General features: G+C 72.9%; 55 protein-coding genes and 2 pseudogenes (2 of these 57 cut by a window edge). 29 read left to right on the top strand and 28 right to left on the bottom strand.

Going from position 1 to position 56971, the window contains the following annotated elements; translation table 11 throughout:
* Positions 1-836: the 5' end (the start) of a putative bifunctional diguanylate cyclase/phosphodiesterase gene (locus tag ACQP00_RS32985; protein WP_433202795.1), read on the bottom strand. Its footprint begins 1522 nt before the window's first position; the window shows 836 of its 2358 coding nt (coding positions 1-836); it begins with the start codon at positions 834-836; its stop codon lies beyond the left edge, outside the window.
* Positions 837-1099: 263 nt separating this feature from the next.
* Here ACQP00_RS32985 and ACQP00_RS32980 point away from each other — a divergent pair, with 263 nt between their 5' ends.
* The 6 genes from ACQP00_RS32980 (at position 1100) to ACQP00_RS32955 (ending at position 11292) form a co-directional block, all read left to right on the top strand.
* A complete protein-coding gene (locus tag ACQP00_RS32980) occupies positions 1100-3013 on the top strand; it encodes a dynamin family protein (protein WP_433202792.1) in 1914 nt (637 codons plus the stop codon).
* On the top strand, positions 3013-4572 hold the full coding sequence (locus tag ACQP00_RS32975) for a dynamin family protein (protein ID WP_433202789.1): 1560 nt from the start codon (positions 3013-3015) through the stop codon (positions 4570-4572). Before ACQP00_RS32980 ends, ACQP00_RS32975 begins: the two co-directional genes overlap by 1 nt.
* Positions 4569-6689: an Hsp70 family protein gene (locus tag ACQP00_RS32970; protein ID WP_433202786.1), complete on the top strand. Its 2121-nt coding sequence runs from the start codon at positions 4569-4571 to the stop codon at positions 6687-6689. The genes ACQP00_RS32975 and ACQP00_RS32970 overlap by 4 nt, the downstream gene beginning before the upstream one ends.
* On the top strand, positions 6686-8938 hold the full coding sequence (locus ACQP00_RS32965; protein WP_433202784.1) for a hypothetical protein: 2253 nt from the start codon (positions 6686-6688) through the stop codon (positions 8936-8938). The genes ACQP00_RS32970 and ACQP00_RS32965 overlap by 4 nt, the downstream gene beginning before the upstream one ends.
* Positions 8935-10275, top strand: a complete 1341-nt coding sequence (locus tag ACQP00_RS32960) for an Hsp70 family protein (RefSeq protein ID WP_433202781.1) — start codon at positions 8935-8937, stop codon at positions 10273-10275. Before ACQP00_RS32965 ends, ACQP00_RS32960 begins: the two co-directional genes overlap by 4 nt.
* A gap of 72 nt (positions 10276-10347) precedes the next feature.
* On the top strand, positions 10348-11292 hold the full coding sequence (locus ACQP00_RS32955) for a TolB family protein (RefSeq protein ID WP_433202778.1): 945 nt from the start codon (positions 10348-10350) through the stop codon (positions 11290-11292).
* Here the strand turns inward: ACQP00_RS32955 and ACQP00_RS32950 are convergent.
* Together ACQP00_RS32950 and ACQP00_RS32945 are read right to left on the bottom strand one after the other, a co-directional pair.
* Complete coding sequence (locus ACQP00_RS32950) at positions 11289-11951, bottom strand: methyltransferase family protein (protein WP_433202775.1); 663 nt, start codon at positions 11949-11951, stop codon at positions 11289-11291. The two genes, ACQP00_RS32955 and ACQP00_RS32950, sit on opposite strands and share 4 nt — an antisense overlap.
* 49 nt (positions 11952-12000) lie before the next feature.
* The gene (locus ACQP00_RS32945) at positions 12001-13005 is read right to left on the bottom strand and encodes an alpha/beta fold hydrolase (protein ID WP_433202772.1); all 1005 of its coding nucleotides are present in this window, start codon (positions 13003-13005) and stop codon (positions 12001-12003) included.
* 78 nt (positions 13006-13083) lie between these two features.
* Here ACQP00_RS32945 and ACQP00_RS32940 point away from each other — a divergent pair, with 78 nt between their 5' ends.
* Both ACQP00_RS32940 and ACQP00_RS32935 read left to right on the top strand, forming a co-directional pair.
* Positions 13084-13848, top strand: a complete 765-nt coding sequence (locus tag ACQP00_RS32940; protein ID WP_433202769.1) for a chitosanase — start codon at positions 13084-13086, stop codon at positions 13846-13848.
* A gap of 37 nt (positions 13849-13885) precedes the next feature.
* Entirely contained in the window at positions 13886-14608 is a 723-nt protein-coding gene (locus ACQP00_RS32935) for a hypothetical protein (protein WP_433202766.1), read from the top strand.
* A gap of 8 nt (positions 14609-14616) precedes the next feature.
* On the opposite strand, the gene ACQP00_RS32930 is transcribed toward ACQP00_RS32935, so the two are convergent.
* Positions 14617-15135: a hypothetical protein gene (locus ACQP00_RS32930; RefSeq protein WP_433202763.1), complete on the bottom strand. Its 519-nt coding sequence runs from the start codon at positions 15133-15135 to the stop codon at positions 14617-14619.
* 42 nt (positions 15136-15177) lie between these two features.
* A complete protein-coding gene (locus tag ACQP00_RS32925) occupies positions 15178-15555 on the bottom strand; it encodes a BlaI/MecI/CopY family transcriptional regulator (RefSeq protein ID WP_433202760.1) in 378 nt (125 codons plus the stop codon).
* Positions 15556-15588: 33 nt separating this feature from the next.
* Between ACQP00_RS32925 and ACQP00_RS32920 the strand changes: the two genes are divergently transcribed.
* Genes ACQP00_RS32920 through ACQP00_RS32905 form a run of 4 tightly spaced genes read left to right on the top strand, consistent with a single transcriptional unit; the run spans position 15589 to position 20481 of the window.
* A complete protein-coding gene (locus ACQP00_RS32920) occupies positions 15589-16485 on the top strand; it encodes a M56 family metallopeptidase (protein ID WP_433202758.1) in 897 nt (298 codons plus the stop codon).
* Positions 16482-17900 carry an FGGY family carbohydrate kinase gene (locus ACQP00_RS32915; RefSeq protein ID WP_433202755.1) on the top strand — a complete coding sequence of 473 codons (1419 nt, stop codon included), beginning with the start codon at positions 16482-16484 and terminating at the stop codon, positions 17898-17900. Before ACQP00_RS32920 ends, ACQP00_RS32915 begins: the two co-directional genes overlap by 4 nt.
* Positions 17897-19258: an NAD(P)/FAD-dependent oxidoreductase gene (locus ACQP00_RS32910; protein WP_433202752.1), complete on the top strand. Its 1362-nt coding sequence runs from the start codon at positions 17897-17899 to the stop codon at positions 19256-19258. Before ACQP00_RS32915 ends, ACQP00_RS32910 begins: the two co-directional genes overlap by 4 nt.
* Positions 19255-20481, top strand: coding sequence for an NAD(P)/FAD-dependent oxidoreductase (locus ACQP00_RS32905; protein ID WP_433202749.1), 1227 nt, complete (start codon positions 19255-19257; stop codon positions 20479-20481). Before ACQP00_RS32910 ends, ACQP00_RS32905 begins: the two co-directional genes overlap by 4 nt.
* Positions 20482-20691: 210 nt before the next feature.
* Here the strand turns inward: ACQP00_RS32905 and ACQP00_RS32900 are convergent, their stop codons facing one another.
* Genes ACQP00_RS32900 through ACQP00_RS32890 form a run of 3 tightly spaced genes read right to left on the bottom strand, consistent with a single transcriptional unit; the run spans position 20692 to position 22620 of the window.
* The gene (locus ACQP00_RS32900; protein ID WP_433202746.1) at positions 20692-21705 is read right to left on the bottom strand and encodes a hypothetical protein; all 1014 of its coding nucleotides are present in this window, start codon (positions 21703-21705) and stop codon (positions 20692-20694) included.
* Positions 21702-22193 carry a SigE family RNA polymerase sigma factor gene (locus ACQP00_RS32895; protein WP_433202743.1) on the bottom strand — a complete coding sequence of 164 codons (492 nt, stop codon included), beginning with the start codon at positions 22191-22193 and terminating at the stop codon, positions 21702-21704. The genes ACQP00_RS32900 and ACQP00_RS32895 overlap by 4 nt, the downstream gene beginning before the upstream one ends.
* A 49-nt stretch (positions 22194-22242) precedes the next feature.
* A complete protein-coding gene (locus tag ACQP00_RS32890; RefSeq protein WP_433202740.1) occupies positions 22243-22620 on the bottom strand; it encodes a hypothetical protein in 378 nt (125 codons plus the stop codon).
* 476 nt (positions 22621-23096) lie between these two features.
* Between ACQP00_RS32890 and ACQP00_RS32885 the strand changes: the two genes are divergently transcribed.
* Together ACQP00_RS32885 and ACQP00_RS32880 are read left to right on the top strand one after the other, a co-directional pair.
* A complete protein-coding gene (locus tag ACQP00_RS32885) occupies positions 23097-24059 on the top strand; it encodes a DUF1152 domain-containing protein (RefSeq protein WP_433202737.1) in 963 nt (320 codons plus the stop codon).
* Between the two features lie 20 nt (positions 24060-24079).
* The gene (locus ACQP00_RS32880) at positions 24080-24775 is read left to right on the top strand and encodes an SDR family oxidoreductase (protein ID WP_433202734.1); all 696 of its coding nucleotides are present in this window, start codon (positions 24080-24082) and stop codon (positions 24773-24775) included.
* On the opposite strand, the gene ACQP00_RS32875 is transcribed toward ACQP00_RS32880, so the two are convergent.
* Positions 24765-25130: a hypothetical protein gene (locus ACQP00_RS32875; protein WP_433202731.1), complete on the bottom strand. Its 366-nt coding sequence runs from the start codon at positions 25128-25130 to the stop codon at positions 24765-24767. The genes ACQP00_RS32880 and ACQP00_RS32875 overlap by 11 nt on opposite strands.
* Before the next feature lie 86 nt (positions 25131-25216).
* On the opposite strand from ACQP00_RS32875, the gene ACQP00_RS32870 reads away from it, so the two are divergent.
* On the top strand, positions 25217-25972 hold the full coding sequence (locus tag ACQP00_RS32870) for an esterase/lipase family protein (RefSeq protein ID WP_433202728.1): 756 nt from the start codon (positions 25217-25219) through the stop codon (positions 25970-25972).
* Between the two features lie 10 nt (positions 25973-25982).
* Here the strand turns inward: ACQP00_RS32870 and ACQP00_RS32865 are convergent, their stop codons facing one another.
* The 4 genes from ACQP00_RS32865 to ACQP00_RS32850 form a co-directional block, all read right to left on the bottom strand.
* A complete protein-coding gene (locus ACQP00_RS32865; protein ID WP_433202725.1) occupies positions 25983-26798 on the bottom strand; it encodes an ABC transporter permease in 816 nt (271 codons plus the stop codon).
* A complete protein-coding gene (locus tag ACQP00_RS32860) occupies positions 26795-27700 on the bottom strand; it encodes an ABC transporter ATP-binding protein (protein ID WP_433202722.1) in 906 nt (301 codons plus the stop codon). Before ACQP00_RS32860 ends, ACQP00_RS32865 begins: the two co-directional genes overlap by 4 nt.
* Entirely contained in the window at positions 27697-28767 is a 1071-nt protein-coding gene (locus ACQP00_RS32855; RefSeq protein WP_433202719.1) for a hypothetical protein, read from the bottom strand. Before ACQP00_RS32855 ends, ACQP00_RS32860 begins: the two co-directional genes overlap by 4 nt.
* A 108-nt stretch (positions 28768-28875) precedes the next feature.
* Positions 28876-29748 (bottom strand): hypothetical protein, encoded by an 873-nt coding sequence (locus ACQP00_RS32850; protein ID WP_433202716.1) that lies wholly within the window; start codon positions 29746-29748, stop codon positions 28876-28878.
* A 100-nt stretch (positions 29749-29848) separates the two neighbouring features.
* On the opposite strand from ACQP00_RS32850, the gene ACQP00_RS32845 reads away from it, so the two are divergent.
* The 6 genes and pseudogenes from ACQP00_RS32845 to ACQP00_RS32820 all read left to right on the top strand — a co-directional run bounded on the left by ACQP00_RS32845 (position 29849) and on the right by ACQP00_RS32820 (position 32307).
* Positions 29849-30277, top strand: a complete 429-nt coding sequence (locus ACQP00_RS32845; protein ID WP_433202713.1) for an NUDIX domain-containing protein — start codon at positions 29849-29851, stop codon at positions 30275-30277.
* Positions 30278-30281: 4 nt separating this feature from the next.
* Positions 30282-30710 carry an NUDIX hydrolase gene (locus ACQP00_RS32840; RefSeq protein WP_433202710.1) on the top strand — a complete coding sequence of 143 codons (429 nt, stop codon included), beginning with the start codon at positions 30282-30284 and terminating at the stop codon, positions 30708-30710.
* Between the two features lie 38 nt (positions 30711-30748).
* Entirely contained in the window at positions 30749-30904 is a 156-nt protein-coding gene (locus tag ACQP00_RS32835; RefSeq protein ID WP_433202707.1) for a hypothetical protein, read from the top strand.
* Between the two features lie 295 nt (positions 30905-31199).
* Positions 31200-31514: pseudogene (locus ACQP00_RS32830) on the top strand (transposase); the annotation flags it as partial.
* A gap of 59 nt (positions 31515-31573) precedes the next feature.
* The gene (locus tag ACQP00_RS32825; RefSeq protein ID WP_433202704.1) at positions 31574-32086 is read left to right on the top strand and encodes a hypothetical protein; all 513 of its coding nucleotides are present in this window, start codon (positions 31574-31576) and stop codon (positions 32084-32086) included.
* Positions 32071-32307, top strand: a complete 237-nt coding sequence (locus tag ACQP00_RS32820) for a hypothetical protein (RefSeq protein ID WP_433202701.1) — start codon at positions 32071-32073, stop codon at positions 32305-32307. Before ACQP00_RS32825 ends, ACQP00_RS32820 begins: the two co-directional genes overlap by 16 nt.
* 110 nt (positions 32308-32417) lie before the next feature.
* Here ACQP00_RS32820 and ACQP00_RS32815 read toward each other — a convergent pair whose 3' ends face one another.
* From ACQP00_RS32815 to ACQP00_RS32805, 3 genes and pseudogenes are all read right to left on the bottom strand, one after another.
* Positions 32418-32888, bottom strand: coding sequence for a hypothetical protein (locus ACQP00_RS32815; RefSeq protein WP_433202698.1), 471 nt, complete (start codon positions 32886-32888; stop codon positions 32418-32420).
* A gap of 82 nt (positions 32889-32970) precedes the next feature.
* Positions 32971-33702: a cold-shock protein gene (locus ACQP00_RS32810; protein ID WP_433224073.1), complete on the bottom strand. Its 732-nt coding sequence runs from the start codon at positions 33700-33702 to the stop codon at positions 32971-32973.
* 30 nt (positions 33703-33732) lie between these two features.
* Positions 33733-33930: pseudogene (locus ACQP00_RS32805) on the bottom strand (cold-shock protein); the annotation flags it as partial.
* 672 nt (positions 33931-34602) lie between these two features.
* Between ACQP00_RS32805 and ACQP00_RS32800 the strand changes: the two are divergent.
* Positions 34603-35409, top strand: a complete 807-nt coding sequence (locus tag ACQP00_RS32800) for an LLM class flavin-dependent oxidoreductase (RefSeq protein WP_433202695.1) — start codon at positions 34603-34605, stop codon at positions 35407-35409.
* A gap of 271 nt (positions 35410-35680) precedes the next feature.
* Here the strand turns inward: ACQP00_RS32800 and ACQP00_RS32795 are convergent, their stop codons facing one another.
* Entirely contained in the window at positions 35681-36241 is a 561-nt protein-coding gene (locus ACQP00_RS32795) for a DUF6000 family protein (RefSeq protein ID WP_433202692.1), read from the bottom strand.
* Between the two features lie 30 nt (positions 36242-36271).
* Here ACQP00_RS32795 and ACQP00_RS32790 point away from each other — a divergent pair, with 30 nt between their 5' ends.
* Both ACQP00_RS32790 and ACQP00_RS32785 read left to right on the top strand, forming a co-directional pair.
* Positions 36272-37570 carry an enolase C-terminal domain-like protein gene (locus ACQP00_RS32790; RefSeq protein ID WP_433202689.1) on the top strand — a complete coding sequence of 433 codons (1299 nt, stop codon included), beginning with the start codon at positions 36272-36274 and terminating at the stop codon, positions 37568-37570.
* Positions 37567-38406, top strand: a complete 840-nt coding sequence (locus tag ACQP00_RS32785) for an NAD-dependent epimerase/dehydratase family protein (RefSeq protein WP_433202686.1) — start codon at positions 37567-37569, stop codon at positions 38404-38406. Before ACQP00_RS32790 ends, ACQP00_RS32785 begins: the two co-directional genes overlap by 4 nt.
* On the opposite strand, the gene ACQP00_RS32780 is transcribed toward ACQP00_RS32785, so the two are convergent.
* The 4 genes from ACQP00_RS32780 to ACQP00_RS32765 all read right to left on the bottom strand — a co-directional run bounded on the left by ACQP00_RS32780 (position 38357) and on the right by ACQP00_RS32765 (position 40858).
* Positions 38357-38977 (bottom strand): DUF2306 domain-containing protein, encoded by a 621-nt coding sequence (locus ACQP00_RS32780; RefSeq protein ID WP_433202683.1) that lies wholly within the window; start codon positions 38975-38977, stop codon positions 38357-38359. The two genes, ACQP00_RS32785 and ACQP00_RS32780, sit on opposite strands and share 50 nt — an antisense overlap.
* Positions 38978-39056: 79 nt before the next feature.
* Positions 39057-39863, bottom strand: coding sequence for an SAM-dependent methyltransferase (locus ACQP00_RS32775; RefSeq protein ID WP_433202680.1), 807 nt, complete (start codon positions 39861-39863; stop codon positions 39057-39059).
* 218 nt (positions 39864-40081) lie between these two features.
* On the bottom strand, positions 40082-40459 hold the full coding sequence (locus ACQP00_RS32770; RefSeq protein WP_433202677.1) for a hypothetical protein: 378 nt from the start codon (positions 40457-40459) through the stop codon (positions 40082-40084).
* 135 nt (positions 40460-40594) lie between these two features.
* Positions 40595-40858 carry a hypothetical protein gene (locus ACQP00_RS32765; protein WP_433202674.1) on the bottom strand — a complete coding sequence of 88 codons (264 nt, stop codon included), beginning with the start codon at positions 40856-40858 and terminating at the stop codon, positions 40595-40597.
* 889 nt (positions 40859-41747) lie between these two features.
* Between ACQP00_RS32765 and ACQP00_RS32760 the strand changes: the two genes are divergently transcribed.
* Positions 41748-41882: a hypothetical protein gene (locus ACQP00_RS32760; protein WP_433202671.1), complete on the top strand. Its 135-nt coding sequence runs from the start codon at positions 41748-41750 to the stop codon at positions 41880-41882.
* 65 nt (positions 41883-41947) lie between these two features.
* On the opposite strand, the gene ACQP00_RS32755 is transcribed toward ACQP00_RS32760, so the two are convergent.
* The 3 genes from ACQP00_RS32755 to ACQP00_RS32745 all read right to left on the bottom strand — a co-directional run bounded on the left by ACQP00_RS32755 (position 41948) and on the right by ACQP00_RS32745 (position 44065).
* Positions 41948-42934, bottom strand: coding sequence for a hypothetical protein (locus tag ACQP00_RS32755; RefSeq protein WP_433202668.1), 987 nt, complete (start codon positions 42932-42934; stop codon positions 41948-41950).
* Positions 42935-43100: 166 nt separating this feature from the next.
* On the bottom strand, positions 43101-43754 hold the full coding sequence (locus tag ACQP00_RS32750) for a nuclear transport factor 2 family protein (RefSeq protein WP_433202665.1): 654 nt from the start codon (positions 43752-43754) through the stop codon (positions 43101-43103).
* Between the two features lie 17 nt (positions 43755-43771).
* Positions 43772-44065 carry a hypothetical protein gene (locus ACQP00_RS32745; protein ID WP_433202662.1) on the bottom strand — a complete coding sequence of 98 codons (294 nt, stop codon included), beginning with the start codon at positions 44063-44065 and terminating at the stop codon, positions 43772-43774.
* Positions 44066-44106: 41 nt separating this feature from the next.
* Between ACQP00_RS32745 and ACQP00_RS32740 the strand changes: the two genes are divergently transcribed.
* Together ACQP00_RS32740 and ACQP00_RS32735 are read left to right on the top strand one after the other, a co-directional pair.
* Positions 44107-44628, top strand: a complete 522-nt coding sequence (locus ACQP00_RS32740) for a DUF4240 domain-containing protein (protein WP_433202659.1) — start codon at positions 44107-44109, stop codon at positions 44626-44628.
* Between the two features lie 64 nt (positions 44629-44692).
* On the top strand, positions 44693-46588 hold the full coding sequence (locus ACQP00_RS32735) for an ABC transporter substrate-binding protein (protein WP_433202656.1): 1896 nt from the start codon (positions 44693-44695) through the stop codon (positions 46586-46588).
* Between the two features lie 147 nt (positions 46589-46735).
* Here ACQP00_RS32735 and ACQP00_RS32730 read toward each other — a convergent pair whose 3' ends face one another.
* Positions 46736-50998, bottom strand: a complete 4263-nt coding sequence (locus tag ACQP00_RS32730) for a tetratricopeptide repeat protein (RefSeq protein WP_433202653.1) — start codon at positions 50996-50998, stop codon at positions 46736-46738.
* Positions 50999-51304: 306 nt separating this feature from the next.
* On the opposite strand from ACQP00_RS32730, the gene ACQP00_RS32725 reads away from it, so the two are divergent.
* The gene (locus ACQP00_RS32725; protein WP_433202651.1) at positions 51305-51499 is read left to right on the top strand and encodes a hypothetical protein; all 195 of its coding nucleotides are present in this window, start codon (positions 51305-51307) and stop codon (positions 51497-51499) included.
* A gap of 78 nt (positions 51500-51577) precedes the next feature.
* The gene (locus tag ACQP00_RS32720) at positions 51578-53980 is read left to right on the top strand and encodes a family 20 glycosylhydrolase (RefSeq protein WP_433202648.1); all 2403 of its coding nucleotides are present in this window, start codon (positions 51578-51580) and stop codon (positions 53978-53980) included.
* 37 nt (positions 53981-54017) lie between these two features.
* Here the strand turns inward: ACQP00_RS32720 and ACQP00_RS32715 are convergent, their stop codons facing one another.
* From ACQP00_RS32715 to ACQP00_RS32705, 3 genes are all read right to left on the bottom strand, one after another.
* Positions 54018-56006, bottom strand: a complete 1989-nt coding sequence (locus ACQP00_RS32715; RefSeq protein ID WP_433202645.1) for a beta-1,3-glucanase family protein — start codon at positions 56004-56006, stop codon at positions 54018-54020.
* 152 nt (positions 56007-56158) lie between these two features.
* Positions 56159-56722: a class I SAM-dependent methyltransferase gene (locus tag ACQP00_RS32710; protein WP_433202642.1), complete on the bottom strand. Its 564-nt coding sequence runs from the start codon at positions 56720-56722 to the stop codon at positions 56159-56161.
* Positions 56719-56971, bottom strand: partial view of an N-acetyltransferase family protein gene (locus ACQP00_RS32705; protein WP_433202639.1) — the 3' portion only. It continues 230 nt past the right edge of the window; 253 of the gene's 483 nt are visible here — the last part of the coding sequence; the start codon falls outside the window, past its right edge — the gene reads right to left on this strand; the stop codon is at positions 56719-56721. The genes ACQP00_RS32710 and ACQP00_RS32705 overlap by 4 nt, the downstream gene beginning before the upstream one ends.

Raw genomic sequence — 56971 nt, 5'->3', positions numbered from 1 at the left:
CGTGAGCGCCGTACCGGTGCGCCCTCGCCTGTCCGGTCGTCGGGCCCGCGCCGCTGCACGTGCGCGGCGCAGCACACGACCAGCATGTTGATGATGATGCTGATCGGCTGCAGCCCGACCCAGCGCGGCTCGTTGGTGATCGGCGCCGCGGCGGAGGCGAACACCCCGATCAGGATGGTCAGCGCCAGCAGCCGCAGCGACGCCATGGTCACCGGCCCGCTGCCGACCATCGCCACCTTCATCACGGCGACCAGCGCGAGCAGGCACAGCAGCGCGATGAGCACCATGCCGAGGAACTTGGGCACCTCGGTGTGCGTCTCGACCAGCGGCCGCAGCACCAGGTGCCACAGGAACAGCGCGGCCCCGGCCGTGACCGTCGCCCCGTCCAGGGTCAGCCGCACCCACTCAGTGCGCGAGCGATGCCCGGCCGGAAGCCGCAGCAGCGCCCACATCACGAGCAGAAGAGCCAGGGACAGCAGTGGTACCCCGGCGCCGACGAACAGCATCGGCCGGTCCGACCAGCGCGCGAACGTCGACACCGTCATCAACGAGGCGCCGGCCAGCACCAACCCCTCGACCACGGTCAGGTGCAGCCAGAACCGCCGCGCGGCCGGGTGCAGCCCCGGCGTGCGGGCCACCCGCAGCGTCGTCAGCATCGCCACGATGCTGGTCGCGGGGACCGTGAGCCACATGAGCACCTTCGGCGCGGGCAGCCCGGCCGCGTAGAACACGGTCCAGACCCCGCCGAGCGCGAAGATCGCCAGGCAGCCGAGCAGCAGGGGCCGGGTGTCGGCCCGCTCGTCCGCGCGCGCCGCACCGGGGTGGGTGCCGCTCATCCGCCGCACACTCCCTCCGGGTCCGCCCGCCACGCCCGTCGCTCAGATCGGTCGTCGCGCCAGAATATGAAGGAAACGCGCGTCCCGCCCATCCGCCGATCCGCCACGAACCGGATCCGACGATTCACCCGGGTAAATTCCTTACCGGCGATTCCCCCGGATGGCGAGCGAGCAACCGGAAGAGCCGGAACGCACCGTCCGGTCGGCGGATTTTGCCCGCCGGTCCGTGATCGTCGCGGGCGCGGGCCCTTACCATGGGCCCGATGCGCGACTTCGACACCGCCCGGGACGCGGCACTCAGCCTGTTTCCGCAGCTCATCGCGCTCGCCGAGCGGCGCGGCGCGCGGACCGCGGCCGGTCGGCTCGCGGCGGCGCGGGAGCGGCTGGCGGACGGGCGGCTCACCGTGGTGGTCTGCGGCGAGTTCAAACGGGGCAAATCCAGCCTGCTCAACGCGCTGCTCGACGAGCACGAGCGGCCGCTGCTGTTCCCCGAGGCCGGGGAGATCGCGACGAGCGTGGTCACCACCGTCCGGTACGGCGAGCAGGAACGCATCGAGATCCTGCTCGAACTCGACGGCGGCGGCACCGAGACCGTCGAGGCGGGGCGGGCCGAGCTGGCCGGCTACGTCACCGAGAGCGGCAACCCGCACAACGCGCGCCGGGCGCGGCTCGTGGCGATCGAGACCCCGCACCCGAAGCTGCGCTCGGGGCTGACCCTGGTCGACACGCCGGGCGTCGGCGGCGTGTACGCGGGACACACCGCGGCCACCATGGCGTTCCTGCCCAGCGCGGACGCCATCGTGTTCGTGTTCGACGCGACCCAGCCGCTGCTGGAGAGCGAGCTGCGGTTCCTGCGCCACGCGGCCGAGGCGGTCGCGGCCGGCGACTCCCGCGACGCGCTGCAGTTCGTGCTGACCAAGACCGACATCGGGGACTATTCGGCGATCCTGGCCAACGGGCGGGCCAAGATCGCGACGGCGCTCGGGCGGCCGGCCGACCAGGTGACGATCGTGCCCGTGTCGGCCCACGCGAAGCGGGACTACCTGCTCGACGGCGACGACGAGGACCTGGAGCTGTCCAACTTCCCGGCGCTGGAGGCCGCGCTGTGGGGTTCGCTGCACCGGTACCGCGCGAAACGCCTCCTCGGCGCCGCCCTCGACGAGCTCGGCCGGGCCGCCCAGGGGCTGCTCGAGCCGCTCAAGGAGGAGCTCGACGCGCTCGCCGACGAGACCAACGTGAAGCTCGCCGGGCTCGTCGCCGAGGCCCAGGGCCGGCAGAAGCAGCTGGCCGAGATGCGCACGGCCTCGGCCAAATGGCGCCGGCAGCTCGCCGACGAGCTGGGCGGGCTCGGGCGGCGCCTCGGCGTGCAGGGCGAGCGGCGCCTCGACCAGGTCTGGCACGGCTTCTCGGTCGACTACCTGCGCGACGACCAGTACCTCTACCACCCCGAACGGCTCGTCGGCCAGCTCACCGCCGACGCGGCCCAGGTCGTCGGTGAGCTCAACGAGCAGGCCGCGGTCGCCGCGGCCGAGGTGCTGGCCGACTTCAGCCTCCGGCACGGCTTCGACCTCGACCGGCCGGCCCTCGGCGAGCTGCCGGTGCCGCCGGTGCCCGAGCTGCGCGTCGACGCCGAGCCCGCCGCCGAGGACCGGCCCGGGCTGTTCCGCGGCCGGCTCGGCGGGCTGCGGGCCGGGGTCAGCCTCGGCGCGGCCGTCGGCGGGCTGCTGGGCGGGCTGATCGTGCCGGTGGTTGGCAACGCCGTCGGTGCGGCCATCGGCGGGCTGCTCGGCAGCGCGCTGGGCTGGCAGGAGGGCCTCGCCGACGAGCGCCGGGCCGACCGCCAGGCCCGCCGGCAGAGCCTGCAGCAGCAGCTCGGCACGCTGCAGCGCGACCAGCGCCGGCACGTCTCGACCGCGGTCAACGAGGTGGTCCGCGACTTCACCACCGCGGCGATCGCCGAGCTCGACGGGCGGCTGGCCCAGCAGGAGGAGACGCTGCAGGACCTGCTGCCCCGGCTGGCCGCGGCGCGCAAGGCGACCCACGACGCGGCCAAGGCGCGCTCCCGCGAGCTGCTCGCCGAGTGCAAGCCCCTGATCGAGCTGCGCGAGCGGGTCACGGCGCTCGCCGCGGCGGCCGCGAAACTGTCCACGGTGGACGCCGAGGCCGCGGACGCCTGATGACCGGGCTGCGGGCACGGGCGACGGCGGCGTTCGACGAGGCGATCCGAGGGCTGCGGGCGGTACCGCTGCCGGGCCTGGACAAGGCCGCCGAGGACCTGGCGGCGTGCCGGGCGCGGCTGTCCGGGCCGATGCGGGTGGCGCTGGTCGGCCGGGTCAGCTCCGGCAAGTCGACGCTCGCCAATGCGCTGCTCGGCGCGCCGCTCGCCCCGACCGGGGTCGAGGAGCTCACGTTCAACGTCAACTGGATCGGGCACGGGCCCCGGCGCGAGCTGACCGTGCACTTCACCGACGGCCGCCCGCCCGAGCGGCGCGACCCGGCCGGGCTCGAGGCGCTGACCGTGCGCGCCCGCGACGGCGACAAGCAGCACCGGCGGCTGCTGCGCGCCATCGACTATCTGCGCGTCACCGACCCCAACGAGCACCTGCGCGCGTTCGACCTCGTCGACACCCCGGGCCTGGACTCGGTGTTCCAGACCGACTCGCAGAACACGCTGCGCTTCCTCGGCCGCACCGGCGACGACGTGCGGGCCGCCTCCGCCGCCCACGCGAGCCGGGCCGACGCGCTCGTCGTGGTGTTCGCGCGCGGGCTGGCGGCCAACGAGGAGGAGCTGCTCGCCGACTTCGCCGGGCCCGGCGTCGGCGGCTCCGGACCGGTCACCACGATCGCCGCCCTGACCAAGGTGGAGCTTTCCTGGCCGCAGCATCCCGACCCGCTCGCCGAGGGCCGGCGGCTGGCCGAGCGCGTGATGAGCGCGCCGGGGGCCCGGCGGGTGCTGTACGAGGTGCGGCCGATCGCCAGCCTGGTCGCCGCGGCCGCCGCCACGTTCACCGACGACGAGCTCGGTGACCTCATTGGACTGTCCAACGTGGACCCGTCCACGTTGGAGCGCCGGCTGCGCCGCGGGCCGTTCTTCGCGACCCGCGAGTACGAGGACCTGCCGGTGCCGCCGGAGCGCCGGGCCGCGCTGCTGCGGCGGTTCGGGCAGTACGGCATCTGGCTGGCCGCCGGGCTCGTGCGCGACGGAGCCCGGGACGCGGCCGAACTGCGGGCCGAGCTCACCGCGCGCAGCGGCCTGCCCGGCTTCCGGGCCCTGCTGACCGGCCACTTCGGCAACCGCGCCGAGCTCATCAAGCTGCGCGGCGCCCTCGACCTCGCCTACCGCCTGCGCGACCGGCGGGCCGCCACCCTCGGCCCGCACGAGCGCACCGTGCTCCTCGACGCCTGCGCCCCGCTGCTCGCCCTCGACCGCGACGAGCACGCCTTCCGCGAATTGGAAGTTCTCCGCTTGTACTACGACGACGCGCTCTCGTTCACCCCGGACGACGCCGCCGATCTCCTGCGGGTGACCGGCGAGCACGGCACCGCCCCCGCCGACCGGCTCGGCCTGCCGACCCCGGCCGCGCCGCCCGAACTGCTCGCCGCCGCCCGGGCCCGGCTCGGCGAATGGGCCGCCCGCGACCTGGATCCGCTGTACGAGGGCCGGACCCGCCGCGCCGTGCAGGTGGTCCGGCGCAGCTACGAGCGGCTCGTGTCGACCGTACGGGAGCCGGCGTGAGCGGGACCGGGCCCGAGACCGTGCTGGTGGTCGACCCCGGCCACGCCACCACCAAGGCGATCCTGATCCACGACGGGCGGCTGGTCCCGGTGACCGAGCCCGGCACCGGCCTGCGCGCCTGGCCAACGGCCGCCCATCAGCACGCCGGCGACACCCGGCTCGGCACCGCGGCCCGGACGTTCGGCCGCGCCTATCCGGGCGAGTACCTCGGCGGCGGCCACCAGCGGGCCCGCGGCTGGATGCTCGCCGCGGTGCTGCGCGCGGTCAAGCGCCACGGTACGACCCCGGAGCGCCTCGTGGTCGTGGTGGACGCCGAGCCCGACGAGCGGTGGCCGGCCTTCCTCCAGCGCATGGCCGAGCACCTCGGCTTCGCCGACGCCGAGTTCGTGCCGCGGACCGCCGCGGCCGCCTACACCGACCGCGGCCCCGACACCCCGGGCGTGGTGCTCTCCTTCGACCTGGGCGAGCGCGGCCTGCACGCGGGTCTGGTGCGCGTCTCCGCCGACGGGTACGAGTCGCTCGGCCACACCGTCGCCGAGGACTGCGGTGGCCGGGCCGCGCAGGCCGCGCTCGCCGCCCACGTGCGCGAACTCGGCGGGACGGCGCTGGAGCGGGCGCTGGCCACCGACCACCTCGACGCGGACGCGGCCGCCTGCGTCGCGATGGACTTCGCCGCGGCGGTCCGCCGGTTGCGGCACGCTCTGAGCATGGCGCCCGTCGCCGCCGACCGCCCGCTCGCGACCGGGCCGGTGGTCGAGGTGCGCCGCGAGGCGTTCGAGGCGCTGCTGGCCCCGCTCGTCAAACGGGCCATCGCGGCCACGTCCGACCTGCTGGAGCGGGCCGGCCCGACGGTCGATCGGGTGGTGTTCACCGGGGGGATGACCAGCATTCCGTACGTCATCCGGACCGTCGGCGCCGCGATCGGACTGCCGGGCCGCTCGGTCGAGATGGGCGAGGGCGGGGTCGTCACCGGCGCCGCGCGGCTCGTGCAGGCCATGCCGCCGATGACCGCCGCGCCCGCGCCGGCCGACGGGCAGGTGCCGGTGCGGTGGGACGCGGCCGGGGCGCGGCTCGTGCGCTGGCTCGTCGAGCCGGGGGAGACCTTCGAGGCCCGGGCCGAGCTGGCCGTGGTGCGCACCGAGGACGGCGGGCTGCGGCGGCTGCGGGCCCCGGACCGCCCGGGCCATCTGGTCCGCCGGCACGCCGAACCCGGCACGGTGCTCGCCGGCGGGGCCTGGGCGGCGACCGTCGGCGTGCTGGAGGCGACCAGCGTTTCCGTGCGCGCCGCCCCGCGCGGCCCGGTCCGGTCGATCGCCTTCAGCGCCGACGGGCGGCGCATCGCGGCCGGCGTCGAGGGCGCGGTCTGCCTGCTGGACGGCGACGGGCGGCCGCTGTCGCAGCTCACGGTCCGCGGTACGGCGCGGGCGGTCGCCTTCGCCGCGGGCGGGAAGCAGGTGTGGGCCGGCACCGACGGACCGCTCGAACGGTGGGAGATCGACTCCGGCCGGCGGCTGTGGTCCGTCGCCGTCCAGGACTCGGTGCTCGACCTGGCCGTCAGCCCGGACGAGCGGTACTTCGCGGTCGCCACCGCGGGCTGGAACTCCATCCTGTACGCCGGGCCCAGCCAGCCGCCCCGCTGGTCACGCAAGAACAGCGGCAGCGCCGTCGCGTTCAGCCCGGACGGCACGGTGCTCGCCATGATCGCGCAGGGCGTCGAGCTCATCGACCTCAAGAACGGGCAGCCGTCGGGCCGGCGGTTCGCCCGGGCCGTCGCGACCGGCGGCGGGCATCGGCTGGTGTTCAGCCGCGGCGGCGACCGGCTGGCCGTGGCCAACCGCGCCGGGACCGTCCAGTGCTGCTACCCCCGCACCGCCACGACGGCGTGGACGGCCACGGAGCCCGGCGGCGTCACGGGGCTCGCCTTCACCCCGCGCGGCGACCGGCTGGTCGTCGCCGGCGCGCGGATCGCGGTGTTCGAGACCCTGCACGGCAAGCTCGTCGCCGACCACCCGCTCGGCGCGCCGGTCCACGCGATGGCGCTCGCCCCCGACGGCGTGACCCTCGCCCTGGGCACCGACGACGGCGTCCGGCTCATGCGCCTCGAGGACCAACCGTGAGCGAGCCGGTGCTGATCGCCGACATCGGCGCGGCCACCGGCAAGGCCGTCGTCGTGCGCGGGAAGACGGTCCGGGAGCTGGCCGAGCCCCTCACCGGTACGCCGCTGTGGCCGACCGCCCTGCACAGCGACACGTACTGCGGCTCCGTCGCCCTGCACCGACGCCGCGCCGAACCCGACGGGTACGCGGGCTGGACCGGCGACCACAAGCGCGACGTCGTGCTCGTCGGGCGGATGCTCGGCCTGATGCGTGAGGTGGCCGCCCGGCTCCTGCGCGGACCGGTCGACCGGCTGGTGCTCGTCGCCGATCCGGCCGCCGTCGCCGACCCGGGGCGCGGAGGGGTGCTGCTGGAGATCGCCGAGATCGTCGGGTTCGCCGAGGCCGAACTGCTGGCGCGGCCGCTCGCCCTGGCCGCGGCGCCGGAGGAGGCGGGCGAGCCGGGCAAGCGGGCCAAGCCCGGCAAGCGCGCCAAGCCGGGCAAGCAGGCCGAGCGGGCCGAGCTCACCCTGGTGCTGGACTTCGGCGCGCGGGCGCTGACGGCCTCCGTGGTGCGCGCCGACGGACCGCTCGTCCTGGACCACGAGATCGACCCGGGCGCCGGCGGGCACGCGCTCGACGAGGCGCTCGGCGCGCAGCTGCGGGCCGCCGGCGGTGACGAGCTCGCGGAGGCGCTGCGCACCGACCATCTCCCGGCCGGGTCCGCCGCGCTCGTGGCCAAGCGGCTGGCGTTCGAGTTCGCGGATACGGTACGCCGGATGCGCCACACCGTCGCCGCCGCCGACCTCGCCGTCGACGCGGTCACCGCGCTGGGCCCGGCCCTCGAACTGCGCCGCGACGACCTCACCCGGCTGCTCGAACCGATCGCCGGGCAGGCCCTCGCCGTGGCCCGGCGGCTGCTGCAGCGCCACGCGGGCGTCGACCGGATCGTGCTGACCGGCGGCCTGATCCGCATGCCGCAGTTCGTCCAGGCACTGCTCGACGGGCTCCCGGACCGGCCGGTGACCTGGGCCGACGAGCCCGACCGCGACTCGGTGCACGGCGCCGTGAAGGTGGTGCGCGACACCCCGCAGCAGCGCGTCGACCCGGCCGCGGCCAACGGGCACACCCCGCTGCGCTGGGACGTGGCCGGCGCGCGGCTCGTGCGGTGGCTGGTCGAGCCCGGCCAGGCGTACCCGGCGCGGGCCGAGCTGGCCGTGGTGCGGATCGCGGACGGCTCGCTGCGCCGCCTGCGCGCGCCCGACGAACCAGGCATCCTGGTCGCGCAGCACGCCCCGGCGGGCGTCCTCGGCGGCGGCTGGCTGGCCACCGTCGCCGCACCGGGAACCGAGCCGGTACCAGAGCCGGAGCCGGTTCCCGAGCCGGAGCCGGAGCCCGCGGTCGTCGCCCCTCGGCCGGTGGCCGTGCGCTACACGCGGCCCGTCCAGCTCCAGCGGATCACGACCACGGAGGGGCCGGCCGGACTGGCGTTCAGCCCGCACGGCCGGTGGCTGGCCTACGCCGGGCGGGAATCCGGCGCGACGCTCCGCGACGAAGGCAATGGCCGGCTGGCGGCGGTTCCCGGCGCGGCATACTGTGTCGAGTTCAGCCCGGACGGCCAGGACCTGCTGGTGGGCTCGGACTCGGCCGTCGCGGTCCACACCCTCGTCCCCGGCCGGATGCCGTCCGCGATCGCCACCGACGACCGGGTGATCGGGCTCGAGTTCGGCCCGGACGGCCGGCACCTCGCGATCGTCACCGAGGGCGGGACGACCATCCTGCACGACTGGGCCAAGCGCCGGGACCTGTGGGGTGGCACCGACGGCGGCTGGGTGGTGGCGTTCAGCCCCGACGGCCGGCTGGTGGCCACGTCGACCCCGGACGGCCGGGTCATCGTGCGCGAGGCGGCCACCGGCACCAGGATCACGGTGGTCGAGGGCAGCGTGCCGATCCGCTCGCTCGCGTTCAGCGCCGACGGCCGGGTCATCGTCGTCAACGCGGTGCGGGGCTGGAACCTGCGCACCGGCCAGCAAGCGTGGCTGCACGACTGGATGCCGGCCGACCAGGCCGCCACGCCCACGCCCGACGGCCGGCTGTTGGTGGCGACCAAGCGGTCGTGGCACCTGCTGGAGCCGGGGGACGGGACGGTGCTGGCCCGGTTCGATGTCGTGTACGGCCATCCGCAGGCCCTGGTGGTCAGCCCCGACGGGATTCGCGCGGCGGTCGGGTTCGAGGGCACGATCTTTCTCGTGGGGATTGGAGAGCCGGCGTGAGCGAAGCGGTGTTGGTGGTCGACTTCGGGACCTCGTCGTCCTCGGCCGCGCTGGTCGTCGCCGGGCAGCCCGTCCGGCTCATCAAGGAGCCGGCCAGCGGGCTGTACAACTGGCCGTCGGCGGTCTGCCGGACCGGCGACGCGCTGCTCGTCGGGACCGTGGCCGAGCGGCGCAAGCGGGCCGACCCGGCGGCGTACCGGGCCGAGTTCAAGCGCGACCTCGGCGAGACGGCGCCGATCCCGCTGGGGGAGGCCGACTACCGGCCCGAGGAGCTCGTCGCCGCGGTCCTGCGGGTGTTCGGCGAGCGGGCCGCCGAGCTGCACGGCGGGTCGGTCCCGCGGCTGCTGCTCACGGTGCCGGCCTCGTACGGGCCGGGCGACCCGCGGCGGGACGTGATGATCGGGGCCGGCGAGGCGGCCGGGTTCGCCGAGGTGGAGCTGGCCCCGGAGCCGGTCGCGGCGGCCCTCGCCCCGCTGTCGGGAGCGCCGTTCGCCGACGGGGACCTGGTGCTCGTGTACGACTTCGGCGGCGGAACCTTCGACGCGGCCCTGGTCCGCTTCGCGGGCGGGCGGCACGAGGTGCTCGGGCACGCCGCGCTCGACGACTGCGGCGGCCGCGACATCGACGCGCTCATCTCCGCGCACCTGCACGAACGCGGCGGTGAGGAGCTGGCCGGCGCGCTCGGCACGACCGCCCTCGCCGCGCCGGCCCGGCTGCGGCTCGGGCTGCAGGTGCGCGAGTTCGTGCGCGGGGTCAAGCATCAACTCAGCGACGCCGAGGACGTGGAGGACTACCTGACGCCGCTCGCGCCGCCGTACCAGCTGCATCAACGCGAGCTCGCCGAGCTGATCGCGCCGCTGGTGGCGCGGACCGTCGCCTGCAGCATGGGCCTGCTCGCGGCGGGCGGGGTCCGCGCGGCCGACCTGACCGCCGTGCTGCTGACCGGCGGCACCTGCCGGACGCCCGCGGTGGCGGCGGCGGTCGAGCGGGGGATCGGGCGGCCGGTGCGCCGGACCGAGGACCCGGACCTGGCCGTCACCCAGGGCGCCGCCGCGCTCGCCGCGCGGGCCGGCGACCGGGCGCTCGACCCGGTGCCGCCGCCGGCCGGGGCGACCCCGCTGCGCTGGGACGAGATCTCCGGCCGGCTGGTGCGCTGGCTGGTCGGGCCGGGCGAGGAGTACGCGGCCGGGGCGCCGCTCGGGGTGGTGCGGCTCGACGGGCTGGCGCTCGTGCGGCTGTGCGCGCCGGACCGGCCCGGCCGCCTGGTCGCCGTGCACGCGACGCCCGGCAGCACCGTCGCGGCCGGGGACTGGCTGGTCACGGTCGAGGGGCGGTAGCGGCTGTCGGGTTTCGGCCCGTTCGGCGTTCTGCCCGGATTGGGCGGTTCCCGGGCGCCTACCGTGCCCGGGATGAAGCGACCGTACGTGCCCGGCCTCGCCGCGCTGACCGCCCTGGCGGTGCTCCCTGTCCTGCCCGCGACCACCGCCACGGCGGCGCCGCCGCCGGTCGGCAACGGCCGCATCGTGTTCTCCCGCGACTACGCCGTCAACCACGAGCTCTGGTCGATGAACCCGGACGGCTCCAAGCCGAAGAACCTGACCAACACGGCCGGCATCCAGGAACTCAGCCCGGTCCCGTCGCCGGACGGCAAGCGGATCGCCTTCACCCGCTACGGCGCCGGACCCGACAGTCTGTGGGTGATGAACGCCGACACCACCGGCCTGGCCGTGGTGCCCGGCAGCGGCGACGCCGACGACCCGGCCTGGTCCCCGGACGGCAAACGGCTGGCCTACACGTGCCGGGAGCCGGTGTCGCCCTTCAACGGCCACATCTGCGTCCGCGACGTCACCGGCGGCAACTCCCAACTGCTCACCGCGGCCCCGGCGGGTGCCAGCGACGCGTCGCCCACCTGGTCCCCGGACGGCGGCCGGATCGTGTTCACCCGCTACTCCGGCGGCTCGGGCCGGCTGCTGGCGCTGACCCTCAAGACGCTGTCGCTCGACCCGCTGACCCCGGCGGTGGCCGGACGCCACGACGGCTACCCGGACTTCTCACCCGACGGCAAGCAGCTCGCGTTCAGCCGCTACGAGAACAACGGCCTGGGCAGCAGCCTGTACCGCATCCCGGCGACCGGCGGCGCGGAGAAGCTCATCATCGCCGGGCCGCCGATCGTCAACGACACCTATCTGATCCAGCCGGCCTGGTCCCCGGACGGCAAACTGATCGCCTACTCCGCGGCCGACGACGACGGCGGCTTCGGCACCATCTGGACCGTCACGCCCGACGGCAAGAGCCCCACCCAGCTCACCTTCGGCACGCAGACGGACATCGAACCGGACTGGCTGCTCGCTTAGACCCGGCGCGGCCAGGGGATGAGCGCGGGGACCTGCCGTGCGTAGTCCTCGTAGGCCGCGCCGAATCGCGCTCGCAGGGCTCGCTCTTCGAAGCGGATGCCGACGGCGATGTACGCCGAGGACGCCACGGCGAAGAAGAGGTGGCCGGCGGTCATGTGCGGGGTCGCCCAGAACGTCATCAGCAGGCCGAGCATCATCGGATGGCGGCACAGGGAGTACAAGAGACGGCTTGAAATCTCTTGGTTCTTGGGGCCGGTCAGGCCGAAGAACTCGGCGTGGTCGACCATGAACGTGGAGCCGACGACGATGAGCCAGCCGGCCGCGAACACCGCCCAGATCGCGACCGACCACGGCGCGCCGGCCCGCCAGACGGTGGCCGGCACCGGCTGCCACCAGCCGAACACGGCGAACAGCAGCAGGCTCGCCACCAGGACGTAGGTGCTGCGCTCGATCGCGGCCGGGAGGAGGCGCTTGAACCGGTCGCGGGCGGCGATCGTGTGGTGGGCGGCGAACGCGAGCAGCAGCAGCCCGTCGACGGCGAGCGCGACGGGGGCCGAGTGCCGCGCGGGCCGGTCGGCGGTGACGGCCAGGAACCACACGGCCCAGACCGAGCTCAGCAGGAAGGCCGCGTAGGCGACGGCCGCGTACAGCAAACGCATCCGCCCATCGTCGGCGCGCACCCGTCCCCGGTGCAGGCGGGAAAATACCTCAGTTCGCGGCCGTCGCCACGTACCAGGCGGCGATCTGGGCGCGGGAGCGGAAGTCCATCCGGAGCCGGATGCGTTCGACGTGCGCCTCGGCCGAGCGTTCGGCGATGCCCAGCCGCTCGCCGATCTGCCGGTTCGTGCACCCTTCGGCGACCAGCGCGGCGACCTCGCGCTGCCGGGCGGTGAGCGCCGGTCCGCTGCCCCGATGGCGGGCGGGCAGGCCGAGAAACCGGCGGATGGCACGGGTGAGCGCGCCGGTGTCGCCGATGTACGGCAGGTGCGAGCGCCCCGCCACCACCTCGAACCGCGCACCCGGTATCGCGTCGGCGAGCTTCTTTCCCTCGCTCAGCGGCGCCGCCCGGTCCCGGTCGCGGTGCACCACGAGCGTGGGCGCGGCGATCGCCGGCAGCACCTCGGTCAGGTCGGTGGCATAGGCGGCGGCGAGCATCGTCCGGGCCGTTTCGGCGTCGGCCGCTTCCTGTTGGTACCGCACGAACGCCGCCCGCGTCCCCGCATCCGCCTCCGGCGCGAACACGTCGGCGAGCAGCCCCGACGCGAGCCCCCAGTGCTGCGCGACCAGCCCGAGCACGTGCGTGCGGATCGCGGGCGAGGCGACGCGGGATCCGTCGAGCCACCCGCCGTACAAGATGAGCTTCTGGATCCTCTGCGGTTGTCGTGCGGCGAACGTGGCGGCGACGGCGGCCCCGAGGGAGGTGCCGATGAGGTCGAATCGCTCGAGGTCTCCGGTGACGGCGTCCAGCGCGTCGAGCTCCTGGGCCATCGAGTATCGGTCCGGCGGCGTGCGCTCGGACAGCCCGCAGCCGAGCTTGTCGTAGCGGATGAGCGTGCGCCCCTGCGCGAGGGCGTCGTAGAACGCGCGCTCGGCGGGCAGGGCCCAGCTGAGTTCGAGGTGCGACACCCAGCCGCCGACGTAGACGAGCGGCGGCCCCGACCCGGTGCTGGCGTAGGCGATCCCGCCCTCGGTCCTGGCAACCCGCTGCCCCACCCTGTTCAGTGTAGGCCGAACGGCCACTCTGTCTTTGAGTAGCTTCGTGTGTACCGTCTGTGATGGCAGGATCGCGGCGTGAAGCTTCGCGTCTTGTTGCTGGCGGCGGTGGTGGGCCTGACCCCGTCGCCGGCCTTCGCCTCGGGCCCGGATCTCGGCACCGACCTCGCGATGCGGCTGGTGTCCTCGGCGGAGAACTCGTCCCTGGACTGGCACGCGCAGTACAGCTACCTCGAGGACATCGGCGACGGCCGCGGCTACACGGGCGGGATCATCGGCTTCTGCTCGGGCACCGGCGACATGCTGGCGGTCGTCGAGTCGTACACCGCCGCCGTGCCGGCGAACGCGCTCGCCCGCTTCCTGCCCGCGTTGCGCGCGGTGCACGGCACGTCCTCGCACGCCGGCCTGGGCCCCGCGTTCGCGGCGGCCTGGTCGTCCGCGGCCGGCGATCCGGCGTTCCGCGCGGCCCAGGATTCCTTCCGCGACCGGGTGTACTTCACGCCGGCCGTCACCCAGGCACGCGCCGACGGCCTGCGGGCCCTCGGCCAGTTCGTGTACTTCGACGCGATGGTCATGCACGGCCCCGGTGCGGACGCTTCGAGCTTCGGCGGCATCCGGCGGGCCGCGCTGGCGCGTGCCGTGCCACCTTCGCGGGGCGGCGACGAGGCCGCCTATCTGCGGGCGTTCCTGGACGCGCGGGTCGCCGTGATGCGGACGGAGGAGGCCCACTCGGACACGAGCCGGGTGGACACGGCGCAGCGGGCGTTTCTGGCGGCCGGGAACTTCGACCTGCGGCCACCGCTGGCCTGGAGGGTGTACGGCGATCCCTTTGTCGTGACGTGAGCTCAGGTTCGGCGTGCCGCGGCCGATGGTCCATCCCGTGACGACCCTTGGGCGGATGGCGTTCGGCGGGGTGCTGGCCGTCGTACTCGCGGTGGGCGTCGCCGTGGCGTTCCGGCCCGCGGACGCGGTTGTGGACGCGCCGGCCGTGGGCGGCGTGTCGCTGGACACCGACGGGCGGGGCTGTGCGGACCGGCCGGTGCTGGACACTGTGCGGCCGGTGCTGGCTTTCGTGGGTGGGAGCCCGCCGTACCTGGCGTCCACGTTTCAGGTCCGCGGGCTTCTTGGCCATACCGAGCGGGACGTGGACCTGCCCGGCGAGCCGGACGCGCGTGGGGCGACGCTCGACTTCAAGCGGGCCGGGGCACTTGCGCACGGGGTGTCGTACCGGTGGCGGGTGCGCCCGACTTCGGCCGACGACTGGTCGCCGTGGTGCGAGTTCACCGTTGCCGCGAGCACGCCGGACGACCTCGGCCTCGACGAATCCCGGACCTACACCGTCACCTTGCCGGGCGCGGAGTGGCGGGCGGTCGCGGAGGCGCTGGGCGCGGTCGAGACGTACGCGCCGATCACGGCTGCGGGGGAGTCCGGGAGTGGGCGGGTGGCGGTGAGCTTGCGCGGGCAGCACTGGCGGCTGGTGGTGGAGGGGCTGGCGTACTGGGGATCGCAGCACCGGGACGCGGCGGTGTGGCGGCTGGCCGACCTGCTGTCGGCCGAGCTGGGCGGTCCGGCGCACCCGACGATGGGCTTCCCACGGGATTGACCGCGCGGTCACGCGGCGGGGCGGCGGTGTTCCGGGAGCTGGTTGAGCCACAGCGCCAAGGCCCGCGCCACCTCCTGGTCGAAGGCGAGTCGCGCCCGCTGGGCCGGGTCCGTGTCGAGCGTGGCGGCCAGGCGGGAGATGCGCAGGCGCGTGGCGGCGAGGCTGTTGGCGAGGAAGGTGTCGAAGGTGGCCGGGTTGGCCGCGTCCACCGCGAGCATGCCCCGCACGTACAGGTCGTCGACCGCGGTGTCCGGGCCGACGGCGCACAGCCATTCGGCCTGGCGGTGGCGGCCCTCGGCGGTCAGCCAGCAGGAGAGGCGGTTGCCGCTGCCGTGGCGGAGGGTGGCCGGCGCCTCGACGCGCAGGAGGCGGGCGCGTTCCAGGCGGCCGACGCTGATCATGATGCGGCTCAGGTCGACGCGGCGGGAGGAGCCGAAGATGGCCGTGTGGCGCTGCCAGAGTTCGTAGGCGCTGCTCGGGCCCTCGGCGAGCAGTACCAGGACCTCGTCGTCCAGGACCACCGTCATGGGAACCCCCCGAACCTACCTTCTACAACCCAGTAGAAGTTATCAGTCCGGGTCCTCGTTCAGCAGGTCCCGCAGGAGCTGCTCGTCCTGCTCGTTGAGGCGGCTCACGAAGCGGCGCAGGACCGAGGCGCGGTCGTCCTGGGCGGCGAGGAGGCGGTTGATGCGCTCGGCGACCAGGCCGGCGGGGTCGGACAGCGCTCCGTAACGGTACGCTCGCCCGCTGCGTTCGCGGGTCACCGCCTCGCGCTCGTGCAGGCGGGTCAGGGTGGTCACCACGGCGCTGTATGACAGGCTGCCGGTGGGGTCGAGGCGCTCCCGGACCTCACCCGGGGTCAACGGGCCGGTGGCCGCGCCGAGTACCGTCAGGATCTCGGCCTCGAGCTGCCCGGGCCGCCGCCTCGGCCGGATCTCGTCGGTCACGGACACGACTGTATCGGAAAGGGTGAGCAGACCATGATCGACCACTTCGTCTGGTCCGTTCTCGTCGTCCCGCCGTTGCTCGTCGTCGCGGTGCGGTTGCTGGCCGATCGGCTCGCCCCGTCGGCCGCCGCCCGGGCCGTGGCGTGGTCGGCCGCCGCCGCGGCGGTGGGCAGCACCGTCAATCTCCTGCTGTTCGCGGCGCACGCCGTGGCCGAGGTGCCGTTCGTCGACCGGGCGCTGGGCTGGTCGGCCGCCGTCGTCGCGCGGGACACGGCGTCGGAGCCGTGGGTGCCGTGGCTCAGCGTCGGGTTGCTCGCGGCGGTCGTCTGCTCCGTCTGGTACCGCTGGATCCACCAACGCCGCCTGCTCCGCCTGCTGCCCGCGGGGAGCGCCGAAGCGGTGGTCATGGTGCCCGACGAGAAGGCGGGAGCGTTCGCGGTGCCGGGGCGGCCGGGGCACGTGGTGGTCACCACCGGCATGCGGGACCTGCTCACCGACCGGCAGTTCGAGGCGCTGCTGGCCCACGAGCGCGCGCACCTGGCCGAGCGCCACCACCGGCTGGTGCGCGTCACCGAGCTGGCGGTCGCCGCCCACCCGGCGCTGTGGTGGGTCGGCCGGCACGTGGACTACCTGGTGGAGCGGGCGGCGGACGAGCGGGCGGCGGACGCGCTCGGCGACCGGCGTACCGTCGCGCACGCCATCGGCACCGCCGCGCTCGCCGGCCACGCCAACCCGCACCCGTCCGGGCTGCACGCGGCGAGCATCGGCGGGATCGTGCCGCGCCGGGTCAGCCACCTGCTGCGGCCCCACCCGGCGGCGCTGCCGGGCATCCTGGCCGCCGTCCCGATCCTCGTCGGGCTCTCCTCCCTCGTCTGGACCGGCGAGGCCGCGCTCGACCTGGTCGAGCTGTTCATGGCGGCCGCCCGTTGACCCACGTCCTCGCCATCGATCAGGGCACGTCCGGCACCAAGGCGCTCGTCACCGACGCCGCCGGGCGGGTGCTGGCCGTCGCCGAGGAGGAGCTGCGACCGGTGTACCTCCCGGGCGGCGGTGTCGAGATCGACCCCGGCGCGCTGCTCGCCTCGGTGCTGACGGCCGGGCGGCGGGCCGTCGCCGATTCGGGGGTACAACCGGATGCCGTTGCCCTGGCCAACCAGGGCGAGACCGTCCTCGTGTGGGACCGGGCGACCGGGGAGCCGATCGGCCCGGCCATCGTCTGGCAGGACCGGCGGGCCGAGGCCGTCTGCGCCGCCCGCAGCAAGGCCGGTCCGCGGGTCGCCGACCTGACCGGGCTCGTCCTCGACCCGTACTTCTCCGCCCCCAAGATGCGCTGGCTGCGCGAGAACCGCTCGGCCCGCGGCGTCGTCACCACCACCGACACCTGGCTCGTGCACCGGCTCTGCGGCGCGTTCGTCACCGACGCCTCCACCGCCGGCCGGTCGCTGCTGCTCGACCTCGACGAGGTGTGGTGGAGCGAGGAGCTGCTCGAACTGTTCGACCTCGCCGACGAGCAGCTGCCCGAGATCGTGCCGAGCGACCGGATCGTCGGGCGCACCACGGCGTTCGGCGGCGACGTGCCGGTCACCGGGCTCATCGTCGACCAGCAGGCCGCGCTGCTCGCCGAGGCGTGCCTGGAGCCGGGCACCGCCAAATGCACGTACGGCACCGGCGCGTTCCTGCTCGCCCAGCTCGGCGGCAACCCCGTCCGCTCGGCGCGCGGCCTGGCCACCTCGGTCGCCTGGCAACTGCGCGACAGCACCGCGTACTGCGCCGACGGTCAGGTCTACACCGCCGCCTCCGCCGTGCGCTGGCTCGCCGAGCTCGGGATCGTCGACGGCGCCGCCGAGCTCGACGCGGTCGCCGCCCCGGACAGCGCCGGCGTGCTGTGCGTGCCCGCCCTGGCCGGCCTGGCCGCCCCGTGGTGGAACCCGGCCGCGACGGCCTCGCTCACCGGGATGACGCTCAGCACCGGGCGCGGGCACCTCGTGCGGGCCGTCCTGGAGGGCATCGCGGCCCAGGTCGCCGCGCTCGTCGCGCTCACCGGCGACGACCTCGGCACCCCGCTCACCCGGCTGCGCGTCGACGGCGGCCTGACCCGCTCGCGGGTGCTCATGCAGGCCCAGGCCGACCTCGCACAAATTCCCATCGACGTGTACCCGTCCCCGCACGCGACCGCGCTCGGCGCCGCCGCCTGTGCCCGGCTCGCCCTCGACCCGGGACTGTCCATCGTGGACGCGACCGGCGGCTGGCGGCCCGCGGCGACGTTCGAACCCGAATGGCCGCCGGAGCGCGCCGCCGAGCACCTGGCCCGCTGGCACGCGCTCGCCGCGCGGACCACACCGTGACCTCGCCGGCCTTCGACGTCGCGGTCATCGGGGCGGGCCTGGTGGGCTCCGCGATCGCCCGGCTCTTCGGCGCTTCCCGGCTTTCCACGGTACTGCTCGAAGCCCGCGACGACGTGGGCGACGGCACCAGCAAGGCCAACACCGCGATCCTGCACACCGGGTTCGACGCCAAGCCGGGAACGCTGGAGGCGCGGCTGGTGGCCCGCGGCTACCACCTGCTCGGCGAGTACGCGGCGGCGACCGGGATCCCCGTGGAGCGCACCGGCGCGCTGCTGGTGGCCTGGGACGCCGAGCAGCTGGCGGCGCTGCCCGGGCTGCGGGAGAAGGCCGAGCGCAACGGCTACACCGAGTCCACGATCGTCGATGTTCCGCAGGTGTACCGCGAAGTGCCCGCACTGGCACCCGGCGCGCTGGGCGCTCTGGTGGTGCCGGGCGAGGCGATCACCTGCACGTGGACGACGAACCTGGCCCTCGCGACCGAGGCCGTCACCCGCGGCGTCACGCTGCGCCGCGGCCACCGGGTCACCGCGGTCCGCGACGACGGCACCCACACCTGGCTCACCACCTCGCAGGGCGAGATCGGCGCCCGCTGGGTCGTCAACGCGGCCGGCCTCGGCGCCGACATCCTGGACCGGTTGTTCGGCTACGAACGGTTCACCGTCACGCCCCGCCGCGGCGAGCTGCTCGTGTTCGACAAGCTGGCCCGGCCGCTCGCCCCGCGGATCGTCCTGCCGGTACCGTCCAAAGTGGGCAAGGGCGTGCTCATCAGCCCGACCGTCTACGGCAACGTGATGCTCGGGCCGACCGCCGAGGATCTGCCGGACCGTACCGCGACCGGCACGTCTGCGGCCGGTTTCACGTTTTTGCGGACGAAGGGCACCGCGCTGATGCCGGCCCTGCTGCGCGAGGAGGTGACGGCCACCTACGCCGGGCTGCGGGCCGCGATCGACGCCGACGACTACCTGATCGACGTGGATCCGGGCCGCCGGTACGTGCTCGTCGGCGGCATCCGCTCGACCGGGCTCACCGCCTGCCTGGCCATCGCCGAGCACGTCGGGTCGCTTGTGGACGGTCACCTGGACCTGACCGCGCGACCGGACCTGCCGCCTCCGCCGCGGATGCCGAACCTGGGGGAGGCCGGGGTCCGGCCGTATCAGGATGCGGCGGCGATCGCGGCCGATCCGGAGTACGGGCGGATCGCGTGCTTCTGTGAGCGGGTCACCCGGGGCGAGATCCGCGACGCGTACGCCTCGGTGATTCCACCGTCCACCGTGGACGGGCTGCGGCGCCGGACCCGGGCGATGAACGGCCGGTGCCAGGGCTTCTCCTGCGCCGCCGAGATTCAGGCCATCCGGTGAACGAGCACGTGCGGGTCGCGATCGTGGGCGGGGGACCGGCCGGGCTCAGCGCGGCCGCCGCCCTCGCCGGGCGGGTCGACGGCCCCGTGCTCGTGCTCGAACGGGAGTCCGCGCTCGGGGGCATCCCGCGGCACAGCGACCACCTCGGGTACGGCCTCCGGGATCTGAGTACCGTCCTCAGTGGACCGTCCTATGCGGACCGTCTGATCCGCCGGGCCGCGGCCGCCGGGGCGGTGCTGGAGACGGAGGCGATGGTGACCGGCTGGGCCGGCGAGCGCACGCTTTCCGGTTCGGCCGGGCCGCACAAGCTGGAAGTGACCTCGCCTCGCGGCCGCCGTACCGTAACTGCGGCCGCCGTCATCCTCGCGACCGGGGCCCGCGAGCGCCCGCGCCCGGCCCGGCTCATCCCCGGCGACCGGCCCGCCGGCGTCTACACCACCGGGCAGCTGCAGCAGCTCGTCCACCTGCACCGCGCCCCCGTCGGCCGGCGCGCCGTCGTCGTCGGGGCCGAGCTCGTCAGCTGGTCGGCGGTGCTCACCCTGCGCGCGGCCGGCTGCCGCACCGTCCTGCTCACCACCGAGCTGGCGCGTCCCGAGGTCCGGCTGCCGGTACGCCCGGTGCGCACCCGGACCCGCCTCGCCGCCATCCACGGCCACGGCCGCGTGTCCACTGTGGAGCTTGAAGATCTGCGCACCGGCCGCCGCTCGCGGGTGGACTGTGACACCGTCGTGCTCACCGGCGACTGGATCCCGGATCATGAGCTGGCCCGCGCGGCCGGCCTGGCCCTCGACCCGGCGTCGCTCGGCCCGGTCGTCGACGCCGGCCTGCGCACCAGCCGCCCGGGCGTGTTCGCGGCCGGCAACCTGCTGCACCCGGTCGACACCGCCGACGTCGCCGCCCTCGACGGCCGGCACGTCGCCGCCGCCGTCCTGGCCGGGTCCGGGGCGGCGTCCGGCGTGCCGTTGGCCGTGGAGGAGCCGCTGCTGTGGGTGGCCCCGCAGCTCATCGTGCCGGGCGGCCCGCCGCCGGCCCGGAACCGGCTGCTGCTGTGGACGGCCGAGCACCGCCGCCTCCCGCGGGTGACGGCGGTGCAGGACGGCCGCCGGGTGGGCGCGGTCCGGCTCCCGTGGCCGGCCGCGCCCGGTCGCGTGTTCCGCGTCCCGTACTCCTTGGTGCGCGCGGCCGACCCGGCGGGCGGGCCGGTCCGGCTGGCCCTCGGTTAGGGCCTGTTTCGGAACTGGGGTGGGAGCTGCGGCGGAGTCCAGATTTCTCCTGCGTGTGCTCCGTGGAAGCTTGGATACCGGTGTTGTATCCGGGCTTTCGCGGAGTGCGCGCAGGGCGCCTTGGGCGGGCCGGCTGCGCGTAGCGGCCGGGCCGGCCTTGGCGGTGGAATCTGGGCCCGCCGCAGCCCCGCCTCAGTTCCGAAACAGGCCCTATGTCCGCTTCAGGCCGTTGGCGACCTGCAGGACCTCGGCCATCCCGTACTGGCCGTGCGCCGAGACCTCCACCCACGGGTCGGAGATGCGGATGTTGGCGCTGAAGTAGCCGCCGGACCCCGCGGTCAGGTCCTCGTAGACCCAGCCGTTGTCCAGGTGCTGCGCGACCGCGCCGGGGCTGGCGTCCATGCCGAACTTGGCCGGCTTCGGCACGGCGATGCCGATGTCGCCGCCCGGCCCGTGGATGGTGATCGTGCCCGCCCCGCTGGTACCGATGATCGCGCAGCTCCGCACGCTGGTGCCCGGCGGCAGCACCGTCGGCCGCACCCGGAAGACGCACGGCCGGGACTGGTCCAGCCGGACCGTGCCGGCGTAGGCGAGGGCCTTGTCGAGCGGTACCGGACCCTGCACCCGCAGTTCGGCCTTGACGCCCGGCCCCGGCACCCAGCTGATCAGGGTGGTCTGCAGCCCGCTCATGGTGCCGGTCACGACCGTCGCCGGCTGCCCGCCGACCGTCCCCGCCCTGGTCTGCACGCCTTCGAGCGTCGGCACCGCACCGCTGGCGGTCGGATCGGCGCGCGGCGTCATCGAGTCGGTGCGCAGCGTCAGTTCGGCGAACGAGCCGTCGGCCTTGCGGCCCTGCACCGACATGCGCTCGACCCCGGTGTCGGTCTCCCAGCGCTCGTCGCTCGTCTCGAACGGCGGCTTGCCGATCCCGAAGTGCAGGGTGAGCGCGTCGGAGCCGACCCCTCCGGGCGCCTTGGCGCTCTGCTCTGTGCTCGCTACCGGCTGCGCGGGCTGGGTCGTGGCCGGGGGCCCGGCGACCAGCCGCGGCGCGAGCACGGCGGCGAGCACGGCCACGGCGGCCAGCCCGGCGGTAGCGGCGGCAATCCGGCGCTGCCGCCGCCGGCGGAACGCGGGCCCGATGGACGCCAGCAGCGCCTCGGGGTCGGTACGGGCCTCGGCCCGGGCGCGCAGCGTGGCGCGCAGATCCTGCAGGTCGCTGCTCATCGCGAGGTCCCCTCCAATTCGTGCAGCTCGACGCGCATCGCCGCGAGCGCGCGCATGGCATGGGTCCGGACGGTGGCGCGCGAACACCCGAGAATCTGGGCGATCCGGTCGTCGTCGAGATCCTCGTAGTACCGCAGCGCGATGACCGCCCGCTGCTTGCCGGGCAGCGCCCGCACCTTGTCCCACAGCGCGACCCGCTCGGCGACGGGCGCCCCGTGGTCGCCCGCCCCCGGCCACACGTCGACGTCGAACACCGCCGGCACCTCCCGGCTGGACCGCCGCCGCCACCAGCTCGCGTTGACGTTGACCAGCACCCGCCGCACGTACAGGTCGGGCTGGTCGGTGCGCAGAATCTTCGCCCACCGCGGGTACACCCGCACGAGCGTGTCCTGCACAAGATCGTCGGCGCGATGCACGTCATCCACGAGCAACCGCGCGAGCCGCAGCAGCGCCGGCCCCCGGGTGAGCACGTACTCCTCGAACGTCACGCCTTACTGACTACCGTGCCACCCCGAACTGTTGACACCGGCCCGGCAGTCAGGCCCCGAGTTCCCGCCGCGCCCATTCGGCCAGCGGTTCCCGCGTCCGGAAGTGCTCGATCCGGACGCCCTCGCGGATCTTGCGATCGTGCACGTCGCACACGGCCTGACCGGCGCGGGCCCGGCGAGCGCAGCGGTCCCGGGCGTCGGGCCGCCGAGCCTGGCACTTCTTCACCACCCGCCGTGGCGGCAGCGGGAACGGGATCACTCGACCGTTGCGGCTCAGCGCCGGCAGCGCCTCGCGGATGCCGGTGAACGGCTGGCAGCCCTGGGCCCACCACCGCTCGATCCGGTCGTGCTCCGCGGTGCTGGGCCTCTTGGTCTTCACGGGCACCGTCAGCGCCGGATCGCTGTGGTGGATCTCGGCGTGACCCACGCCGACGCCGAGCAGTTCCGGCGCGTGGCCGAGCGCCCGTTCCGGGCCGAGGGGCGAGGACCATCACCTGGTACCCGAAGCCCGGCACCAGAAATTGCGGCGTGACGGTCCGCTTCCGGCCGAGCATCACCCGCGTGAACAGCGTCGGCCGGCCCGGCCCGGCGTGCAGCATGATCACAGCGGTCGCGGCGCCGGAGCTCGGGCGAGTCAGCTGGAAGCGCACCGGCACCGCCCCGCCCCAGTCCCGGGCCCCGGCCGGATCGGCCAGGCGCATGCTGAACGGCCCGGGGAGGCCCGTCGGCTGCCCGGCCCCGAGCCGCATCAACCGGGTCTTGGCCAGGTCGGTGACAACCTGCTGGATGAACGACGCGAAGATCTCGATACCGGACCCGAACATCCGTGCCTCCCGCGCGGAATGGGCTTCCACAGCAAGCACGCCCATCGTGACAGAGCGGCGCCAATGCGAGAATCCTTTCGTGGTCGAATCGCTGGCGGTGCCGCCGTTGTTCGGTGCGTTGCGTGGGGCGGAGCGGGTGCTCATCGCCGGGGCCGGTGGGGGATTCGACGTGTACGCCGGGCTGCCGCTCGCCGTCGCGCTGTGGGATGCCGGGGTGGAGGTACACCTGGCGAATCTGTCCTTCACGGAGCTCGGGGCGATCGACCTCGATTCCTGGGTCGAGCGGGACGTCGCGGCCGTGACGCCGGAGACCAAAGGGCCGCAGCAGTACTTCCCGGAGCGCACCCTCGCCCGCTGGCTCGCCAAGCAGGGGCTGCCCGCGACGGTCCACGCGTTCCCGAAGGTCGGGGTGCAACGGCTGCGGGCCGCGTACCGCCACCTCGCCGACACGCTCCGGCTCGACGCGATCGTCCTCGTCGACGGCGGGACCGACATCCTCATGCGGGGCGACGAGACGGGCCTCGGCACGCCCGCGGAGGACATCACCAGCCTGGCCGCCGTGGCCGGGCTCGACGACATTCCCGTGCGGCTGGTCACGTGCCTGGGGTTCGGCATCGACGCGTACCACGGGGTGGTGCACACCCAGGTGCTGGAGAACCTCGCCGCGCTGAACCGCGACGGCGGCTACCTCGGCGCGCTGTCCATCCCGAGCGGGAGCCGCGAGGCGGAGCTGTATCTCGACGCGGCGGCCGACGCCCAGGCCGCGACCCCGCTGCGCCCGAGCATCGTCAACGGCCAGATCGCCGCCGCGGTCGCGGGTGCGTTCGGTGACGTGCAGTTCACGACCCGTACCAGCGGCAGTGTGTTGTTCGTCAATCCCCTCATGGCCGTCTACTTCACCGTGGACCTGCCCAAGCTCGCCGCCCGCTGCCTCTACCTGGACCGCGTCGAGGCCACGACCGGCATGCACCAGGTCATCGCGGCCATCCAAGCCTTCCGGGCCGGGATCACGCCGCGCGGCTCGCGGCAGTTCCCGCACTGACGCCGGGTACGTTGGCGTTCATGACCACTTCTCTCGTCGTCGGCGGCAGCGGGTTCCTCGGGCACGCGATCGCCGAGCACTTCGCGGGCCGCGGTGACACCGTGATCGTCACCGGCCGGGACAAGGCCGGCGCCGAGGCGGCCGCCGCGCGGATCGGGCCCGGCGTGCGCGGGCTGGCCGTGGACCTGTCCGCGCCGGAGACCATCGAGGCCGCGTTCGCCGAGGTCGAGTCGGTCGACAACCTCGTGCTCACCGCCAGCGACCCGACGCCGGTGACCCTCGACGGCTTCGACACCACGCAGGCGATCAAGGCGATCACCATCAAGCTCGTCGGGTACGCCGAGACAGTCCGCGTCCTCAGCCCGCGCTTCACCCCGGCCGCCGCCGTGGTCCTCTTCGGCGGCCTGGCCAAGGAGCGGCCCTACCCCGGCTCGACCATGGTCACCACGTTCAACGGCGGCATCAGCGGCCTGATCAAGACCCTGGCCCGCGAGATCGCGCCGCACCGCGTGAACGCCATCCACCCCGGCATCGTCGGCGACAGCCCGAAGTGGGCCCCGGTCCCGGTCGAGCAGCAGCCGGGCGCCCTGCGCACCCCGATCGGCCGACTGGTCACCAAGTCGGAGGTGGTCGGCGCCGTCGACTTCCTGCTCACCAACGGCGGCGTGAACGCCGTCGACCTCACCCTCGACGGCGGGTTCCTGATCACCAACTGACGGACGCGTCCTCCGGCCGCTTGAGCTCGTCGCCCTGTGGGTCGTAGATGTGCAGCCGGTACCGCCGGGCCAGCTGGTCGATGAGCTCCAGCGCGGCCCGGCTCCGGTCGCTGAAACTCAGCTGCATCCCCACATGGTCGATGCCCACGGCCAGCGGCGTGTCCATCCACGGGGTGTCGGCGCCGTACGGCAGAAAATCCGGAAACCGCCCCCGCAGGTGCTCGTAGAAGGAGACGATCCGCTCGTCGAGCTCACCCTCGCGGTGCCCGGGGCCCAGGCACGCCCCGGCCATCGCCCGCACCTCGGCGTCGCTCGCCCCCGGGCGGGCCGCCAGCACGAGGAGACTGAAGCTCACGCGCAGATGGTGGCTCATCCCCGCCGGCTTGTCGAGACGCGGATGGCTTACCGCGGCGCGGAGATCCGGTGAGGTACACATGGTGGATGAGTCCCCGGCGCCGTGCGATGTTCGCCGTGCTCGCCGCCATCGCCGTGCTGGTCGCCGGCGGGCTGGCGGTGCGTGCGGCCCTGCGCGCGGAGCCGCTGCGGGTTCCCGATCAGGACAAGCCGGGCGTTGTACTGCTGGTGCCCGGTTATGGCGGCGGGACCGACGGCCTCGACCGCCTCGCCGCCGCGATCAGGGCCGCCGGGCGCACGGCGAGCGTGGTGGCGATGCCCGACGGCGGCACGGGTGACCTCGGCAAGCAGGCGGACACGCTCGACGACGCCGCCACGGAGGCGTTGCGGCGGGCGCCGTCCGTGGACGTGATCGGGTACTCGGCCGGCGGGGTCGTGGCGCGGCTGTGGGTGCAGCGCCACGACGGGGTACACAAGGCGCGCCGGGTCGTCACCCTCGGCTCGCCCCACCAGGGTGCCCGGCTCGCCGCCGCCGGGGCCGCGGGGCTTCCCGGCGCTTGCCCGGCCGCGTGCCAGCAGCTCGCCCCGGGCAGCACGCTGCTCGCCGAGCTCGAGGAGCCGGTGCCGGATCCGCCGCAGTGGCTGAGCATCTGGACCGAGCAGGACCAGACGGTGGTACCGCCGGACTCGGCCCGGCTCCCCGGCGCCGTCGACGTCGACATCCAGCAGGCCTGCCCCGGCCGGGACGTGAGCCACGGCGACCTGCCCACCGACGACTACGTGACCGGGCTGGTGCTCGACGCGATCGGGACGGCCCCGATCGGCCCGGCCCCGCCCTGCTGAGCGGCGGCGGTCAGCTGGTGACGTCCTTGGTGGCGAAGTTGGCCCAGGCGAGGCCGAGGAAGACCACGACGTACACGAGCTGGAGCCCGAGCCCCCGCTCGATGTCGCGCCACAGGACGGGCTCGCGGAAGAAGTCGATCCAGGCGAGCCAGTAGCGGGTCGGCAGGTAGGGCCGGATCGCGGTCGCCGCGTCCAGGGCGGTGAACAGCTGGCTGGCGACCAGCGCGGCGAGGGCCCCGAGGGTGGCACCCAGCGACGAGTCGCTCACCGTCGACAGGAACAGCGCGATGGCGCCGACGCCGAGCATGGACAGCGCGATGTACACCATGGCCGCCCCGATGCGCAGGGCCACCTGCTGCGGCGACAGGGCCGGCCCCGAGACCGAGGTGACGACCTCGGCACCGGGCTGCACCGGGAAGAAGATCATCCCGATCACGTATCCGGTGAGCACGACCGCCACGACGGCGCCCAGGACGTACACCATGATGGAGACGAGTTTGGCCAGCAGCAGCCGGGTCCGTCCGACCGGCCGGGCGATCAGGTAGCGCAACATCCCGGCGCTCGCCTCGCCCGCGACCGCGTCGCCGCCGACGATGGCCACCGCGACCGGCAGGAACAGCGGCAGCACGATGGCCAGGGCGGCCGCCGGGAACAGGGAGCCGTTGTTCAGTACGGCGGACAGGAACGCGGGCCCCTGCCCGGCCGCGGTGCCGATCCGCGTCGTCGCGAGCAGGATCGCCACGGCGAGCGGCAGCCCGCACAGCAGGGCGAGGCTGACCAGGGTGCGCGGCCGGCGGTACAATTTGCGCAGTTCGACGAGGATCACCGTCGCTCCATCCGGTCGGTGCCCGATCCGGTCGTCCGCAGCACGACCTGCTCGAGGGTCTGGTGCTCGGCCCCGATCTCGGCGATCCGCAGCCCGGCGGCGACCAGTTGCGCGTTGAGTTCGGCGGCGTCGGGGTGGGTGACCGTGAGCCTGTCCGCGTCGCGGTGCACGACCCGCCCGTCGAGCAGCGCCACCACCCGATCCGCGTCCGGGCTGGTGAGCCGGACCCGCCCGGTCGGCACCCGCAGCGCGGCCAGTTCGTCCTGCCCGACGAGCCGCCCCCGGTCCATGATCCCGACCCACGTGCAGAGCTGCTCGATCTCGGCCAGCAGATGACTCGACAACAACAGGGTGGTACCGGCGGCGCTGATCTCCAGCAGCAGCTGCCGGATCTCGTGGATGCCCTGCGGGTCCAGGCCGTTCGTCGGCTCGTCGAGAATCAGCAGCCGCGGTGTGCGCAGCAGCGCGCCCGCGAGCCCGAGCCGCTGGCGCATCCCGAGCGAGTACGTGCGCACCGGCCGCCCGTCGACCCCGCCCAGCCCGACCCGTTCGAGGGCCTCCTCGATCCGCCGCTTCCGGGTCCGCCGCACCGACCGCCCGGCCGCGTCGATCAGCCGCAGGTTGGCCCGCCCCGACAGATGCCCGTACGCGGCCGGCCCCTCGACGAGCGCCCCGACGTCGGGCAGCACCTCGGCGAGCTTCCGCGGCACCGGCCGCCCGAGCACGGTGATCTCCCCGCTGGTGGCGAAGACGAGCCCGAGCAGCATCCGGATGAGCGTGGTCTTGCCGGATCCGTTGGGGCCGAGCAGGCCGTACCGCGACCCCTCCGGCACGTTGAGATCCACCCCGTCGACGGCCCGCACCCGCCCGAACGTCTTGGTCAGCGCGGCGGTCTCGATCATCGGAGCTCTCCCGCGGCCGCCGTCAGCACCTCGGGCGCCACGAACCCGGTGACCAGATACGTCCGCCGCCCGACCTTGGTCACCACGATGTTGAGCACCGCCGAGCGCATGAGATATCCGGTACCGCCCGCGACCGCCACACCCCCCGCATCGCGCAACGCCGCCAGCGTCCGATCCCCGAGCCGCCCTGGCACCGCGATGACCACGAACCGCGAGAGTCCCGTCCCGTACGCCGCGAGCGCACTCAACGGCCCCGGCACCCTGGCCCGCCCGCCAAGGCTGCCGGGCAGGTTGGCCCGGGTGACCGCATTGAGCGACGAGGTGATTTCCGATCGTGTACTGGACGCGAACCCGGACGAGTCGGACGCCTGGGGCTGCAGCACGGCGTCGGACGGCGGTTCGGTGGTGGCGTCGAGGAACCGGGTCGTGAACACCCCGGCCACCTCGACCTGCAGCGCCAGCCCGCTGGCGGGGTCGGCCCAGACGTCGACGGCCCGGATGGTGGTGTCCGGATCCTGGGGTACGACCCGCAGCCCCGCCGCGGCTTTTCCAGCGATCCGCCGGCCGGGGAGCGTCTGGAGCGTCGCCCCGTCCCCGGCGTCCTTGAGCAGCCGGCGGGCCAGCTCGGGCGGGGTGAGATCGGACGCCTGCGGCGCGCGCACGGCCGGATCGCCGACCGTCTCGGTCCACAGGTTCCGGCCGTAGTCCCAGGTGAACGCCCCGGAGGCGGTCTTGAAGAAGTCCTTCTCGCCGACCGGATCGAGCACCGCCACCCGCCAGGCCGCGTTGCCGGCGTGCCAGACTCGCATGCTGGTGGTACCGCCGAAGAGCCCTGAGACATCGCCGAGCTGGGGCAGCTCGGGCAGGACGATGGAACCCCGGCTCTCGGCGTAGCCCTGATATGGTCCGCTCGCGGCCTCGATCACCCGCTGGCGCAACTGCCCGGGCTCGATCCGGGGCGCCATGACCGGCGCGAACGCCACCACGAGCGGCACGGCCACGAGCGCACCGACGACCGCCGCGACCACCGCCCAGCGGCGCCGCGCCTCGCGCCGGACCACACTCACCCGCCCTACAGTACGACGGCCACCGCGCACTCCGCCTCATCACAGCGCCCGCTCACCCTGCGCCGGCTTTGTCGGCGGCAACCGCTGGACCCGAACTCCCGGCCGGTGTCAGTAGCCGCAGAGCGCCTGGACGCTGGTCTGCCCGATCGGCGGCCCGGTCATCTCCACCGTCCAGCTCCGGTCGCCGAACGGGTACAGCGTCTGCAGGAAGTACGCCCCCGAATCGGTCAGCGACCCGCCGCCCCCCACGGAGTAGGTGAACTTGTCCGGCGGGCACGAACTCGTGTCGCCCTCCGCGGCGAGGGTGCCGTAGATGGCCGCGCCGCCGATGCGGTTGGCGCAGATGGCGTACGCGGTGACGCTCCAGTTCAGGGCGAAGCCGTTGGCGTCCTCGCGGCCGGTGGCGCGGGCGATGTCCAGCGGGGCGGCCAGCCGGGACAGCTGCAGGCCGACCTGGTGGTCGCCGTTGCTGATGGCCGCGCCGCCGCCGATGGCCAGGGTCGCGCCGGGGCAGTCCGCGGTGGCCTGTTTGAAAGCCGAAGAAGATTCGCTGGTACTGCCTGACACGACGCTGTACCCATCCAGTTCGTCGGCGTCGGCGCACAGGGCGTAGACGACGAACTGCCACTCCGACGCGTACCCGGTGTCCGGCTCCTCAGCCGTCGCGGAGTAGGAGTCGTTCTGGCCGGTGCCGCCGCGCACCGGAACGAGGCGGGTCAGGCGCACCTCGTCGCCGCCGCCGCTGACCCGGGCGCCGCCGCCGATCACGTGCGTGCCGGACGGGCAGGTCGCCGAGCGGGTCTGCGTCGAGTTGGAGTTGTGCCGGTCGTCGTAGTCGTCCAGCGTCGTCGCGACGAGCACGACCCCCAACTGCCCGGCGGCGAAGGCCGGTGCGGGCGCGACAGCCTGAACCACGAGCTGAGCGGCGGCGATAACGAGCACGGCGAACCCGGCCCGGCGATCACGCGGTACACGATGCATGATGGCTCCTCAGATGAACGGTGCGGGTGGACAGTGGGCCGAGGATCGACCACCCACCCGCCCGCGCAACATGTCGAACGACGCACAGCAGAATCTGCCCATGTCGGATTCGCGCGCGCACATCGTCACGGGACTCCTCCGCGACGGGGACCGGCTGCTGCTGGTCCACCGGTCTCCCAACCGCCTGCGGTACCCGAACGTGTGGGACCTGCCCGGAGGTCACGTGGAGCCCGGGGAGCCGCCGGCCGCCGCCCTGGTCCGGGAACTGCGCGAGGAGCTGGGCATCGAAGTCCCTCAGCCGGCGGACCCGCCGCTGGACGAGCTCCGCAGCGACACCTTCTTCATGCAGATCTGGCTCATCGAGGCCTGGACGGGAACGCCGGTCAACACCGCGCCGGAGGAACACGACGCCATCGGCTGGTTCACCGGCGACGAGATCCGCCGGTTGCGGCTGGCGCTCGACGACTCCCTAGCGCTGTTCACCAAGGCGCTCGGGACCCCACCGACGGGCGGAGCGCACATAGGGTGAGGGCGTGAACGCGAATCCTGCGATCCGGCCGATCGCGCTGGCCGTGGTGCGCCGCGGTGACGCGATCCTGGTCTTCGAGGGCTGGGACGAGACCAAGCAGCAGACCTTCTACCGCCCGCTCGGCGGCGGCATCGAGTTCGGCGAACCGGCCGCCGACGCCGTGCGGCGGGAGTTGCGGGAGGAACTGGGCGTCGAGCTGTACAACGTCGAGCTGCTGGGCGTCCTGGAGAACATTTTCACGGCATTCGGCCGGCCGGGCCACGAGATCGTGTTCGTCTTCACGGCCGACGTGGTGGATGCGGCCATCTACACCGCGGAGGACCTCGGCGTCGTCCTCGACGAGGGCACTCCGGTGGTGTGGCAGCCGCTGACCCGCTTCGACGGGGAGGCCATCCTCTACCCGACGGGGCTGCTCGACCTGCTGAGGGCCTGAAAGTCGGGCCGGCCAGGTGCCTGCTGCTCGCCATCGGCTTGTTCCTGTACTTGCCGGCCGGGCTTCCGCTGGTCGCGGCGGCGTTGCCGAAGCCGGGGTGGTGCCCGCGTGGGAAGTTCGTGGCGGTGGGGGTCGCGCTCGCCGCGGTTCTGGTGCTGTACGTCAGGGTCGTCGGATACTGGTTCGGCTGGTGACAGGACGCCAGACGGCCGCGCCGTCCTGGCGGCCAAGGAACCTCACGGTGGTTAGTCTCGGCCCGTGGACGACAGCCTTCTTCGCAGGCTCCAGGCCGAACAGTCCCGGACCATTCTGGACCGCCTGATGCCGGCGTGAGCACCGCAAACGAGCCGTCGCCATGGCCGACCGACAAGCTGACCGCACTGCGCCTGGGACGTCGGTTGGTCACTGAGGTGGCCGCATCCGGGCCGGGCAGGCGAGCCTTCGTCGATATTCGCCCCGTCGCCACCACCGATGACCAGGCCGCAGCTGGTCGACTCGCGATGGTTCCGCGACGCTGGCGGACTGCGAAATGTCAGTAGTGCACAGCTTTCCGGCCGCTTTTTGTCGTTTGAGGAGCGGGAAGAGATCGCACTGCTGCGAACGCAGAAGGTCGGTGTCCGGCAGATCGCCCAGGCCCTGGGCAGATCACCGTCGACCATTTCGCGCGAGCTGCGTCGCAACGCGGCCACTCGCGGCGGCCGGCTGGAGTATCGGGCCATCAACGCGCAGTGGCATGCCGACCGCCGGGCCAGACGTCCGAAGACCGCGAAGCTCGTGCTGAACGAGCGGTTGCGTGACTATGTGCCATCGCCACGCCGCCGACGGTGACGCAATGTTCGACCGACTGTGCCTTCGTCAGCGTCGTGCTGCCAGACGACTGGTGCGTCAGCGCGGTCTGCGTGCCCGGGTTCCCCGACCCGTTCGGCTGGGGCGACACCAGCACGCCGCTGTGCTGGGTCATTCCGCAGCTGTGCGTGCTGATGGACTTCTTCAACTGGATGGGCGAGTGGAAGTGGCTCATTGCGTCCATCCTGACTGGCGTCCTGGTCTACTTCATGTGCCTCGAGCTCGCCGTGGCCTGTGCAGCGCTGGGCGTTGTGCTGGTCGGCGCAGTCGTCGCCGCGATCTTCGAGTGTCTCTGGGAGCATTCTCCCGACAGCTATGGCGAGTTCTTCGATAAGTGCTGGAAGACGGTCTTCTCCACGGCGCTCGGCACCGGAGCCGTCAGCATCCTCACGCTGCTGTTCGGATTCAGCATCAACCTCGGGGACCCGCCGAACCCGGGCAAGGAACTCATCGAGATGATGAAGACCCTGTGGGACACTCTGTTCGGCAAACGCGAGAAGCCTGAGGTACCTTCGTGCCCGGTACGCTGACGTCCCTGCGCCGGTGGTGCGGCCGGCGTGGGGTCCGCATCATCCTGGCGCTGCTCTGCCTGGCGGTCGGCGTGACGCTCGTCGTGCTGTCGGTGCCGGCCCGGCGGCATCTCGGCCTTCCCGATCCGATCGGACCGTTGCTCACCATCGCGATCATGGCCGGCACGATCCTCGGGGCGGGCGCTCTGGTCCGGCCCTACCTGACCCGGCCGTCCGACTGATCAACACCAACGGCCGTCGAGACCAGATCTCGACGGTGACCCGTACGCTGCCAGCATCGGCGACCGTCCGTACCGCCACCACAGAACCCGCAAATCCAACAACCTCGGCATCAGCCTGCCAGGCCGCGGCCGTCACGACCTCGAGATAGTCCTCGGTCTGGCAGTGCAGCAAATGTGTCGAACGGCGGCGACCCAACCTTCTCCACCATAAGGCGCCGCACCCGTTTGGTGTGGTCGTTGGTGGGCCGGCACCGGACGTGGACCACGGCGGACGGGTCCTTATGTAGGCGCCCTCTGCCTGCGGCGGCGACCAGCCTCCAGATGGCGCCGACCGCGGACACGTCACGCACGGCGAGGTCGTCCGGCACCGGCTGGCCGGCGATGACGAACAGGTCGCTTCGATGCAGGTCGAGGAGCGGTGCGAGTCGGCGCAGCAGCGATGGGTCAGGCTCGGCGCCGTCGCTGAGCGACGTGATCGCCGTTTCGGCGACGCCTGCTGCACGGGCGAGCGAGCCGACGTCGAGGCCGCGCAGCTCGGCCAGCCGCCGCATTTGCTCACCGAACACCGGCAAGTTCATCACCGTCTCACGATACGAACCACCAGCCCCGAATCAGCCACCTCCCACGCACGGATCGCGGCAGATGAGCATGTGTTCAGAGGTGTCAGAGGCGCTCCACGCGGTCGGCCTGCGGGCCCCGGTCGCTCTGACGCACCGTGTACCGGACCCGGTCGCCCTGCTGCAGCGGTTCCGACCCGGCGACCACGGATACGTGGACGAACAGGTCGTCGCCTCCGGTGTCCGGGGTGATGAACCCGAACCCGCGGTCGCCGTCGTAGCGTGCGACGACGCCGTGGCCCGCGCGTGCGGGCACGCCCCGTGACGGCGGCTTACTCCCGGCGGGTGGCGGCCCGGCCGGTGCCGGGCGTCGCGGTGGCGGCGCGGGCTCGGCCCCTCGGACCAGCTGCACGTCGCGGGCCTGTGGGCCCTTGTCGCCGCTGACCACCTCGTACGCCACGCGGTCGCCCTCTGCCAGCCAGGTGAGGCCCTCGGCCAGGGACCGGGCGTGGACGAAGACGTCCCCGGCGCCGGAGTCGGGAGCGATGAAGCCGAAGCCCTTGTCCTCGTCGTACCAGGAGACGGTTCCGTCCGCCCCGTCGGCACCGCCCGCCGTGGCCGACAGGCCGGCCCCAGGACCGAGCGGGATCACGTGCGCGGCCTGCAGGCCGCGCTCGCCCTCGACGACGACGAAGGCCACCCGCTGCCCGTCGCTGACCACGCCGCCGGTCACGATGGCCGAGCTGTGCACGAAGATGTCGGGGCCGCCGCCGTCCGGCGAAGCGAACCCGTACCCCTTGGCCGGCTCATACCAGTTGACCGTGCCGAGCAGGCCCACCGCACCGCCGGCGGCCTGCTCAGCGGTGACGCGCACGCGCAACGCCTGGGGACCGCGGTCGTTCTCGCCGGCCTCGAACTCGACGGCCTGGCCCTCACGGAGCACCTTCGAGCCGCCGTCCCCGACGATCTCGGAGGCGTGCACGAACACGTCTGGCGAGCCGTCGTCAGGCGCGAGGAAGCCGAACCCCCGTTCGGCGTCGAACCAGCGGACGATCCCGTGCGGCATAGAAAGCTCCAGGTCTTGAGAGCGGCATTGCTCCCAGTCTCGCTCACGGCGTCGTGCCCCGGACCACCGGGACCGGCCACGGTCAGTCGGTTGCAGGAGGTCGTAGGCGGCCAGGACACGGGTGGCGGTCGCGAACGACTCCGACCGGCTCCTCGCGCCGGCCCGCCGCGCGGCCGCTCGACGTGGCCGCTCGACGTGGCCGCTCGACGTGACCGACGATGCGTTCGACTCCGTGGCCGAGCGCGTCGTTGCCTGGTGGGCCCGCTCAGCGCCGACAGTGACCGGGCCAGACGCGCCGACACCGTGCCCGGCATGCCGCGCTGACCCGGACCAGTCCACCGACCCCCAGCACACGCTACTCAGCGTCTACTGCTGCGGTCATCCCGCCCCTACAACTACAAGGACCAGGACGAGACGTGACCAGCCCTCGATAACCAACGGCGCATTGACAGCGGCATGTGCGTGCATCCGATCAAGGCATCCGCAGGCCGTCATGCTCGGCCAGCGGCACGAGGACACCGGATCGCTAGGAACGGGCACCGTCGGTGTCGACTTGAGTTGCCCTCAGCATGATGTCTCCGTCGTGACGTCAACTTGTGCCGGCGGAGGTGTCGGATCCGGTTGGGGCTGTTCGTAGGTGGGTCAAAGAAGTCGCTGAGGAAGGTGGACGTCGTGGGTACAGCGTTGCGGTTCGGGGTTGTTGCTCCCATCGACAACGGGATGGGGGCCTGGCGGGATCAGGTTCGGGAGCTGGCCGACACCGGCTACTCGACGATCCTCATGCCCGACGTGCCGGAGTGGCAGCCGGCGCCCGGAGTGGTGTTGGCTGTCGCGGCCACGCTGACCGGCGCGCGGGTGGGGACCTGGGTCTACGCGGCGCCCGTGCGGCCGGCTTTCATCACGGCCTGGGAGGCGCACTCGCTCAGTGTGGTGACCGACGGGCGGTTCGAGATGGGGATCGGGACCGGGCGGCCCGGGATTGCGGATCAGCTGCGTCAGCTGGGATTGCCGGACGTGCCTGCAGGTCAGCGGGCGGAGCTCGTCCGGCAGGTCATCACGACGCTGCGGGAACTTGATGGCGAAGAGCTGCACACGCCAGTGGCGATGGCTGTCGGCGGACCCAAGGCACACGCGGTCGCGTCCGAGTTGGCGGACATCGTGAACTTTGTGATGCCGCACATCGAGACGCGCACGGAGACGGCGGAACGGGTGCGGGCATTCGACAACCGGCACGGGCTGGAGCTCTCGCTGCATGTGCCGGTCATCGGGGACGCCGTCGCGCCGTTCATGGCCGGGCCCGACACCGACATCGAAGCTGTTCGAGCGGCGGACTCGGTGTCGTACCTGCCGAGTGATCCCGGTGCGGCCAAAGAGGAGATCCTGCGGCGGCGGGAGGAGATGGGATTCACGTACTTCGTCTTCGGAGCAAGCGTCGCCGGGGCGCTCGCTCCGGTCGTCGCCGAGCTGGCGGGGCAATAGTACGGCGGGTGATCGCTACCGCCGCGCACCGGAACACAAAGCCTGGCTGAGCACTCGGCGGGCACATGCTGATCGTGTCGTCAGCCCTCGACATCCGCTCATCGGCAGATCCGGTAGCCGCCCGAGAGCTGGCAGCCGCTACTCAACGTAACTGCCACCCGTTGGCCAGAGAATTCAGCTGCACTTGCCGCTCACCGTTGTGGTCAAGCGGGCGTACCTGTCTTGCGCTGAGGCCGGTGAGCAAGAAATGCCTGGCCGGTCGGCGCGACCCTCACGCGATGGTGTTGCGCACGTTGGTGATGTGGTCCAGGCAGAACGTGAAGTCCGGCGGGTGGGAGACTGCGCCCGCCCAGCCGTCCCACGGCCCGCCCGTACCAAGAAACCGCTCAGCGTGCCCGGTGCCGAGCTGCCGGTCGAGGTGCACAAGCGCACCCATCGCCCAGTCCTGGTCGTACCGCAGCTCGGCCCGAGGCAGGTACCGCTCGAGGTACGCGATCAGGATCTCGGCGTCGCGCGGGGTGCCGAAGGCGGCCAGCGCGACGCAATACCCCTTTCCGCTGTAACAGACCTCGCTGGCCAGGAGGAGCTCGCCGAGTGTCTCCCGGAACTGCACACGCCGCCCGGTGGCGATCAGGTACGCGGCCACCAACCGTGGTCGCCAGTTTCCCATCCCACCGGGCTGCAACAGGAACGTGAGCTCCGCGTCGCTGATCTGCGCAGCGTCGTCGCGCATGCCCGAGCAGTCGCCGCCGAGAAGGTCCAGGTAGCGCGTGGCGACGTAGCGGCGGATGGTGCCGGTGCCCGGATCAGGAAGCGGCGGCGCGTAGTCCATGGAAGGCATCATGGTGCATAGACTGCGACGGTGACCGCTCCGCATGATCCAAACGCGCTGCTCGACGCCGACGGTGGGCTGCCCGAGGCGCGGCCCCCGTGGCCGGCCAGGGACAAGCTCCGCATCACGAAGGTGCGGCCGATCGTCACCGCGCCCGAGGGCCTCCCGCTCGTCGTGGTCAAGGTCGAAACCAGCGAACCCGGCCTGTACGGCCTGGGCTGTGCCACCTTCACCCAGCGTTACGCCGCCGTGGCGGCCGCCGTGGCCGAGCACGTCGGCCCGCTCGCGGTCGGCAGGCATCCCGCGGACATCGAGGACATCACGCGGACCGTGCACTTCTCGTCGTACTGGCGCAACGGCCCCGTCCTGAACAATGCGCTCTCCGGCCTCGACCAGGCCCTGTGGGACATCGCCGGGAAGCGGGCCGGCGTCCCCGTGTACGAGCTGCTCGGCGGCCGCGTCCGGGGCGGCGTCGAGGTGTACACCCACGCCTCCGGCGACACCACCGAGCAAGTACTCGACCAGGCCGAGCAGCACATCGCCAACGGCTACCGCAACATCCGCATCCAGCGCGCCGAACCGGGACTCGGCAGCTACGGCGCGGCCGGGACCGGCGGGCACTACCCCGGCTCGCCGAACCCCGACGGCTGGGACCCGGAGCGCTACCTGCGCGGCACCCCGTCGCTGTTCGAAAAGGCCCGGGAGCGGCTCGGGTTCGGGATCAACCTCATGCACGACGTGCACAGCCGGCTCACGCCGAAGCAGGCGATCGTGCTGGCCCGTGCGCTCGAACCGTACGGGCTGTCGTTCCTCGAGGACGTCATCCCGCCCGAGCATTACGATCGGCTGCCCGAGGTGCGGGCCGGGTCGCCGGTGCCGCTTGCGGTCGGGGAGCAGATCGGGTCGGTGCCTGACGCGGCGCGACTGATCCGGGACGGCGGGGTCGATCTGATCCGGCTGCACACGTCGGCGATCGGCGGGCTCACCCCGACCCGCAAGCTGGCCGCGCTCGCCGAGCTGTGCGGGGTGCGCACGGCGTTCCACTCGCCGGCCGACGTGTCGCCGGTCGGGGTGGCGGCCAACCTGGCCGTCGACATCTCCAGCCCGGCGTTCGGGTTCCAGGAGTCGCACGAGTACAACGAGGCCACCCACGAGGTGTTCCCCGGCTGCCCGGACGTGGTGAGCGGCTACATGTACCCCTCGGAACAGCCGGGCTGGGGCGTCGACCTCGACGAGGCGAAGGCCGCCCAGTTCCCGCCGACCAAGTTCCTCTTCGACCGCTGGGCCGCCGTCGTCCGCCGCCCCGACGGCGCGCTGGAGGCGCCGTGAAGGTCCTCGTCACCGGCGCGAGCGGCAACATCGGCCGCGCCGTGAGCGCCCGGTTGGCCGCAGAAAAAGCCGAAGTGCATGCGTTGGTACTGACTGAGCCTGCACCGGACACCGCCACCCACACGGTCGTGGGCGACGCCGGCGACCCCGAAACCGTACGCGCGGCGATCGCCGGCGGGGTCGACGCCGTCGTGCATCTGGCCGCGATTCCGAGCCCTGACCTCGGTACACCCGTGGAGGTCTTCGCCGGCAACACCCGGGCCACCTTCAACGTGCTGGAGGAGTGTGCGCGGGCCGGGGTGCGCCGGGCCGTGATCGCCAGCAGCTACTCGATCCTGGGGCTGCGGTTCGCGCCGCGCGTGCTGCATCCCGCGTACTACCCGATCGACGAGGCCACCCCGTTCCAGATCGAGGACGCGTACTCGCTGTCGAAGCAGGCCGACGAGGCCACGGCGGCGATGATGCACCGCCGGTACGGGATGGACGTCGTCGCGCTGCGCTTCCCGTACACGGCCGGCTGGGACGCGATCCGCCGCACCGCCGAGTCCTGCGAGCGCGACCCGGCGACGATGGCCGCGGACTCGTGGTCGTATTTGCACGTGGACGACGCCGCCGAGGCCGTCTGGCTGGCGCTGACCAAGGAACTGCAAGGCTTTCACGCGGTACTGCTGGCCGCGCCGACGACGATGGCGGCGGCGTCCACAGTGGAGCTGATCAGGCGGTACCATGGCGAAACCGAACTGCGGGAAGACATTCCCGGCAATCGGGCGCCGATCGACACCACGGCTATCGAGCGACTGCTGGGCTTCCGCGCGACGCGGACGCTCGGCGGATGAGCAGCTCGGCCACGATCAGGTTGACGATCCAGCCGAGGGTCTGCCCGACGGGGATCAGTGCCTTGGGGTCCGGCGCGCCGCCGAACGGGAGCTGGGTGAGGATCAGCAGCGGTACCAGCAGCCGGGCCGTCACGGCGAGCAACGTCAGCGCGTAGTTGCGCATCATCCACGCCCGGTGCGCGGTGAAGTCCCGCCGCCGGGCCGCGCGGTAGGCGAGCACGCCGGTGCCGAGCCACAGCACGGCGGCGGTGGTCAGGCCGACCTGGGTGAGCGGCCGCCCCGACCAGATCGCGACCGGAACCGTGGCGAGCGCCGACGGCAGCACCCCGCCGAGCAGATAGACCCGCCCGAGCACCCGATGCAGCCGCCGCCGCGCCCGCACCCGCGGCATGAACTGCAGCGGCCCCACCACGAGCGCGACCGCGGCCGTGAAGATGTGCACGACGAGCACGGCATAATGCAGTCCCGGTTGTACTGCGAGCCGGCTGTCGGCACTGTCCAGGCTCACGTACGGGAAGGTGAGCCCGACCGCGAACCCGACCGCCACGAGGAGCAGCAACTTCTGCTTCATGACGTCGATCATCGGCGGTCGGGCGGCGGTCGGTCGTCAGGCCGTGGGAGTCGTGGCCGTACGAAAATCTGCGTACGTGTCAGGGTTTGCGGGCGACCCCGCAGTACTCCGACGCCGGGGTCTCGTCGTTGCCGTCGGGCCGCCACTGCGAGCAGGTGACGACGCCGGGTTCGAGCAGTTCGAGGCCCTCGAAGTACAGCTCGATCTGCTTCGGCGTGCGCACCGCCATCGGCGCCGCCCCGCTGCTGTTCCACATCTCCACCGCCCGGTCGACAGCGGCCGCGTTGACCTCCCGGGTCGGATGCGACATGACGAGATAACTGCCGGACGGCAACGCGTCGACGAGCGTGCGCACGATCGCGGCCGCCTGCTCGTCGTCGGGCACGAAGTTGACGATGCCGAGCAGCATCAACGCGATCGGCCGCTCGAAGTCCAGCGTACGGCGCGCCGCGTCCAGGATCGCCGCCGGCTCCCGCACATCGGCGTCGATGTAGTCGGTCGCGCCTTCCGGGGTACCGACGAGCAAAGCCCGGGCATGCACCAGCACCATCGGATCGTTGTCGGCGTAGACGACCCGGCTGTCGGGCGCGACCCGCTGCGCGACCTCGTGCGTGTTGTCCGCGGTCGGCAGCCCGGTCCCGATGTCCAGGAACTGCCGGATCCCCGCCTCCCCGGCGAGGTGCCGCACGGCCCGCCCGAGAAACTGCCGGTTGAACCGCGCCGATTGCACCAGCTCCGGCATGTACGCTAGCACTTCCTCAGCCGCCGCCCGATCGGCCGCGAAGTTGTCCTTCCCGCCGAGCAGGTAGTTCCACAACCGCGCCGAGTGCGCAACGCTGGTGTCAAGCTTCGCAAGCAACCCGTCACGCGTGGTCGGTGCGTCCATCCTTGGACCCCTCTGCCGCATCGATTTTGTGAGCCAGGTTACACCGCCCCGCAAACGCCACGAAACCGCGACTCCGGAACCCAGGTTGGCCGCTTTCGCTTGATCGTTGTCGGTGAGTTCGGGACCCATCTTGGTGAGCGCCGGATTGATCAGAACGGTGGGCCGAAGCCTCGGGTGGGTCCAGGTCCCGAGCTCGCCCCGGACCGACGGCCGTGCGGCTACTGCGGATCGGCGGTTTGCCACGGTTGAAGGAATTGCTCTGGCCGAAGTCCCCAAGCCTGCAGCGCTTCGGTGAGCGCGCGCTCACCGACGACAGAGGCGGCCTTCACGAGGACCGCGCCGATGTCGTAGTCGAAGCCGTCGATCCGGTCGGCGTCGTAGTCCCAGTGCTTCAACTGGAAGGTGCGCTCACGTTCAGCCCCGGTCCGGCCCTCCCGGCCGGCGGCCTGGTCATCGGTGGTGCCGACGAGGCGAATATCGACGAAGGCTCGCCTGCCCGGCCCGGACCCGGCCACCTCGGTGACCAACCGACGTCCCAGGCGCAGTGCGGTCAGCTTGTCGGTCGGCCATGGCGACGGCTCGTTTGCGGTGCTCACGCGGGCATCAGGCGGTTCAGGATGGTCCGGGCCTGTTCGGCCTGGAGCCTGCGAAGAAGGCTGTCGTCCACGGGCCGAGACTAACCACCGTGAGGTTCCTTGGCCGCCAGGACTGCGCGGCCGTCTGGCGTCCTGTCACCAGTCGAACCAGTATCCGACGACCCTGACGTACAGCACCAGAACCGCAGCGAGCGCGACCCCCACCGCCACGAACTTCGCGCGCGGGCACCACCCCGGCTTCGGCAACGCGGCCGCGACCAGCGGAAGTGCGGCCGGCAAGTACAGGAACAAGCCGATGTGGCCCACGCACATCGCCATCAGCACCAGCACGACGGCGAGCAGCAGGCACATGGCGCGGAACTCCAGCTGGTCCCAGATCGCCAGCGGCACCGCCGTCATCGCCACAGCGACGACATACAGCGGGATCGTGCCTGCCCGATCCCTCCTGGGTTAGCGACCAACGGGCCAGCCACTCCGGAACCGTGCTCATCAACTCGTACATGCCGTCGTCCAGCACGAACGTCCGCACGAACAGCCCGTACGAACCGGGATGATTCACGTACGGGCGTTGCAGGATCAACGACGCAACACTTCCGCCGGGCAGTGCATCGTAGGAATCCGCGACCAGGCACGGCCAGTCGTAGTCCAGCTCCCGATGCTTGGGCAGTTCGGCGGAGAGCCCGAGATGGAACCGCAACTCAGCCAGGAAACTCGCCGGCACGTCGGGACGGAGGCGCAGCGTCAACATCCACTCGTAGTGCAAACTCACGGCTACTCCTTCCGTCCGCCGGATGTGCACGATCACGGTAGCCGCTACCGACACCCGCATCTGCCGCGGCGGGAGTGCTGGTGTTCATCGAGGCTGGTGACGCACCGTAGTACATGGCTGCGTTTCCTGTCTCCAGCTCCCGTCTCGAGCCTCCGCGTGAGCTTGTCTTGCGGGGCGCGGTGGCGGCCTCCCTCGGTCGCAAGCGCGGCCTGACCCGCCAGCACAGCGTGGCCTACTCGGGCTACGGATCTTCGAAGCCTGCGGCTCCAACATCACCGACCCCGGCGAAGAACACGGCCACCGCGTCCTGCGCGTGCGCGGCAAAGGCGGCAAAGTCGTCCTGATCCCGCTACCACCCGCGGTGGCCCGGGCGATCGAACGCGCCATCGGCGAACGCGTCGAACAGACCGATCCTGCGCAACATGCTCGGCGGTCGCATGGACCCGCCACGCCGCGTCCCGGCGACTCCGGCACCTGGCCGCTGCCGCCGGCGTGCGGATGCCCCGGATGCACCCACACATGCTCCGCCACACATTCGTCACGACCATGCTCGACGCCGACCCCCGCACCACCATGCGCTACGACCGAGCCCGCAACAACCTCGACCGCCATCCCAACAACATCCTCGCCGCCTATATGGCCTCCGGAACCTGACCTTGGTGCACGACCATGCCGAAGTGAGTGCGGTTCGGAGGCCGATCAGCCATGCGGCGGGCCCGTCACTGCATAGCGGTGGCCGGTGCGTGGTTGAAGGACTCGGGGCAGCGGAAGGCGTAAAGCGAGTAGCCCCGGCCGATCTGCACGCCCACGGTGTCCGGGGAGGCGTCAGGGTCCTCCTCCATCGGGCGCCAGCTGCAGTCCATGCCGTTCCAGTCGGTGGAGGCGGCGGTGAATGTCAACGTCATGGCGGTGCCGCAGGCCGAACAATGCATCGGGTATGGGTCGGTCAGCGACCAGTTCGCGTACCCGCCAACCTTCCATCCGGGTGCCAGCGACAGGTCGCTCTGGTAAGAGGCACCCCGTTCCTCGTCCTCGTCCCACTCGTCGAGCCGTTCACGCAGTTCGTCGGGGAGCAGGTCGGCATACTGATATTCGCGGACCTGCTCGGGGCACACCACGCACGGGACCGGCAGATACATGTCACTGATCACCGGCGGCTCGGGCGGCGCTTCGAGGAGCGGGCCGACGGCGGAGCTGTCACGCCAGTAGAAGAAGACGCGAGGGCTGTAGTGCCGGTCCGAATGGTCCACCGGGCACCACAGCACCTGGAGAAGGTCGGTGCCGGCGGGACCGGCATAGTCCGGGATGTCGCGGCGGTACAGCTGCGCGATCGGGACCAGCGGGATCGGATCCTGGATCAGGTCGTCCAGGTTGAGGGCGTCGGCGGCATCGACTTCGGCCCGTTCCTCGGCGGTCAGGAATTCCCCGCCCGGCAGCGGCGTCCTGGCGTTCGCGGTCGCGAGGATCTCCCGCCGGCGGCGCTCGACGGCCGGGGTGGTCAAGTTGTACGGCTCGTGTGCCCCGGCGTCGTCGCAGACCGGCCAATCCTCGCCGGTCGGCCACAGCAACGGTCCACCGACCGAGCTGTCCATGACGGTCGGCGTGCCGGGCCGGGGATGCAGGCGGGTGGCAGTGGTCGAGTGTTCCCTCAGTTCGGGGAACAGCTTGGTGACGTCCAGGGGACGCGGGGGTGTGGTGCGGACCATAGCAGTGGATCGTAAAGCCCCGCTTCAGCGCAAGAATCGGTCGTACTACCGCGCGGCCTCGCTAGTGGTCCAATACTCGCGAACACAAGAGCCGGACGCCGACAGGTGGGTCCCGAAGTCGCGAACGAAGCCAGGGGAGGGTCCAACCGGCGGACGGCGCCCGTGCTCAGGCGTTCGGGAGTTCCCCGTAGTACGAGGTGATCGTCGTCAGCGCCCCATCCTGGAACTCGTAAATGTCGCACGACGCCACCACCGCCGTATCCCCGTCCGGGGCGGTGTAACGAGCGACCGAGTCCACGACGGCCCGGCTGGCATCGCCGACGGCCACGAACCGGGTGTACTCCGTCGTGGTCTCGGTCAAGCCCGCCAGCGTCGCCTCGCACGCGGCGATGACGGCGTCGCGCCCGCGCAGAATGTTCCCGCCCAGGATGTTCCAGGTGACGTCCGGGGCCAGGAACGGGTACGCGTCCGCGAAGCGGTGCCGGGAGAACGCCTCCGCCACCGTGCGGGGGTCGGTGCCGTGCGGGCTGACCTCGTAGTGGGTCAGGGTGGACTGGCCGATCAGGTACCGCTCGTCCTTCGGGTACAGCACGATGTGCTCGACGTCGTCGCCGGCGAAGCGGCGGATGTCGGCCCAGCCGTCCCACATGGTGAAGGCGAGAATCTCGGCGGTGCCGTCGCCCAGGTCGCGGGTCAGGATCTCGGCGGCGCGGTTGCCGGGTGTGCGGCGGTACTGCACGACCCCCGTCTCGTCGACGTAGCGCGCGTATTCGGCCACGACGTTCGCGGGGACGACACCACGCCAGATCCGGGCAATCACCGTTGGTCCTCCCTAGGTCAGAGGGCCGAGTCTATGCCGTCCCAGCGGCCGGCGTCGGTGCCCCAGCCGGATGGGGCGGCCGAGCGGGCATCGTCCGGGGACACCGGGGCGCGGACCTTCACGACCGGGACGTCGAACGGGAACTCCACGTCGGTGCCGTCCGCGAACGACACCGTTGCGTGGGTGTCCGGGCCGGCCGGGTGGTTGTCCATCCACTGGACGTGCACGACCTCGGAAGTCACCGAGCCGTCCGGGCGTACCAGTGCGAAGCCCTCGAGGTCGCCCTGGGCGACGTCCGGCACGAAAGTCACGTGGTCATTCTGTACCGCCGGCACGGGCTACAGTCGCGGGCGTGGAGATCGCGCGGTGGTGGGAGTTGGTCGGCGGGGCCCTCGACGAGGGGGGCGAGCCGCGGCCCGAAGTGGTCCTGGCGCGGCTCCGGCAGCTGCCGAAAGACGAGATTCTGGCGTTCGAGCGGCACTATTCGGAAAAGCTGCGGCAGTCGTACCTCCACCCGCTCTGGGCCGCCGCCTACCTCATCGAGGGTGGGTGCGGCGACGACGGGTTCCGGGACTTCCGGGCCGGGCTGATCATGCAGGGGCGCGCGGCGTTCGAGGGTGCGGTCGAGGATCCCGACTCGCTCGCCGGGCTGCCGATCGTGCGGCGCATGGCGGAGGACGAGGGGTGGCTCGGGTGCGAGGGGCTGCACTATGTGGCCCGCAACGCGTACGGCGATCCGGCGGCCTTCGACGCCGCGCTCGACGATTTGCGGCGGGCGCCGGGACCCGCGGGCGGTGAGCGGTGGGACGTCGAGGACGAGGACGCGAACCGGCTGCACCTGCCGCGGCTGGCCGCCATGTTCCAAGACGTGTAGCCGACAGCGTTCTGGCGGGGCGGCGGTATCGTCGTGATCCGCTGAGGAAGCTGGTGGAGCGGTCATGATCGGTCCGTGGGTGGTGGGGCTGGCCGTGGCTGTCGCCATCGCCGGCGGGTACGCGATATGGCGTTTCTGGTCCACCGTGCGGTTCGCGCGAGCGGCGAAGCCCGACACCGCGCCGCAGAACGCCGACGTGCTGATCAAGCGGGCCGAGGCGGCCGTGGCGAAGCTGCGCGAGCAGACCGGCGCGCCGCGCGACGAGGTGCTGCGCGGTCAGATCGAGGACGTCGACGACCACGCCGCCGAGGTGCTTGCCGATCTGCGCCGGTTCGCCGGGCAGGCCAGGACGCTCGAACGGGCGCTGCACGACATTCCCGTCGAGCGGTTGCGCGGCGAGCTGGCCGCGACGCGCACGCAGCGCGACGGGGCCGGTGACGCCGGGCTCCGGGCCGAGCTCGACCGGTCGCTGCACGCGCTCGAAGAGCAACTGGCGGTGGCGAACCGGCTCGACACCAGCCGCCGGACGCTGCTGGCGCGGATCGAGGCGGCGGTGTTCGACCTCGAAGGGCTCTCGGTCCGGGTCACCGAGATCGTCGTCATGCACGACGCGGCCGGCGCCGGCGACACCGAGGGCCGGCTCGCCGACCTCACCGGTGATCTGGAGGGGCTGCGCCGCGGGCTGGCCGAGGCGCGCGGGCTGTCCGACGCCGTTCTCGGCAACCCCGAAACCGCCGCAATTGTACCGCCTGTGCCCCCACCCCCCACCGCGAAGTCACCGGTCCGCAAGCCGCCCGGCCGCGCGCGCTGGGATCTCGTCGCGGTCGCCGTCGTCGTGGTGCTCGCGGCGACCTGCCTCGCCGCCGACTTCATCCCGCACGGCTCCGGGCCGGCGGTGTCCGCGACCGCCGACGCGCACGAGTGCCCGCAGACCCTGGCGTTCATGGGCGAGCTGACCGGCGACGACGCCGGGGACGGGCCGGGTGAGCTGGAGGCGGTGGAGCTGGCGGTGGCGCAGGACAATGCGGCGCACGGCGGCGACTGCACCGTACACCTGCAGGAATTCGACACCGCGGTGACCGGCGACGCCGCCTCGACGGCCACGGTGATCACCGCCGATCCGTCGGTCGTCGCCGTGGTCGGGCCCACCTACGGCGGCGAGGTCACCGACGCGCTGCCGGTGTTCGAGCCCGCCGGCCTGGCCGTGATCAGCCCCTCCGCCAGCGACTCGGTGCTGACCACCAAGGGCTGGACGGTGTTCCACCGCACGCTGCCGAGCGACGACGACCAGGCCGACGCCGCGGCGCGGTACCTGCGCGACACCCTCAAGGCGAAGCACGTCTTCGTGGTCGCCGACGACACCGCGTTCGGCATCGACGTCGCGGCCCGCGTGACGGCCACGCTGGGCGCCGTCGCCGGGCACGCCGACGTCGCCGAGGACACCACCGACTGGTCGCCGGTCGTGGACCGGATCCGCCGCAGCGGCGCCGACGCGGTGTACTTCGGCGGCTGGGCCGACGACACCGCCCCGTTCGTCCAGCGCCTGCGGGCCGTGCTGCCGAAGCTCCCGCTCGTCAGCGGCGACAAGCTGATCACCGAGACGTTCCGCAAGGCGGCCGGGGACGCGGGCCACGGCACGTACGCGACCTGCCCCTGCGTCCCCGTCAGCCAGGGCCTCGACGTGTTCCGCGCCCAGTTCAAGGCCCGTTTCGGCGGCCACCCCCCGGAGTACTACGCCCCGGAGGCCTACGACGCGGCCGAGATCGCCCTGGCCGGCCTGCGCGCGGGTCGCACCAGCCGCCCGGCGATGCTGCAGTTCGTGAACGGATGGGACCACGACGGCCTGGGCCGCCACATCGCGTTCGCCAAGGACGGGGGACTGGCCGGCCCCGCGCTGAACGTGTGGGCCTACCGGTCCGGCGACGACGGATACTTCGTCCCGAAGGTCGCGGTCCCCTGAGCCGGGGCTCGTTGCAGCTGCCGTGCTGCTGCCGATGGACTCGGTGCGGTCTTGAGGGGGTGTGGGTGGAGCGGAGCTCCCCCACCGCTTTTCAGGACATCGCACGGTCTCCAACGATGCCTGAATGACCATCCGGTGCAGGCCTGGTTAGCGGCGGTCCAGCAGGGCGTGCAGGTTGCGGATCGACTCGCCGTCCAGGATGACCGAGGCGGCCTGGTCGAACGCCGCCCCGCCGATCGTCGCGCGCAGGTCGGCGAGGTTGGCGAGGTTGTCCGCGCTCTGCGGCACGCCGAGCTCGAGGCGGATGCTCACCGCCTCGCAGTGCAGCGCGACGGCCTCGGCGAGGCTGCCGGTCTCGGTGGACAGCCGGCCGAGGTTCGTGATCGCGGTGGCCGCGCCGGCCTGGTCGCCGAGCTCCTCGAAGACGGCCAGGGCCTGCTCGTAGCGGCGTTCGGCCTCGGAGTAGTCGCCGCGCAGGTGCGCCAGCGCGCCCAGGTGGTGGTGGGCGCTCGCGGCGCCGGGCCGGTCGCCGAGGTCCTCGAAACCGGTCAGCGCCTCCTGGTAGCGGCGTTCGGCGCCGGGGTAGTCGCCGCGCTCCTGGGCCAGGGTGCCGAGCTGGTGGCGGGTGGCGGCGGCACCGGGCCGGTCGCCGAGCTCCTCGCAGATCTCCAGAGCCTGCCGGTACCGGGATTCGGCCTCGTCATGGTCGCCGCGGTCCTGGGCGAGGGCGCCGAGCTGGTGGTGCGTGCCGGCCGCGGCGGCCCGGTCGCCGAGCTCCTCCTTGAGGGTCAGCGCCTGCCGGTAGCGCCGCTCGGCCTCGGGCCGGTCGCCGCGGCGCTGGGCGAGGATGCCGAGCTGGTGGTGGCTCGTGGCGATGCCGGCCCGGTCGCCGAGCTCCTCGCTGATCGCGAGGGCCTGCTCGTAGCGGCGTTCGGCCTCGCCGTAGTCGCCGCGGGCCTCGGCGACGTTGCCGAGCTGGTGCAGCCCGGCGGAGACGCCGGCCCGGTCGCCGAGCTCGTCGAAGATGGCCAGGGCCTGCTGGTACCGCTGTTCGGCCGCCCGGTAGTCGCCGCGGTTCTGGGCGAGCAGGCCGAGGTGGTAGTACCAGACGGGGCGGCGCGGTGAGTCGGCCGGCAGCCAGCGCAGGGTGTCGTGGACGAGGCCGGCCTCCCGGTCCCAGGCGCCCCGCTCGGCGAGCCGCCGGCAGATGCGCTCGGTGACGATCCCGGCGGCCTCCGGGCGGCCCGCCGCGCGCAGGTGGTGGCGGGCCTCCTCGAGATCGTGCAGGTCGGCGTCCGGGTCCTGCGGCCAGACCTTCTCCCGCCAGTGCCAGTACTCGGCGGCGGCCGTGTGCGCGGTGGCCACCAGGTCGGGGTTCCAGCGCCGGTGGAGCTCGGTGGCGGTCCACCGGTGCATGACCACGTGGCCGTCGCCGAGCGCGGTGACGAGGCTGGTGGCGGCGAGCCGGCGGACCAGCTGGGCCAGGTCGGGCGGCGCGCTGAGCGGGGCCTGCGGCGGCTCCTCGGCGTCGGCCTGCAGGCGGATCAGCCGGTCCCGGTCGTCGTCGGGCAGCGGGCTGCCGGGGCCGGTGGCCGCCGCGAGGTCGCGCAGGGTCAGCTGGTGGCGCAGCAGCAGGTCCTGCATGTCGCGGATGGCCCGGGTGCGCTCGGGCACGTCGGGGTCGGGGGTGCCGACCTGGAAGAGCAGCGCGTTGGTGTCGACGGGTTCGCGGTACACGCTGATCCCGGCCAGCAGCCGCAACGCGCCCGGGATCGTCCCGAGGTGGGCCAGGTGCTCGGCGAGCAGCACGTCCCCGGCGGGCGCGGCCTCCATCCGTCGGACGAGGTCGTCGAAGCGGGGCTGCCCGCCGTGGGACAGCAGGGCGTCGAGGTACTCCAGCGCGCGGGGGTGGCCGCCGACGCTGCGCCAGACGCGTTCCTGGACCTCGGCGTCGCCCGCGTACCGGTCGAGGCGCGGGAGCGACCACAGCAGCTTGCGGGTCTCGGCGAGGCTCAACGGCGGTACCGGATAAGCATGCAGACCGTGCAGGTCGAACCGGTAGCGGCTGGTGATCACCAGGCGGCCGCGGCCGGGACTGGCGAGCCAGGCGGCGAGCAGCCCGGCCAGCCCCGCGTCGGCGATCGCCCAGCCGTCGCCGTCGCGGGTCGGGTTGTCGTCGAAGTCGGCGGTCGTCCAGTCGTTGCCGTTGCGGGTCGGGTTGTCGTCGAAGTCGGCGGTCGCCCAGCCGTTGCCGTCGCGGGTCAGGTTGTCCTCGAAGTCGTCGAGCACGAGCAGCACCGCGGTGTCGGCCAGGACCACCTCGCGCAGCAGCCCGAAGCGGTCCCGCCACGGCACGTCGACCCGCTCGGCGACCTGCACGGCCGTCGCCCGTTCGCCGCTGTACGCCTGCCGCCGCAGCAGGTCGCGCCGGGCCGCACCGGCGAGCGCGGCCAGGACGGTGTCGACGTTGAGCTCGCCGGTGAGGGTGGCCAGGCGCCAGGCCGGTGCGGTGTCGAGCAGCCGGCGCACGAGCTCGGCGGCGAGGGTGGTCTTGCCGATGCCGCCGATGCCGTGCAGCAGCACACCCGCGGTGGGGCCGGCGCTGAGCAGCGCGGGCAGGCTGCGCTGGGCGGCCCGGCGGCCGACGAACTGGCCGATCGGCCGGGTGAGGAGGCCGCCGACGTCCGGCACCGGCTCGGCGCGCGGCTCGGCCGGGGCGGCGCTGTCGACGACGGTCACCGAGGGGGTGGCGGCCAGCACGCTGAGGTCGCCCCACTCGTCCAGCTCCCGCTGCACGGCGCGGCGGGCGCGGGCCACGGCACCCACCACGTCGGGCGAGGTGGCCCCGGCGAGTTCGGCGTAGACGCGGGCGAAGACGCGGGTGGAGTACCCGCCGGTGATGGCGGTCTGCGTGGCGATGACCGCGCCGACGCCGTGCTCGGCCAGCCCCGCGGCGAACGAGCCGGCGCCGTCCTCGCCCTCGGCGTCGGTGTAGGCGGCCGCGAGGGCGATCAGCCGCGGCATCCGGCCCTCCGGGATCGCCTCCCGGACCAGGGTCTCGGCGTCCACGGCCCGCGGCCCGCCCCGCTCGTCCTCGAGGCGCAGGACGCCGGGCCGGCCGTGCGCGGACAGGTGCAGCACGTGCGTGGTGTCCTCGCTCAGCGCCGCGTGGATCGCCGCGGTGGTCGCGAACGGCACCATCCGCACGACCGCCTGGCCGCGGTGGGCCCGGTGCACCGCGTCGAGGACGCTGCCCAGTTCCCGCTCGTAGTCCCTCTCCTCGTGGTCCGTCTTCTCGTGGCCCGCCTCCTCGTCGGGTGCGGCGATGGCGACCACGATGCGCAGCGGGCCCGGGAGCGGGGCCGAGCGCGTGCCCGCCGTGGCGATCTTCCGGTACACCGCGACCAGGTCGTGCAAGACCAGCGGCCGGCCGGTCACCGGCTCCGGGATGATCTCCCACGGCAGCGCCCACCAGCCCGGCGCGTCGACGCCCACCCGCACCGGCGCGTGCGCCCGCCGGGCCCGGCGCAGGACCCGGGCGAGGGCCTGGGCGACCGGCACCGGCAGGAACGACTCGGCCAGCAGCGCCCCGGCCAGCCGCATGGCCGCGGGCCGGCGCCGGAAGTCGTGCAGCGCGTTCGCCAGCCCGGGGGAGACCCCGTGGTGCGGGGCGGTCACGTCCTCGCCGCACCCGGACAGCCGCACCTCGGCCGGCGACACCGCCAGCACCAGGTCGAGCAGCGTGCCCGGCGGCAGCTCCTCGTCGGCCACGGGCGTGGCGAGCCCGTCGAGCAGCGGCAGGAGCTCCTCGACCGGGGTCACCCACACCGCTCCGGCGAGCCAGCCGTCCTGCGTGTTGTACCGGCCGGACACCACGCCGACCACAGCCCGGTCGCCGGCCCGGTCGCCGGCCCGGTCGCCGGCCCGCTCGCCGGCCCGCTCGCCGGCCCGGTCGCCGGCCCGCAGGACCGGGGCGCCGCTCATGCCGGGCAGCACGGCGTCGGCCTGCAGCCGGGCCCACAGCATCCCGTCGCGCAGCGCCGGCCCGCGCCAGTGGCCGCCCGAGGCGACGAACCCGTACTCGTGCTCCTCGTCGTCGACCCGCGCGTACCCGCCGGCGGTGACCGGGGTGTTCGCGGCGACGGTGTCGGAGAGCACCAGCGCCGGGCACGACCGCTCCAGCGGTTCCGGTATCCGCAGGACGGCGAGGTCGTGCCCCTCGTCGAACCGCTCAACGGTGGCCTCTTGCCCCGGCCCGCCACCGACCGGCGCGATCCGCGGGGCACCCGCGCCGGCCAGCACGTGCCACGCCGTGACGAGGATGCCCGGCGAGATCTGGAAGCAGGTGCCGACCGGCGTGCCGTCGCCGTCGAGCACGAGGCCCAGGAACTCGTACCCGGGGACGCTCACGACACCGGCCCGCCCGCGGCGTCCGACCGGTCCCCGGTCACCGGCAAGACCGCGACCGCGACCTCGCCGACCCGGACCGGAACCGTCTGCGCCACCACGAAATCATTCAGCGCCGCCGCGCCGGAAACAAGCCGTCTGCTCGGATTGCGACCCGCGTACCTGCGACCGGTGCTCGTCAACCGGCAGCACGGGCTGGCCGACCGGCCGCCGGGGGTGTTGTGCCCGGTGACCTTCCTGGTCGCCGACCCGGACGGGGAACCGCCGCGCCGCGCGACGGATCGCTCATCTGACCACGGAGGGACGCGGATGGACGACGACAACGAACCCGACTTCGGCTCGTACGACCCGGGCGCCGACCACCTGCGCGCCTTCGACGACGGGCCGGAGCCGCAGTTCGGCTCGGGCGGCTACCACGGCGACTACAACGGCGTGCCGGGCTGCTGGTACAGCTCCGACGGCTACGTCTACGCCCCCGACGGCAGCCGCATCGGCGCCGCCTGAGTCCTTGACAGCGTGTCGCCGGAGACATAGCGTGCCGTCAAACTAGCAGGAAACTTAACAGTTTCGCTGGAGGATGCCGTGCACCGTTCCCCGCGCAACCTGCTGCTCGCCTCCGCCGCCGCCGTGGCGGCCGTTCTCGGCGGTGTCGTCGCGCTGCCGGCCTCGCCCGCCGGGGCCGCCGTCGGGCTCGCCGATGTCGTGCCCGTGCCGGTTTCGGCGCAGCCGGCGACCGGCGTGACCTACACGCTGCCGTCCGGCGCCGCGATCCAGACCGCGGCCGGCGCCACCGACGTCGGCAACTATCTCGCCGGGATTCTCCGGCCGTCGACCGGCTACGCGCTGCCGGTCTCCACCACGACCGGGACGCCGGGCAGTGGCATCGCGCTGCTGCTGTCCGGGGCCGATGCCAGCGTGGGCACGGAGGGCTACCAGCTCGACGTGACCGCCGCCGTCGTCACGTTGCGGGCGCAGACCGTGGCCGGGCTGTTCCACGGGGTGCAGACGCTGCGGCAGCTGCTGCCGGCGGCGGTCGAGGCGCGGACGGTCCAGAGTGGACCGTGGACCATCGCCGGTGGGCGGATCGTCGACTACCCGCGCTACGGGTACCGCGGCGCGATGCTGGACGTGTCACGGCATTTCTTCGCGCCCGACGTGGTGAAGCGGTACATCGATGAGATCGCGCAGTACAAGATGAATGTTCTGCACCTGCACCTGTCGGACGACCAGGGCTGGCGGATCGTGATCGACGCCTGGCCGCAGCTGACGACCATCGGCGGCAGCACGCAGGTCGGCGGCGGCGCGGGCGGGTTCTACACCAAGGCGCAGTACTCCGACCTGGTCGCCTACGCGGCGTCGCGGCAGATCACGGTGGTGCCGGAGATCGACATGCCGGGGCACACGAACGCCGCGCTGGCGTCCTACGCCCAGCTCAACTGCAACAATACGGCGCCGCCGCTGTACACCGGGACGAGCGTCGGGTTCAGCTCGCTGTGCGTGGCCAAGGACGTGACGTACACCTTCGTGCAGCAGGTGCTCAACGAGCTGGCGGCGCTCACCCCCGGGCCGTATCTGCACGTCGGCGGGGACGAGGCGGCCAGCACCCCGGCGGCGGACTACACCGCGTTCATGAACCGCGTGCAGCCCTTCGTCGGCGCGGCCGGCAAGACCGTCGTCGGCTGGCACCAGATCGGGCAGGCGAACCACACGGCGAACCGGGTCGCGCAGTTCTGGGGAACGTCCACATCGGACGCGGACCTGAGCGCGGCGGTGAGCAAGGGCGACAAGATCCTGATGTCGCCGGCGAACAAGGCGTACCTCGACATGAAGTACACCAGCGCGACCCCGCTCGGGCAGTCGTGGGCGGGGCTGATCGAGGTGCAGACCGCGTACAACTGGGATCCGGGCGCGTACCTCACCGGCGTCCCGGCGAGCGCGATCCTCGGCGTCGAGGCTCCGATGTGGACCGAGACGCTCACCAAGCTGGCCGACATCGAGTTCATGGCGTTCCCGCGGATGCCGGCGCTGGCCGAGCTGGCGTGGTCGCCGCAGTCGGCCCGCAGCTGGGACACGTTCAAGGTCCGGCTGGGCGCGCAGGGTCCACGGTGGACGGCGCAGGGCATCAACTTCTACAGCTCGCCGCAGGTCCCGTGGGGCAGCACCCCGCCGGTGACGCGCAGCGCCTACAGCCAGATCCAGGCCGAGAGCTACAGCGCGCAGTCGGGGACGCAGACCGAGACGACCACCGACACCGGCGGCGGGCAGAACGTCGGCTACATCGCGCCCGGTGACACGCTCGCCTACGACCTCGACTTCGGCTCGTCGTCGCCGGCCACGGTCACCACCCGGCTGGCGTCGGGGGCGGGGAGCGGCACCATCCAGTACCGTCTCGACTCCGCCACCGGGCCGGTGATCGCCAGTGCTCCGGTGACCTCGACCGGGGGCTGGCAGACCTGGACCAGCACCACCACGAATCTGTCGGGCTCGGCGACCGGCGTGCACCGGCTGTACCTCACGTTCACCGGCAGCGCGGGCGTCGATTTCGTGAACCTCAACTGGCTGCAGTTCACCGCCGGCGCCGGGTTGCCCAACGCGTACGGCGTGCGGCAGGCGGAGAGCTTCGCCAGCCAGTCCGGCATCCAGACGGAGGCGTGCACCGACACCGGCGGCGGCCAGAACGTCGGCTACGTGTCGCCGGGCGACTGGCTGGCCTACTCCAATGTGGACTTCGGCTCGGCCACGGCCGTCTCGGTGACCACGCGGCTGGCGTCGGGCGCTTCGAACGGCACCGTCCAGTACCGTCTCGACTCCACCACCGGCCCGGTCATCGCCAGCGTCCCGGTCTCGTCGACCGGCGGCTGGCAGGCCTGGATCAGCACCACCACGGCGCTGTCCTCGTCGGCCACCGGCGTGCACACGGTGTACCTGACGTTCACCGGTACCGCCGACTTCGTGAACCTCAACTGGTTCCAGTTCAACCGATAGGTGACGGCGGCCCTGAAAAGGGCCGCCGTCACGTTTTCTAGGTCAGCGCGAACTTCTGCGCCGCGCTGCCGTTGCAGTCCCAGATCTGCAGTCGTGTGCCGTTGCCGGTCGCCCCGCTGGGGGAGTCCAGGCAGCGGCCCGACTGCGGGTTGCGCAGTGAGCCGTCGGCCTGCTGCACCCAGTTCTGCCCGCCGACCCCGTTGCAGTCCCACAGCTCGACCTGCGTGCCGTTGGCCGTGCCGTTGCCGATGATGTCCAGGCACCGGTTCAGCGTCCGCAGCGAGGTGTTGGCGTTGTGGAACCAGTGCTGGTCCACCGCACCGGCCTGGCAGTCCCACAGCTGGACCGCGGTGCCGTTGCTGCCGGTGTCGTCGCCGGCCACGTCGACGCACTTGCCGCCGGGGCCGTTGATGGTGCCGCCGCCGTTGACGGCGAACTTCTGCGCCCCGGAACCGTTGCAGTCCCAGATCTGCAGCCGCGTACCGTTGCCCGTGTTGCCGCTCGGCGCGTCCAGGCAGCGGCCCGACTGCGGGTTACGCAGCGAGCCGTCGGCCTGCTGGACCCACGCCTGGCCGCCGACGCCGTTGCAGTCCCACAACTGGACCTGGGTGCCGTTGGCCGTGCCGTTGCCGTTGATGTCGAGGCACCGGCCGAGCGTGGACAGCGATCCGTTCGCGTTGTGCGTCCAGCGCTGATCCACCGCGCCGGACTGGCAGTCCCACAACTGCACCGCGGTGCCGTTGCCGCCGGTGTCGTCGCCGCTCACGTCGACACACTTGCCGCCCGGGCCGGTGATGGTGCCCGCCGCCGCGGTGCTGCCACCGCCGCCGCCCCCGCCGCCGCCACCGCCGGTGAACGAGGTGAGGACGATGCCGGCCGAGCGCGGGTCGCCGTCGTTGACCAGCGACTCGAAGTTGCCGACGTCGTCGAACGGGAACGCGTACGCCTTGCCGTCGACCATGTTCGCGTGGATGATCTTCGCGTACTGGTCGGCCGGGTTGCTCTGGTAGAACTGGGCCGCGTTGGTGCTGGGCTGGGTGTCGACGGTGCCCAGCGTCCCGCGGGTCAGCGCCGCGCAGAGCGTGCGGGCGATCGGCCCGACGACCTGGTCGTTCGGCGCGAACAGCTTGCCCGCGCAGCCCCAGACGTCGCTGCTGCCCGGCCGCTGGAACGACGCCACCTGCTGGCCCGCGCTGTTCGTGAAGTTCATGACCGTGCCCGACGTGCGGCCGAAGTACTTCGTGTTCGGCTGGTCGCCGAACGGCACCACGGTCAGCGTCTTGGACGCGTACGCGCTCCAGGCGGAGTTGATGTACGAGTCCAGGTAGGTGGCGCTGAGCAGACCCGCCTCGGCCGCCTTGCCGGGCGCGAGAACCCGCAGCACGGTGCCGTCGGACGAGCGGGTGTAGACCGACCCGGCCCAGCCCGCCTGCGCCTTGAGGCCGTTGATGACCGCGTCCCGGCCGCCGGCGACGAGGTCACCGGTCCGCTTGGTCGCGCCGGCACTGTTGGTGACCGTGACGGCGTGCGGGATCGCGAACATGTCGACCTGCGAGCTGTTGAGCCACAGGCCGGCGTCGTTGTAGGTGAACTCGCTCCAGTCGAACAGGATGTCGCGGTTGGTGTCACCGCCGGCCCACGGCGCGGGCTGCACGAGCCCGTCCGGGGTCAGGTAGAAATTGATCTTCTGGCCGATCGAGAAGTACACGCGGCCGGACAGCCCGCGCGGCACCTGGATGGTGACCGAGCCGCCGTTGCCGGGCCCGCCGATCGACACGTCCGGCGCGGGCGTGGGCGGGTTCCCGCCGGCCGGCCAGTTGCTGAACGCGCCGGCCGCGTTGACGTAGCCGAGCCGGCCGGTGCTGAGGTTGGTGCCGAGGACGTACAGGTAGACGGCGCCGGAGCGGCCGGTGTTGTTGGTGACCGTGACGGGCAGGGTGGCGGGCCCGACGGCCTGTGACGCCGTGGCGGCGGCGAACACGCTGACCGGGACGGCGATCGCAAGCGCGGCGGCCGCTCGCAACACCCTCCATGTGCGTTTACGTTGACTTTCCACGATGCATGTGCCCCTTCTCGTACCTTGGGCGGGGAAAGGGAAAACGCTCGTGAGAGCGCTCTCAGCATGCTCGCCGACTGTAAAGACAGTTGTCAATAGGCGGGAAAGTTGTTGGAACGTGTTCACAACGCCGTGACGAGGTACCGGTCGTCGGCGATCGGGCCGCCCCACAGCGCCTCGTCGGTCAGGTGGCGCACCTCGACCTCGCGGGCGTGCCGGCCGGCGAGGGCGGCGCACGTGGCGGCGGGGATGCCGGCGCCCGTGGACCAGTGGCCCTCGATGAGCACCAGCCGGCCGCCCGGGGCCAGCAGGTGCTGCCAGCGTTCGAGGGTCGCCGCGGGGTCCGGGACCGACCACAGGACATGGCGGACCAGCACCACGTCGAACGAGCCCGGCGCGAGCGGCGGACGGTCGGCGTCGGCCCGCATGAGGCGCAGCGACGGCGACTTCCGGCGGGCCTGGTCCAGCATGGCCCGGGACGAGTCGAGGCCGACGACCTCGTGGCCCAGCTCCGCGGCCAGGATGCTCAGGCTGCCGGTACCGCAGCCGAGGTCCACCAGCGAAGCGGGCGCCGCCGGCAGCGCCGAGGCCAGCAACCGCAGCCAGGCGCTTCGGACGGAAGGCGCGCGCAGGCCGTGGTCGGGCTCGTCGTCGAATGTGGCCGCGTGCGCGTCCCAGACCGTCATGCGAGGGTCCGGCGGTAGCGGAGTTCTTCCAGCGGTACACCGTCGAAGTCCTCGACCTGCACCGTGCCGTCCGGGTGCCACCCGGCCGCGGTGTAGAAGCGTCTCGCCCGCTCGTTCGTGGCCAGGACCCACAGCTCGGCCTCGGTGCAGCCGGCCGCGCGGAGGTGGTCCAGGCCCGCGTCCATGAGGCGGCGGCCGATGCCGGTGCTCCAGTGGTCGGGGTGGACGTAGAGGGCGCGGACGACGCCG

This window comes from Dactylosporangium sp. CS-047395 (assembly GCF_050942185.1).
In the GTDB taxonomy this organism is placed as follows: Bacteria; Actinomycetota; Actinomycetes; order Mycobacteriales; family Micromonosporaceae; genus Dactylosporangium.
Note: the sequence above shows the minus strand (reverse complement) of the source record. Positions and strands in the feature narration are given on the sequence as shown.

What these genes read in the sequence shown, in the direction of transcription:
- ACQP00_RS32980 (WP_433202792.1), top strand. Translation starts at nt 1,100, where the DNA reads ATGCGCGACTTCGACACCGCCCGGGACGCGGCACTCAGCCTGTTTCCG.
- ACQP00_RS32975 (WP_433202789.1), top strand. Translation starts at nt 3,013, where the DNA reads ATGACCGGGCTGCGGGCACGGGCGACGGCGGCGTTCGACGAGGCGATC.
- ACQP00_RS32955 (WP_433202778.1), top strand. Translation starts at nt 10,348, where the DNA reads ATGAAGCGACCGTACGTGCCCGGCCTCGCCGCGCTGACCGCCCTGGCG.
- ACQP00_RS32950 (WP_433202775.1), bottom strand. Translation starts at nt 11,951, where the DNA reads ATGCGTTTGCTGTACGCGGCCGTCGCCTACGCGGCCTTCCTGCTGAGC.
- ACQP00_RS32930 (WP_433202763.1), bottom strand. Translation starts at nt 15,135, where the DNA reads ATGACGGTGGTCCTGGACGACGAGGTCCTGGTACTGCTCGCCGAGGGC.
- ACQP00_RS32920 (WP_433202758.1), top strand. Translation starts at nt 15,589, where the DNA reads ATGATCGACCACTTCGTCTGGTCCGTTCTCGTCGTCCCGCCGTTGCTC.
- ACQP00_RS32900 (WP_433202746.1), bottom strand. Translation starts at nt 21,705, where the DNA reads ATGAGCAGCGACCTGCAGGATCTGCGCGCCACGCTGCGCGCCCGGGCC.
- ACQP00_RS32880 (WP_433202734.1), top strand. Translation starts at nt 24,080, where the DNA reads ATGACCACTTCTCTCGTCGTCGGCGGCAGCGGGTTCCTCGGGCACGCG.
- ACQP00_RS32870 (WP_433202728.1), top strand. Translation starts at nt 25,217, where the DNA reads ATGAGTCCCCGGCGCCGTGCGATGTTCGCCGTGCTCGCCGCCATCGCC.
- ACQP00_RS32860 (WP_433202722.1), bottom strand. Translation starts at nt 27,700, where the DNA reads ATGATCGAGACCGCCGCGCTGACCAAGACGTTCGGGCGGGTGCGGGCC.
- ACQP00_RS32850 (WP_433202716.1), bottom strand. Translation starts at nt 29,748, where the DNA reads ATGCATCGTGTACCGCGTGATCGCCGGGCCGGGTTCGCCGTGCTCGTT.
- ACQP00_RS32845 (WP_433202713.1), top strand. Translation starts at nt 29,849, where the DNA reads ATGTCGGATTCGCGCGCGCACATCGTCACGGGACTCCTCCGCGACGGG.
- ACQP00_RS32795 (WP_433202692.1), bottom strand. Translation starts at nt 36,241, where the DNA reads ATGGACTACGCGCCGCCGCTTCCTGATCCGGGCACCGGCACCATCCGC.
- ACQP00_RS32780 (WP_433202683.1), bottom strand. Translation starts at nt 38,977, where the DNA reads ATGAAGCAGAAGTTGCTGCTCCTCGTGGCGGTCGGGTTCGCGGTCGGG.
- ACQP00_RS32775 (WP_433202680.1), bottom strand. Translation starts at nt 39,863, where the DNA reads ATGGACGCACCGACCACGCGTGACGGGTTGCTTGCGAAGCTTGACACC.
- ACQP00_RS32765 (WP_433202674.1), bottom strand. Translation starts at nt 40,858, where the DNA reads ATGACGGCGGTGCCGCTGGCGATCTGGGACCAGCTGGAGTTCCGCGCC.
- ACQP00_RS32760 (WP_433202671.1), top strand. Translation starts at nt 41,748, where the DNA reads ATGCTCCGCCACACATTCGTCACGACCATGCTCGACGCCGACCCCCGC.
- ACQP00_RS32755 (WP_433202668.1), bottom strand. Translation starts at nt 42,934, where the DNA reads ATGGTCCGCACCACACCCCCGCGTCCCCTGGACGTCACCAAGCTGTTC.
- ACQP00_RS32735 (WP_433202656.1), top strand. Translation starts at nt 44,693, where the DNA reads ATGATCGGTCCGTGGGTGGTGGGGCTGGCCGTGGCTGTCGCCATCGCC.
- ACQP00_RS32725 (WP_433202651.1), top strand. Translation starts at nt 51,305, where the DNA reads ATGGACGACGACAACGAACCCGACTTCGGCTCGTACGACCCGGGCGCC.
- ACQP00_RS32710 (WP_433202642.1), bottom strand. Translation starts at nt 56,722, where the DNA reads ATGACGGTCTGGGACGCGCACGCGGCCACATTCGACGACGAGCCCGAC.